General features: G+C 61.8%; 67 protein-coding genes and 3 tRNA genes (2 of these 70 running past the window's edge). 50 read left to right on the forward strand and 20 right to left on the reverse strand.

Features of this window, described 5'->3' with window-relative positions:
• Both cpeA and cpeB read right to left on the reverse strand, forming a co-directional pair.
• Positions 1 to 251 carry the 5' portion of a class 1 C-phycoerythrin subunit alpha gene (gene cpeA / locus DXY35_RS00550; protein ID WP_006851808.1) on the reverse strand. The gene continues 244 nt to the left of window position 1, outside the view, so only the first 251 of its 495 coding nucleotides appear in the window; its start codon is at positions 249 to 251; its stop codon lies off the left edge, out of view.
• Positions 252 to 312: 61 nt separating this feature from the next.
• Positions 313 to 867 (reverse strand): class 1 C-phycoerythrin subunit beta, encoded by a 555-nt coding sequence (cpeB, locus tag DXY35_RS00555; RefSeq protein ID WP_006850931.1) that lies wholly within the window; start codon positions 865 to 867, stop codon positions 313 to 315.
• Positions 868 to 1,176: 309 nt separating this feature from the next.
• Between cpeB and DXY35_RS00560 the strand changes: the two genes are divergently transcribed.
• The 10 genes from DXY35_RS00560 to DXY35_RS00605 all read left to right on the forward strand — a co-directional run bounded on the left by DXY35_RS00560 (position 1,177) and on the right by DXY35_RS00605 (position 7,336).
• On the forward strand, positions 1,177 to 1,410 hold the full coding sequence (locus DXY35_RS00560; protein WP_115080475.1) for a hypothetical protein: 234 nt from the start codon (positions 1,177 to 1,179) through the stop codon (positions 1,408 to 1,410).
• Positions 1,411 to 1,469: 59 nt separating this feature from the next.
• Positions 1,470 to 2,081 carry a phycobiliprotein lyase gene (locus DXY35_RS00565; RefSeq protein ID WP_115080331.1) on the forward strand — a complete coding sequence of 204 codons (612 nt, stop codon included), beginning with the start codon at positions 1,470 to 1,472 and terminating at the stop codon, positions 2,079 to 2,081.
• A gap of 5 nt (positions 2,082 to 2,086) precedes the next feature.
• A complete protein-coding gene (locus DXY35_RS00570; RefSeq protein WP_115080333.1) occupies positions 2,087 to 2,794 on the forward strand; it encodes a 15,16-dihydrobiliverdin:ferredoxin oxidoreductase in 708 nt (235 codons plus the stop codon).
• Positions 2,791 to 3,606: a phycoerythrobilin:ferredoxin oxidoreductase gene (locus DXY35_RS00575; protein WP_115080335.1), complete on the forward strand. Its 816-nt coding sequence runs from the start codon at positions 2,791 to 2,793 to the stop codon at positions 3,604 to 3,606. Before DXY35_RS00570 ends, DXY35_RS00575 begins: the two co-directional genes overlap by 4 nt.
• A gap of 136 nt (positions 3,607 to 3,742) precedes the next feature.
• Positions 3,743 to 4,261, forward strand: a complete 519-nt coding sequence (locus tag DXY35_RS00580; RefSeq protein WP_038551074.1) for a phycocyanin subunit beta — start codon at positions 3,743 to 3,745, stop codon at positions 4,259 to 4,261.
• A 37-nt stretch (positions 4,262 to 4,298) separates the two neighbouring features.
• Positions 4,299 to 4,787, forward strand: coding sequence for a phycocyanin subunit alpha (cpcA, locus tag DXY35_RS00585; RefSeq protein ID WP_115080337.1), 489 nt, complete (start codon positions 4,299 to 4,301; stop codon positions 4,785 to 4,787).
• 74 nt (positions 4,788 to 4,861) lie between these two features.
• The gene (locus DXY35_RS00590; protein WP_115080339.1) at positions 4,862 to 5,455 is read left to right on the forward strand and encodes a chromophore lyase CpcT/CpeT; all 594 of its coding nucleotides are present in this window, start codon (positions 4,862 to 4,864) and stop codon (positions 5,453 to 5,455) included.
• Entirely contained in the window at positions 5,455 to 6,228 is a 774-nt protein-coding gene (locus DXY35_RS00595) for a HEAT repeat domain-containing protein (protein ID WP_115080340.1), read from the forward strand. Before DXY35_RS00590 ends, DXY35_RS00595 begins: the two co-directional genes overlap by 1 nt.
• Positions 6,228 to 6,860 carry a HEAT repeat domain-containing protein gene (locus DXY35_RS00600; protein WP_115080342.1) on the forward strand — a complete coding sequence of 211 codons (633 nt, stop codon included), beginning with the start codon at positions 6,228 to 6,230 and terminating at the stop codon, positions 6,858 to 6,860. The genes DXY35_RS00595 and DXY35_RS00600 overlap by 1 nt, the downstream gene beginning before the upstream one ends.
• Entirely contained in the window at positions 6,857 to 7,336 is a 480-nt protein-coding gene (locus tag DXY35_RS00605; RefSeq protein ID WP_115080344.1) for a low molecular weight protein-tyrosine-phosphatase, read from the forward strand. The genes DXY35_RS00600 and DXY35_RS00605 overlap by 4 nt, the downstream gene beginning before the upstream one ends.
• On the opposite strand, the gene DXY35_RS00610 is transcribed toward DXY35_RS00605, so the two are convergent.
• Together DXY35_RS00610 and DXY35_RS00615 are read right to left on the reverse strand one after the other, a co-directional pair.
• Complete coding sequence (locus DXY35_RS00610) at positions 7,320 to 8,837, reverse strand: bifunctional pantoate--beta-alanine ligase/(d)CMP kinase (RefSeq protein WP_115080345.1); 1,518 nt, start codon at positions 8,835 to 8,837, stop codon at positions 7,320 to 7,322. The genes DXY35_RS00605 and DXY35_RS00610 overlap by 17 nt on opposite strands.
• A complete protein-coding gene (locus tag DXY35_RS00615; RefSeq protein WP_115080347.1) occupies positions 8,834 to 9,373 on the reverse strand; it encodes a septal ring lytic transglycosylase RlpA family protein in 540 nt (179 codons plus the stop codon). Before DXY35_RS00615 ends, DXY35_RS00610 begins: the two co-directional genes overlap by 4 nt.
• Positions 9,374 to 9,692: 319 nt before the next feature.
• Here DXY35_RS00615 and purM point away from each other — a divergent pair, with 319 nt between their 5' ends.
• Both purM and DXY35_RS00630 read left to right on the forward strand, forming a co-directional pair.
• Positions 9,693 to 10,730 carry a phosphoribosylformylglycinamidine cyclo-ligase gene (gene purM, locus DXY35_RS00625; protein WP_115080350.1) on the forward strand — a complete coding sequence of 346 codons (1,038 nt, stop codon included), beginning with the start codon at positions 9,693 to 9,695 and terminating at the stop codon, positions 10,728 to 10,730.
• Positions 10,731 to 10,847: 117 nt separating this feature from the next.
• Positions 10,848 to 11,480, forward strand: coding sequence for a histidine phosphotransferase (locus DXY35_RS00630; RefSeq protein WP_115080352.1), 633 nt, complete (start codon positions 10,848 to 10,850; stop codon positions 11,478 to 11,480).
• 9 nt (positions 11,481 to 11,489) lie between these two features.
• On the opposite strand, the gene DXY35_RS00635 is transcribed toward DXY35_RS00630, so the two are convergent.
• A complete protein-coding gene (locus DXY35_RS00635) occupies positions 11,490 to 12,506 on the reverse strand; it encodes an aldo/keto reductase (protein WP_170950469.1) in 1,017 nt (338 codons plus the stop codon).
• Here DXY35_RS00635 and DXY35_RS12530 point away from each other — a divergent pair.
• Positions 12,505 to 12,663: a hypothetical protein gene (locus DXY35_RS12530; RefSeq protein WP_170950470.1), complete on the forward strand. Its 159-nt coding sequence runs from the start codon at positions 12,505 to 12,507 to the stop codon at positions 12,661 to 12,663. The genes DXY35_RS00635 and DXY35_RS12530 overlap by 2 nt on opposite strands.
• Positions 12,663 to 13,136, forward strand: coding sequence for a hypothetical protein (locus tag DXY35_RS00645; protein ID WP_244272818.1), 474 nt, complete (start codon positions 12,663 to 12,665; stop codon positions 13,134 to 13,136). Before DXY35_RS12530 ends, DXY35_RS00645 begins: the two co-directional genes overlap by 1 nt.
• An 11-nt stretch (positions 13,137 to 13,147) precedes the next feature.
• Here the strand turns inward: DXY35_RS00645 and DXY35_RS00650 are convergent.
• A tRNA-Cys gene (locus tag DXY35_RS00650) sits at positions 13,148 to 13,218 on the reverse strand.
• Positions 13,219 to 13,272: 54 nt separating this feature from the next.
• On the opposite strand from DXY35_RS00650, the gene DXY35_RS00655 reads away from it, so the two are divergent.
• Together DXY35_RS00655 and DXY35_RS00660 are read left to right on the forward strand one after the other, a co-directional pair.
• Positions 13,273 to 14,493: a lipid-A-disaccharide synthase-related protein gene (locus DXY35_RS00655; RefSeq protein WP_115080356.1), complete on the forward strand. Its 1,221-nt coding sequence runs from the start codon at positions 13,273 to 13,275 to the stop codon at positions 14,491 to 14,493.
• A gap of 19 nt (positions 14,494 to 14,512) precedes the next feature.
• The gene (locus tag DXY35_RS00660; RefSeq protein WP_006850096.1) at positions 14,513 to 14,770 is read left to right on the forward strand and encodes a hypothetical protein; all 258 of its coding nucleotides are present in this window, start codon (positions 14,513 to 14,515) and stop codon (positions 14,768 to 14,770) included.
• Between the two features lie 9 nt (positions 14,771 to 14,779).
• On the opposite strand, the gene DXY35_RS00665 is transcribed toward DXY35_RS00660, so the two are convergent.
• Positions 14,780 to 15,424: a ribonuclease D gene (locus DXY35_RS00665; RefSeq protein ID WP_115080357.1), complete on the reverse strand. Its 645-nt coding sequence runs from the start codon at positions 15,422 to 15,424 to the stop codon at positions 14,780 to 14,782.
• A 115-nt stretch (positions 15,425 to 15,539) separates the two neighbouring features.
• On the opposite strand from DXY35_RS00665, the gene DXY35_RS00670 reads away from it, so the two are divergent.
• Genes DXY35_RS00670 through DXY35_RS00680 form a run of 3 tightly spaced genes read left to right on the forward strand, consistent with a single transcriptional unit; the run spans position 15,540 to position 17,365 of the window.
• Entirely contained in the window at positions 15,540 to 15,923 is a 384-nt protein-coding gene (locus DXY35_RS00670) for a helix-turn-helix transcriptional regulator (protein ID WP_115010493.1), read from the forward strand.
• A 50-nt stretch (positions 15,924 to 15,973) separates the two neighbouring features.
• The gene (locus DXY35_RS00675; RefSeq protein WP_115080359.1) at positions 15,974 to 16,528 is read left to right on the forward strand and encodes a cofactor assembly of complex C subunit B; all 555 of its coding nucleotides are present in this window, start codon (positions 15,974 to 15,976) and stop codon (positions 16,526 to 16,528) included.
• Between the two features lie 3 nt (positions 16,529 to 16,531).
• Positions 16,532 to 17,365 carry an N-acetylmuramoyl-L-alanine amidase gene (locus DXY35_RS00680; RefSeq protein ID WP_115080361.1) on the forward strand — a complete coding sequence of 278 codons (834 nt, stop codon included), beginning with the start codon at positions 16,532 to 16,534 and terminating at the stop codon, positions 17,363 to 17,365.
• Here the strand turns inward: DXY35_RS00680 and hemF are convergent.
• Positions 17,362 to 18,450 carry an oxygen-dependent coproporphyrinogen oxidase gene (gene hemF, locus DXY35_RS00685; RefSeq protein WP_115080362.1) on the reverse strand — a complete coding sequence of 363 codons (1,089 nt, stop codon included), beginning with the start codon at positions 18,448 to 18,450 and terminating at the stop codon, positions 17,362 to 17,364. The genes DXY35_RS00680 and hemF overlap by 4 nt on opposite strands.
• Positions 18,451 to 18,565: 115 nt before the next feature.
• On the opposite strand from hemF, the gene DXY35_RS00690 reads away from it, so the two are divergent.
• The 8 genes from DXY35_RS00690 to DXY35_RS00725 all read left to right on the forward strand — a co-directional run bounded on the left by DXY35_RS00690 (position 18,566) and on the right by DXY35_RS00725 (position 28,968).
• A complete protein-coding gene (locus DXY35_RS00690; protein ID WP_115080364.1) occupies positions 18,566 to 19,642 on the forward strand; it encodes an Mrp/NBP35 family ATP-binding protein in 1,077 nt (358 codons plus the stop codon).
• Positions 19,643 to 19,644: 2 nt separating this feature from the next.
• On the forward strand, positions 19,645 to 20,883 hold the full coding sequence (rodA, locus tag DXY35_RS00695) for a rod shape-determining protein RodA (RefSeq protein ID WP_115080366.1): 1,239 nt from the start codon (positions 19,645 to 19,647) through the stop codon (positions 20,881 to 20,883).
• Complete coding sequence (locus DXY35_RS00700) at positions 20,880 to 22,229, forward strand: sensor histidine kinase KdpD (protein WP_115080368.1); 1,350 nt, start codon at positions 20,880 to 20,882, stop codon at positions 22,227 to 22,229. The genes rodA and DXY35_RS00700 overlap by 4 nt, the downstream gene beginning before the upstream one ends.
• Positions 22,230 to 22,331: 102 nt before the next feature.
• Positions 22,332 to 22,763, forward strand: a complete 432-nt coding sequence (locus tag DXY35_RS00705) for a photosystem I reaction center subunit II PsaD (protein ID WP_011363412.1) — start codon at positions 22,332 to 22,334, stop codon at positions 22,761 to 22,763.
• Between the two features lie 60 nt (positions 22,764 to 22,823).
• Positions 22,824 to 24,341, forward strand: a complete 1,518-nt coding sequence (locus DXY35_RS00710; protein ID WP_115080369.1) for an anthranilate synthase component I family protein — start codon at positions 22,824 to 22,826, stop codon at positions 24,339 to 24,341.
• Positions 24,338 to 25,480, forward strand: coding sequence for a glutamate--cysteine ligase (gene gshA, locus DXY35_RS00715; protein WP_115080478.1), 1,143 nt, complete (start codon positions 24,338 to 24,340; stop codon positions 25,478 to 25,480). The genes DXY35_RS00710 and gshA overlap by 4 nt, the downstream gene beginning before the upstream one ends.
• Entirely contained in the window at positions 25,477 to 28,506 is a 3,030-nt protein-coding gene (gene ppc / locus DXY35_RS00720; RefSeq protein WP_371681715.1) for a phosphoenolpyruvate carboxylase, read from the forward strand. The genes gshA and ppc overlap by 4 nt, the downstream gene beginning before the upstream one ends.
• 6 nt (positions 28,507 to 28,512) lie before the next feature.
• Positions 28,513 to 28,968 carry an N-acetyltransferase gene (locus DXY35_RS00725; RefSeq protein ID WP_115080374.1) on the forward strand — a complete coding sequence of 152 codons (456 nt, stop codon included), beginning with the start codon at positions 28,513 to 28,515 and terminating at the stop codon, positions 28,966 to 28,968.
• 17 nt (positions 28,969 to 28,985) lie between these two features.
• Here the strand turns inward: DXY35_RS00725 and DXY35_RS00730 are convergent.
• Positions 28,986 to 29,059: transfer RNA gene (locus tag DXY35_RS00730), tRNA-Arg, on the reverse strand.
• A gap of 103 nt (positions 29,060 to 29,162) precedes the next feature.
• On the opposite strand from DXY35_RS00730, the gene recF reads away from it, so the two are divergent.
• The gene (recF, locus tag DXY35_RS00735) at positions 29,163 to 30,257 is read left to right on the forward strand and encodes a DNA replication/repair protein RecF (protein ID WP_244272457.1); all 1,095 of its coding nucleotides are present in this window, start codon (positions 29,163 to 29,165) and stop codon (positions 30,255 to 30,257) included.
• Between the two features lie 31 nt (positions 30,258 to 30,288).
• Positions 30,289 to 30,756 (forward strand): adenosylmethionine decarboxylase, encoded by a 468-nt coding sequence (gene speD, locus DXY35_RS00740; protein WP_115010551.1) that lies wholly within the window; start codon positions 30,289 to 30,291, stop codon positions 30,754 to 30,756.
• Between the two features lie 16 nt (positions 30,757 to 30,772).
• Here the strand turns inward: speD and larE are convergent, their stop codons facing one another.
• Positions 30,773 to 31,600, reverse strand: coding sequence for an ATP-dependent sacrificial sulfur transferase LarE (gene larE / locus DXY35_RS00745; protein ID WP_115080376.1), 828 nt, complete (start codon positions 31,598 to 31,600; stop codon positions 30,773 to 30,775).
• Between the two features lie 53 nt (positions 31,601 to 31,653).
• Between larE and DXY35_RS00750 the strand changes: the two genes are divergently transcribed.
• A complete protein-coding gene (locus DXY35_RS00750) occupies positions 31,654 to 32,802 on the forward strand; it encodes a cob(I)yrinic acid a,c-diamide adenosyltransferase (protein WP_115080377.1) in 1,149 nt (382 codons plus the stop codon).
• A 9-nt stretch (positions 32,803 to 32,811) separates the two neighbouring features.
• On the opposite strand, the gene moeB is transcribed toward DXY35_RS00750, so the two are convergent.
• Positions 32,812 to 33,948 carry a molybdopterin-synthase adenylyltransferase MoeB gene (moeB, locus tag DXY35_RS00755; protein ID WP_115080379.1) on the reverse strand — a complete coding sequence of 379 codons (1,137 nt, stop codon included), beginning with the start codon at positions 33,946 to 33,948 and terminating at the stop codon, positions 32,812 to 32,814.
• Positions 33,941 to 34,345, reverse strand: a complete 405-nt coding sequence (locus DXY35_RS00760; RefSeq protein WP_244272820.1) for a M67 family metallopeptidase — start codon at positions 34,343 to 34,345, stop codon at positions 33,941 to 33,943. The genes moeB and DXY35_RS00760 overlap by 8 nt, the downstream gene beginning before the upstream one ends.
• Before the next feature lie 112 nt (positions 34,346 to 34,457).
• Here DXY35_RS00760 and DXY35_RS00765 point away from each other — a divergent pair, with 112 nt between their 5' ends.
• On the forward strand, positions 34,458 to 34,844 hold the full coding sequence (locus DXY35_RS00765; RefSeq protein WP_114987298.1) for a CAAD domain-containing protein: 387 nt from the start codon (positions 34,458 to 34,460) through the stop codon (positions 34,842 to 34,844).
• A gap of 3 nt (positions 34,845 to 34,847) precedes the next feature.
• Here DXY35_RS00765 and DXY35_RS00770 read toward each other — a convergent pair whose 3' ends face one another.
• Positions 34,848 to 35,735 (reverse strand): fructosamine kinase family protein, encoded by an 888-nt coding sequence (locus DXY35_RS00770; protein ID WP_115080383.1) that lies wholly within the window; start codon positions 35,733 to 35,735, stop codon positions 34,848 to 34,850.
• A gap of 50 nt (positions 35,736 to 35,785) precedes the next feature.
• Between DXY35_RS00770 and crtD the strand changes: the two genes are divergently transcribed.
• Positions 35,786 to 37,288 carry a C-3',4' desaturase CrtD gene (crtD, locus tag DXY35_RS00775; protein ID WP_115080385.1) on the forward strand — a complete coding sequence of 501 codons (1,503 nt, stop codon included), beginning with the start codon at positions 35,786 to 35,788 and terminating at the stop codon, positions 37,286 to 37,288.
• Here crtD and DXY35_RS00780 read toward each other — a convergent pair.
• Complete coding sequence (locus DXY35_RS00780; RefSeq protein WP_115080387.1) at positions 37,272 to 38,153, reverse strand: prephenate/arogenate dehydrogenase; 882 nt, start codon at positions 38,151 to 38,153, stop codon at positions 37,272 to 37,274. The genes crtD and DXY35_RS00780 overlap by 17 nt on opposite strands.
• Before the next feature lie 83 nt (positions 38,154 to 38,236).
• On the opposite strand from DXY35_RS00780, the gene DXY35_RS00785 reads away from it, so the two are divergent.
• The 3 genes from DXY35_RS00785 (at position 38,237) to DXY35_RS00795 (ending at position 40,380) form a co-directional block, all read left to right on the forward strand.
• Positions 38,237 to 39,682: a helicase gene (locus DXY35_RS00785; protein ID WP_115080389.1), complete on the forward strand. Its 1,446-nt coding sequence runs from the start codon at positions 38,237 to 38,239 to the stop codon at positions 39,680 to 39,682.
• A gap of 35 nt (positions 39,683 to 39,717) precedes the next feature.
• Positions 39,718 to 39,966, forward strand: a complete 249-nt coding sequence (locus DXY35_RS00790) for a DUF2839 domain-containing protein (RefSeq protein WP_115080391.1) — start codon at positions 39,718 to 39,720, stop codon at positions 39,964 to 39,966.
• 69 nt (positions 39,967 to 40,035) lie between these two features.
• Positions 40,036 to 40,380, forward strand: a complete 345-nt coding sequence (locus DXY35_RS00795; protein WP_114987287.1) for a DUF1815 family protein — start codon at positions 40,036 to 40,038, stop codon at positions 40,378 to 40,380.
• 2 nt (positions 40,381 to 40,382) lie between these two features.
• Here the strand turns inward: DXY35_RS00795 and recA are convergent, their stop codons facing one another.
• From recA to DXY35_RS00825, 6 genes are all read right to left on the reverse strand, one after another.
• A complete protein-coding gene (recA, locus tag DXY35_RS00800; RefSeq protein ID WP_115080393.1) occupies positions 40,383 to 41,507 on the reverse strand; it encodes a recombinase RecA in 1,125 nt (374 codons plus the stop codon).
• An 86-nt stretch (positions 41,508 to 41,593) separates the two neighbouring features.
• A complete protein-coding gene (locus DXY35_RS00805; RefSeq protein WP_115080395.1) occupies positions 41,594 to 42,343 on the reverse strand; it encodes an HAD family hydrolase in 750 nt (249 codons plus the stop codon).
• 9 nt (positions 42,344 to 42,352) lie between these two features.
• Positions 42,353 to 42,424: transfer RNA gene (locus DXY35_RS00810), tRNA-Gln, on the reverse strand.
• Positions 42,425 to 42,526: 102 nt separating this feature from the next.
• Complete coding sequence (locus tag DXY35_RS00815) at positions 42,527 to 44,167, reverse strand: AAA family ATPase (protein WP_115080397.1); 1,641 nt, start codon at positions 44,165 to 44,167, stop codon at positions 42,527 to 42,529.
• Positions 44,168 to 44,189: 22 nt separating this feature from the next.
• Positions 44,190 to 45,221, reverse strand: a complete 1,032-nt coding sequence (locus DXY35_RS00820; RefSeq protein ID WP_115080399.1) for an LdpA C-terminal domain-containing domain — start codon at positions 45,219 to 45,221, stop codon at positions 44,190 to 44,192.
• Positions 45,188 to 45,649 carry an NAD(P)H-quinone oxidoreductase subunit N gene (locus DXY35_RS00825; protein ID WP_006850745.1) on the reverse strand — a complete coding sequence of 154 codons (462 nt, stop codon included), beginning with the start codon at positions 45,647 to 45,649 and terminating at the stop codon, positions 45,188 to 45,190. Before DXY35_RS00825 ends, DXY35_RS00820 begins: the two co-directional genes overlap by 34 nt.
• A 381-nt stretch (positions 45,650 to 46,030) precedes the next feature.
• On the opposite strand from DXY35_RS00825, the gene rplC reads away from it, so the two are divergent.
• The 15 genes in view from rplC to rplF are tightly spaced (at most 40 nt apart) and all read left to right on the forward strand, a layout consistent with a single transcriptional unit that may run on beyond the window.
• The gene (gene rplC, locus DXY35_RS00830) at positions 46,031 to 46,687 is read left to right on the forward strand and encodes a 50S ribosomal protein L3 (protein WP_115010470.1); all 657 of its coding nucleotides are present in this window, start codon (positions 46,031 to 46,033) and stop codon (positions 46,685 to 46,687) included.
• Entirely contained in the window at positions 46,687 to 47,322 is a 636-nt protein-coding gene (gene rplD / locus DXY35_RS00835; protein ID WP_115080400.1) for a 50S ribosomal protein L4, read from the forward strand. Before rplC ends, rplD begins: the two co-directional genes overlap by 1 nt.
• Entirely contained in the window at positions 47,315 to 47,617 is a 303-nt protein-coding gene (locus DXY35_RS00840) for a 50S ribosomal protein L23 (RefSeq protein ID WP_006850625.1), read from the forward strand. The genes rplD and DXY35_RS00840 overlap by 8 nt, the downstream gene beginning before the upstream one ends.
• A gap of 15 nt (positions 47,618 to 47,632) precedes the next feature.
• Positions 47,633 to 48,496, forward strand: coding sequence for a 50S ribosomal protein L2 (rplB, locus tag DXY35_RS00845; protein WP_006851794.1), 864 nt, complete (start codon positions 47,633 to 47,635; stop codon positions 48,494 to 48,496).
• A gap of 35 nt (positions 48,497 to 48,531) precedes the next feature.
• Positions 48,532 to 48,807: a 30S ribosomal protein S19 gene (gene rpsS, locus DXY35_RS00850; RefSeq protein ID WP_006849645.1), complete on the forward strand. Its 276-nt coding sequence runs from the start codon at positions 48,532 to 48,534 to the stop codon at positions 48,805 to 48,807.
• 3 nt (positions 48,808 to 48,810) lie between these two features.
• The gene (gene rplV / locus DXY35_RS00855) at positions 48,811 to 49,176 is read left to right on the forward strand and encodes a 50S ribosomal protein L22 (RefSeq protein WP_114987273.1); all 366 of its coding nucleotides are present in this window, start codon (positions 48,811 to 48,813) and stop codon (positions 49,174 to 49,176) included.
• Positions 49,177 to 49,196: 20 nt separating this feature from the next.
• Complete coding sequence (rpsC, locus tag DXY35_RS00860) at positions 49,197 to 49,925, forward strand: 30S ribosomal protein S3 (protein WP_011363386.1); 729 nt, start codon at positions 49,197 to 49,199, stop codon at positions 49,923 to 49,925.
• 16 nt (positions 49,926 to 49,941) lie between these two features.
• Positions 49,942 to 50,418 (forward strand): 50S ribosomal protein L16, encoded by a 477-nt coding sequence (rplP, locus tag DXY35_RS00865; RefSeq protein WP_006851743.1) that lies wholly within the window; start codon positions 49,942 to 49,944, stop codon positions 50,416 to 50,418.
• A 2-nt stretch (positions 50,419 to 50,420) separates the two neighbouring features.
• Complete coding sequence (gene rpmC / locus DXY35_RS00870; RefSeq protein WP_115010469.1) at positions 50,421 to 50,630, forward strand: 50S ribosomal protein L29; 210 nt, start codon at positions 50,421 to 50,423, stop codon at positions 50,628 to 50,630.
• 17 nt (positions 50,631 to 50,647) lie between these two features.
• Positions 50,648 to 50,944 carry a 30S ribosomal protein S17 gene (gene rpsQ, locus DXY35_RS00875; RefSeq protein WP_006850241.1) on the forward strand — a complete coding sequence of 99 codons (297 nt, stop codon included), beginning with the start codon at positions 50,648 to 50,650 and terminating at the stop codon, positions 50,942 to 50,944.
• Positions 50,941 to 51,306, forward strand: coding sequence for a 50S ribosomal protein L14 (gene rplN, locus DXY35_RS00880; protein ID WP_114987269.1), 366 nt, complete (start codon positions 50,941 to 50,943; stop codon positions 51,304 to 51,306). Before rpsQ ends, rplN begins: the two co-directional genes overlap by 4 nt.
• A 2-nt stretch (positions 51,307 to 51,308) precedes the next feature.
• Positions 51,309 to 51,665: a 50S ribosomal protein L24 gene (rplX, locus tag DXY35_RS00885; RefSeq protein WP_006852039.1), complete on the forward strand. Its 357-nt coding sequence runs from the start codon at positions 51,309 to 51,311 to the stop codon at positions 51,663 to 51,665.
• 40 nt (positions 51,666 to 51,705) lie between these two features.
• Entirely contained in the window at positions 51,706 to 52,245 is a 540-nt protein-coding gene (rplE, locus tag DXY35_RS00890; protein WP_006851706.1) for a 50S ribosomal protein L5, read from the forward strand.
• Between the two features lie 19 nt (positions 52,246 to 52,264).
• A complete protein-coding gene (gene rpsH / locus DXY35_RS00895) occupies positions 52,265 to 52,666 on the forward strand; it encodes a 30S ribosomal protein S8 (RefSeq protein WP_006850769.1) in 402 nt (133 codons plus the stop codon).
• A 14-nt stretch (positions 52,667 to 52,680) separates the two neighbouring features.
• Positions 52,681 to 52,816, forward strand: the start of a protein-coding gene (rplF, locus tag DXY35_RS00900) for a 50S ribosomal protein L6 (protein ID WP_114987267.1). 404 nt of this gene lie beyond the right edge of the window; 136 of the gene's 540 nt are visible here — the first part of the coding sequence; the start codon lies at positions 52,681 to 52,683; the stop codon falls past the right edge of the window.

The following is a 52,816-nucleotide window of genomic DNA, read 5'->3' on the forward strand; positions in this document are numbered from 1 at the left end:
CGGTAGCACTTGTCGACCTTCACTTGGCTATCACCGGCTTCACCGGGTTGCCGCAGATAGGCGTACTTATTGAAGCAAGCATCACCTGCTTCGCGGGTGACATTGTCCAGACCGGCGGCCAGCTTTTCGGCAGCTTCCAGACGTGCAGCTGCACGCTGGATGTTGCCCTGAACAGCCTCAAGATCGTTCTGGGAAGGGAAGCGACCGGCTGCATCAGCGGCGGTCACAACAGTGGTGACGACGGATTTCATTTGAGATCCTTAGGTAAAAGGTGCTGAGAAGGTAAGGAGAGAAGACTTGATCGTCCGGAGATCAGCTGATTGCGCCAATCACACGATCGAAGTAAGAACCTGCTTCAGCCACCAGTGCAGAGCAGTCGCCCTGAGTGGTTTCCATCTTGCGGTACTTAGCACCACCGCTGGCAGGAGAGTTGGTCTGACCAATCAGAGCCGTAGCTGCGGATTTCATGATCGCGACAGCACGGGCAGCAGACTGGGTAGGAACACCTAAAGCGATATAGGTTTCCTTGAGGCCATTCAAGCAACGGTCATCCAGCACGGACGCGTCACCGGCCAGCAGCGCATAGCTGATGTAGCGAAGCACAATCTCACCATCGCGAAGGCACGCAGCCATCCGACGGGTGGGATAGCAGTTGCCGCCAGCCTGGATCAGACCTGTGTTTTCGCAGATCATGCCGGTGACTGCATCGGAGACGATGCAGTAGGCGTTGGAAGTAATGGCATTCACAGCGTCCAAACGCTTGTTGCCATCTTGCACGTAGGAGCGGAGGCTAGCGAGATCGCTACCACCAACAGGTGCAGTTTTGGCGTCAGCGCTGACGACTGTGCGGGAGAATGCGTCGAGCATTGGGGGCCAGACAGTTTTGGGGATGCAGTGCTTCGGAAACCGCCGGGTGAACAGGCCTTAGAAGCCCGGAGACCCAAGGGTGGTGGAAGCGCTGACCCAAGCTAAACTCAGTTATCAGCAGGGTTCGTCAAACAGCCCCCTTTACGCAAAAGTTTGTCACCTTGGGCCAAATGCCCCGGTTAACGCCCTAGGAATTAGGCCGATCCGAGGGCGATCTCTGCTTCATTGACGCAAACCCGAGCAAAGGTTCACAAAAGCCTTGGGCAGGCATCTGACAGGCTTAGGATCTTTTTGCTCAATCAGAACTTCATGGACAACGCAGCGTCCGATTTACCTACCCTTGAAGAGTTGCAGGCGTCCATCGATGAATTAGCTGCCTACAGGGAAAGACTGTTTCAGGATGTAGTTGGTTTGGGTAAAAAACTGCGCTTATCACAAAAGAAGATTGATTCCACTGTTGCAGCACATCCAGAGCTTCAAAGACTCGACGAAGTGATGTCACAGCTGGTTGCACAGAGAAATGCACAGCAAAGCAAGTCTTGAATTGCAAAATTTTTCTCCGGCTCGCCTGTATTAATTAATTTTCTTCAAAGCACAAACCAATGGTGCAGACACTTTCCCCGCCGATGACAATGGCGAATTTCTTCGAAGCCAGCCGCGGAACTTGGTTAAACAGACGCGCTGTACATCACCACGACTATCAAGATGACGAAGCTGCAGATTCCAACTTAGTCATTGAACCATTCAATGCTGATGACCCAGTCGTCACCAAGATCTGCAACTCTTTGAACATTAAAACCGAAGACAGCTCAGGTGGAGCACGTTTTTGGTGGGAAAGCAATATTAAGAAGGGCGTTCGCAACGATGATTACGCTGCAGTGGTTATCGACGTGCCTGACCATGAAGATCCCCGAAAGGGATTTCTACTTCGAGATGTTGGATACGTTGAAAAGCAATCTGTTTTGAGCACTTACAGCTTCGCAGAGGACGGCGTCGTAACGATCACGACGCGATACGACACCAATATTGGCATTGAACGCTGTTGGTTTGTGACCGATCAGATCAGAATGAGAGTGAGTTCTGTTCAGTGCTTGGATGGCGTTGCAATGACCACATACTGCACCGAGTTTCGGTGCCCTACTGATGCCGAAATTTCAGATATCACCCAGCGGGCACAACAACTGGCCATGGCGTCTTCAACAGTTAACAACTGATCACCATGTTTGATCCATTTCTTGAGGAATTGCTTTCAGGAATCAAAGCCCGGGGCGCAGTACCCGTTGAGGTTCCTCATGGACTTGAGCACAATCAATCATCCAAACGCTCTAGCACAATCAAGAGCTGGCTTTGGGACGTGCCTGGCTTTCGGAGGTGGCGCGTTACCCGGTTGGATGCTGGTGACAGCTTGCAGGTGCTGAATTCCGTTGCCTATCCCGACTACACCTACGACCATCCATTAATGGGAGTTGATCTGCTCTGGTTCGGTGCCAAGCAGAAGTTGGTTGCTGTTCTTGATTTCCAACCACTTGTTCAAGACAAGGACTATTTGGAGCGCTACTTCGATGGACTGAAGTTACTCAACGCTCAATTTCCGGATCTCAATGGTGAAGAGACCATGCGTTCCTTTGATCCAAATCAATACTTTTCCTCATGGCTGCTGTTTTGCCGGGGCGGAGCAGAACAGGCGACATCATCGTTACCACCAGCTTTCAGCGCTTTTCTAAAAACCTACTGGGATTTACACGACGAGGCAGTTAAAACCCCTTCTTCCATTAATCCAATCGAAGTGGAACAACTTCAGAAAAATTATGATATTTACAGTGCAGAAAGAGATCCTGCACACGGCCTATTTACCAGCCATTTCGGAAGTGAATGGTCTGATCGTTTCCTGCACGAATTTCTCTTCCCCGCCAGCCAGCCCAAATGACCCTCCCTCTCCGCACGACGAGTCTTGATCCTGTCCAGATCCCCGGATGGCGCTGGCAGCCTTTTCTCGACACCGCCGTTGCGGCACTGAGCTCTCTGCAGCCGAATCCTTATCCAATTGCGGAACGTTTTCTACAAAAAGAGGGCAGCACAGGATCCAAGGCGAAACCAGTGCCGGTCAGCACTGCAACCTGGGCCTGTTCAACAGCAAAGCTGCGCCAAGTGCGCTGTGCCTGCGTTGAGGCTGGTGCGGCTGCATCGGTGCTCAACTTCGTGATCAACCCCAGCAGTCGTTTTGATCTTCCTTTCTTCGGAGCCGATCTGGTAACACTGCCCAACGGGCACCTGCTCGCTCTGGATTTGCAACCTGTCGACAAGACAGATCCCGAGCACACGGACCCGGTTTGGCAGCGGCTGATGCCGCTTTTCGAGCGCTGGCGCGCCGAACTGCCTGATGGGGGACCCATTCCTGACGAAGCACAGCCCTATTTCTCACCTGCCTTTCTCTGGACCAGGATCCCTCTTGGGGAGGAAGGCGATGCGCTGATTGACCGAGTGATCCGTCCGGCTTTTGCGGACTACCTTCAGCTCTACCTGGCGTTGGTGGAGGAGGCGCAGCCCGTTGACCATGAGCGTGCTGCACACCTGCTCTCGGGCCAGAAGCGCTACACGGCATACCGCGCCGAGAAAGATCCAGCCCGCGGCATGTTGACGCGCTTTTATGGCAGTGAATGGACGGAGTCGTACATCCACGGCGTGCTGTTTGACCTCGAAGAAGCCACCGCCACTTCCTTGTCGCCGCAAGGGAGTTAAGCATTATGAACAGCTTTCGGGACGCTCCCGAGCTGTTGGCCAGAATCGCGGGCGACGGGATGGAGGCAATAGCCTTCAACCATCCCTTTCAAGTCTGAGATTCCCGCTCCAGACGTAGTTCACAGGAACAACAACCATGTTCGACGCCTTCACCAAGGTTGTCGCCCAGGCCGATGCCCGGGGACAATTCATCAGCACCAGCGAGATCGACGCCCTCGCTGCCATGGTTTCCGACAGCAACAAGCGTCTGGATGCCGTTAACCGCATCTCCAGCAACGCCTCCAGCATCGTTGCTTCGGCCGCTCGTCAGCTGTTTGCCCAACAGCCTTCTTTGATTTCCCCCGGCGGTAACGCCTACACCTCCCGTCGTATGGCTGCTTGCCTTCGCGACATGGAGATCATCCTGCGTTACGTCACCTATTCCGCTTTCACCGGTGATTCTTCCGTGATGGAAGACCGCTGCCTGAACGGCCTTCGCGAGACTTACCTGGCCCTCGGCACTCCCGGTGCTTCGGTTGCAGCTGGAGTCAACCTGATGAAGGAAGCCGCTCTAGCACTCGTCAACGACAAAGCTGGCATCTCAGCTGGTGACTGCGCCTCCCTGAGCAGCGAAATCGGCACCTACTTCGACAAAGCCGCAGCTTCCGTCGCCTGATCGACGCGTTGATTCGACGTCTTACTTCTCCTAACCAATGAAAACCCCTCTCACCGAAGCTGTTGCAGCAGCTGATTCTCAGGGACGTTTCCTGAGCAACACCGAAGTTCAAGCTGCCTCCGGTCGTTTCAACCGCGCCAAGGCCAGCCTCGAAGCTGCCAAGGCTCTCACCAGCAAGGCTGATTCACTTGTGAACGGTGCTGCCCAGGCCGTCTACACCAAGTTCCCCTACACCACCCAGATGGCTGGGCCGAACTACTCAGCCACCCCCGAAGGTAAAGCCAAGTGCTCCCGTGACGTGGGCTACTACCTGCGCATGATCACCTACTGCCTGGTCGCTGGTGGTACCGGCCCCATGGACGACTACCTGATCGCCGGTCTCGACGAGATCAACCGCACCTTCGAGCTCTCCCCCTCCTGGTATGTGGAAGCTCTGAAGCACATCAAGGCCAACCACGGCCTCAGCGGCGATGCTGCTACCGAAGCCAACAGCTACATCGATTACGCCATCAACGCCCTGATCTGATCAGCTGACGTTGCGTTCCAAGCCCCCCTCGGGGGGCTTTTTTTATTGTTCTTTTTCGGCCCCATCAGAGCGCTGTGATCACCCCCAACGTTCGGCGTTTTCTGAACCTGCTCTGCGGCGAATACAGCAACCAGCAGCAAGCCTTCGACAATCCACCCCTCTATGCCCACATCTTTCTGAGGTACCGCCCGCTCATACAGCTCCATCCAGGGTCGATTCTGCTCGAACAGACCTATGCCGTTGATCCCAAGCATCCCTATCGGTTGCGCATGATCCGCGCTGAAGAGCAGGCCTCCGGCGCCATCAAGCTCTGGAATCACACCTTCCGTGATCCGGAACGCTTCGCTGGAGCCACGTTTGATCCACAACTGCGCCTTGCCATTCAGGACAACGACCTGATCAGCCTGGATGAGTGCCACTACCAAGTGCTCGAACAGCCAGACGGCTACCACGGCGCCATGGAACCAGGCTGCAAATGCATCGTGCAACGGAATGGCAAAGACACCGTGCTGGTGAGCAGCTTTCATTTGCAGGGAGACTCCCTTGCGACCCTCGATCGCGGTCATGATCCGGAAACCAATGAGCGTTGCTGGGGCTCGGTGGCGGGACCGTTCCGGTTCAAACGAACTGAAAGCTGGACAGCCGATATGGCATCGGCCTGGGTGTGATGGAACCGCTGAGTGAAACGCAGGTGATCAAAAACCTCCGCCAGACGGAGGACCCTTCGGCGCAGTACTACGCCGCATGGTGGCTCGGAAAAATGCGCAGCCAGCATCCCGATGCCATCCCTCTTCTGCTCAGGGCGCTTGAAGCACTGGATGCCACGCCGATTGATCCAGAGCAGCGCGGTGTCGCTCTCAACGCAATCCGTGCCCTCGGTCTGCTCAGGGACATGAGAGCGGAACAACCTCTTCTGGCGCTGCTGCACTCCAACGATTACACCGTGCGAGAGGAGGTGGTCCGCACGCTTGGTGCCATGGGCAGCTGTGGGGCTGTTAAGGGCATCCGGGCCTTGCTTGCCAGTGGATTGGAGGGAGCAGGAGCTGAGCAACCCTCATCCCCCTTGCTCAATGAACCCTGTGAAGCGTTGCTGGAAGCCCTGGGTGACATCGGTGATGGCAGCAGTAGCAATCTCGCTGTGATTCATCCGTTCACGGAGCACCCTCGGCCCTTGATCCGTTCAGCGGCCTGCCGAGCATTGCTGCAGCTGACCGGACTTGATCAATGGGGTATGGAACTGAAAAAGCTGCTGAACCATCCAGAACCCCTGGTGCGCCGCGGCGCGCTGCTCGACCTCGGCGCCACCGGCTGGCTCGCCGCCGTGCCCTCGATCCGCACGGCTGCAGTGGAACCCAGCCTCAAGTTGGTTGCACTCCGAGAGGTGGCGGAACGCAACGTCGACCCCAATGACGTTCTCGACGCAATGGACAGACTGCTCTGATGACCAGCACAGCATTGGACCAGGCGCTTCAGACGCTCGAGCGGGCCACCAGTACTCCTGAGCTGGTCAAAGCAACGCAAGCCCTTTGTGCACTGAACGACCTTGAGGCCGCCAAACCGCTCGTGAAGGTGCTGGGGTTCAACAATCCAGCGGTGGCAGCCGTAGCAACACAGGGGCTGATTCAACTGGGACGGGACACCATTCCCATCCTTCTGGTGAGCCTGGATGCCCGCAATTACGGCGCACGGGCCTGGGTGGTGAAGGTGATTGCCGCCCTGCGGGATCCACGGGGTCTTGACCTCCTGGAGCATGCCCTTCAGGCCGACATCGCTCCGAGCGTGCGGCGCTCCGCAACCCGTGGCCTGGCGGACTTGGAGTTCAGTGAAGACGCAGCGCACGATCAGCTTGTGCGCTGTTTCGAGGGACTGCTCAAAGCCGTGCGAGACGACGAGTGGGTGGTGCGTTATGCAGCGGCCTACGGACTCGAGCAACGCTTGAACAGCGCAGCTGTGTCAGCGCACCTCGCCGAACAGGGCCTGGCCGCACTGAACCAGCTCGCATCCGATGCGGAAGGTGTCAGGGTAGTGCAGCTGCGGGCTCTGAAAGCCCTCCAACGCCTCAACGCCGGATGACCCAGAAATTGTTGTTCGTCTGCCTCGGCAACATCTGCCGCTCACCGGCAGCCGAAGGCGTCTTCCTGCATCTGCTTGAAGAGCGTGGCCTCAGTGATCAGTTCGTGGTGGATTCCGCCGGAACGGGCGGATGGCATGTGGGCAACCCGGCAGACCGACGCATGCAGGCTGCCGCCAACCGGCGCGGCATCAACCTCCCCAGCCGAGCAAGGCAGATCAGCCTCGACGATTTCTCGAGTTTCGATCTGGTGCTGACCATGGACGACGACAATCTCGCGGCCGTCCAGGGACTGGCTCGCGAAGCCGGGCCCCAAGCAACGGCCAGCATCAAGCCCATGCTCAGCTACGCCGGCCGGTTCTCTGAAACGGAAGTACCGGATCCCTATTACGGGGGCGAGGCGGGCTTCGAGCATGTGCTCGACCTGCTCGAGGATGCCTGCGCCAACCTGCTCGACGAGCTCAGCCCGCCGGCGTAGGCCAGGCTTCTTCAGCCACCCGAGACCGGAACTGCCCCACCAGGGCATCGATCACAGCCTCGATGCTCATGCCATCGGTCACGAGCTCAACGGCATCGTCCGCCTGCACCAGAGGAGCCTCCTCACGGGTGCTGTCGAGGTGATCCCGTTCGGCGATCTGTGCTTCAAGCTCAGATCGCTCAGGCACCGGGAAGCCCCGCTGCTCCAAATCCAGAGCCCGGCGCCGGGCCCGTTCGCCCACCGTGGCCGTGAGGAACACCTTCAGATCCGCATCCGGGAAAACAGCGGTACCGATGTCGCGGCCTTCTGCCACCAAGCCACCCTTGGCACCCATCGCTTTCTGTTGAGCGGTCAGCGCTTGCCTGACGCAACGGTGGGCGGCCACAGCCGAAACCGACGCGGTGACCTCCGGCGAGCGAATCGCGTCACTCACGTCCTGCCCATTCACCAAGACCTGCTGGCCGCCACCGGGCAGCGACCGCAGCTGAAGGTCGAGGTCGTTCAATAGCGGTGCAATCGACGCCGCATCCTGCGGGTCCACACCGTTCTGTTGCACCAACCAGGTCACCGACCGATACATCGCACCGGTGTCGAGGTAAACCAGCCCCATCCGCTCAGCAAAGGCTCGAGTCACGGTGCTTTTGCCAGCACCGGCAGGGCCATCGATGGCAACAAGAGGCTGGCGGGTCATCAGGAAGACGTGATCAATCAAACGGGTCGTCCCGCAACGCACCGCCGCGGCCAACAGTGAGATGGCCGTTTCAGCGCCACAGGGCTGAAGGGTGGAGGGATCGACCCTCTCTACATACTCCACTTCAAGTCCTGCTTCAGCGAGGCTCTGTCGCACCGAAGTCTCAGGATCACTGGGATCGGCACGACGCAGTGCCGCCGGCAGAGCAGCCGCTCGAGCCCGATCAGCAGAAGAGAGGTATTGGTTGCGGGAACTCAACGCCAGACCATCGGATTCACGAACGGTGGGAACGCCCTGCACCGCCACGCCCAGATCAAGATCGGCCACGAGCCGGCGCAGGATCACCAGCTGCTGCCAGTCCTTCTCACCCAGCCAAAGGCAGGACGGCTCCACCAGCTGCAGCAGTCGGGCAACGACCGTGACCACCCCATCAAAGTGACCGGGACGGGAGGCCCCACAGAGATGGGCCTGCAGGTCAGCCGGTGCTGAACGCGACACCGCCGACTGAGGTCCACCGGGATAGACCGTGTCGACCGCCGGAGCCCAAAGGGCATGCGCGCCACAACGTTCGGCCAAATCGCGATCCGCTTCGAGGGTTCGCGGGTAGCGATCAAAGTCTTCAGCTGGCCCGAATTGGAGTGGATTAACGAACACATTCACGAGCACAGGACCCCGTGCTGCAGCGAGGCGGATCAGCTCACCGTGACCCTGGTGCAACCCCCCCATGGTGGGCACGAATTGCAGAGGTCCACCGAGGTTGGCCCGGAAGCGTTCCAGCTCGGCCTGGGTGGAGAGAACGACGCAGCTCAGCGCAGCACCTCAAGCTTGACCTGGGCAATTCCAGAGGCTGTCAGTCCCAGGTCAGAGGCGGCGCCGTGGCCCAGGTCGATCACCCGGTGATCAATGAAAGGTCCGCGATCGTTGATGCGGATCACGGCGGTGCGCCCGTTCCAGAGGTTGGTGACGCGCACTTTTGTTCCAAAGGGAAGCGTGCGGTGGGCCGCCGTCATCGTGCCGCGCTTGTAAATCTCACCGTTGGCCGTGAGGTTGCCGTAAAAACCGGGGCCGTACCAACTGGCCTCACCAGTGATGACCTTCACCACTTCTGGAACGACCTTCAGCTTCGGCTTGGGGAGTTCAGGGGAAGGAGGTGCAAGAACCGGTTTGACCTCTGCCGGAGAAAGCGTTGCCTGCAGCCCAGGGGTCTGGGGCTCGACCACCAGATCCAGGGGGTCAAGCGGCTCTGCACCGTTGAGCGAAAGGAAATCACTGGCCACGACCGGCAAGAGGGCCGCACTGCCTGAGATCGCTCCGGAGAGCGTGGTCAACGTCAGGAGGACTCGCATGCAGAACGGCGTGGCCAAGGTCTTGAAACTGAGCGCGCAGTTCTCGGCCGTTGGCGGGCCTCACAAAAAAGATTGCTGTGAACTTAAAAAGGGTGCCCTTGGAAAGAAACTGTGCGCCATCACCGCGATCGGCACAGCCACCCAGGCCCGCCTCTTTCGCTATACCGCGTGCCGACTGGCCGATCAACGCCGGAACGCAAGCCCCCGGACATAAGCCGAGAGAGAACAACCGATAAGCACAGCCAATCAGATGCTGTGCCGACAAGCCAATCAGCACAGGTTCCGCGGCATTGCAGGATCAATGCATCGGATTCGTTCCATGGATTACAAGAGCGCTGGAGTTGACGTTGAGGCCGGGCGCGCGTTCGTGCAACGCATCAAGGCGTCTGTGGAAGCCACCCACCGACCGGAGGTCATTGGCGGCCTTGGCGGTTTTGGCGGGCTGATGCGTCTTCCAGCTGGATTGCGCAAGCCCCTTCTGGTCTCAGGCACCGATGGCGTCGGAACCAAACTGGAGCTGGCCCAGGAGCATGGCAGCCATCACGGCGTGGGCATCGACCTGGTGGCGATGTGCGTCAACGACGTGATCACCTCAGGAGCCGCGCCGCTCTTCTTCCTGGATTACATGGCCACCGGGGCCTTAGCGCCATCGGCAATGGCCGAGGTCGTTGAAGGAATCGCCGATGGCTGCAGGCAGAGCGGCTGCGCCCTACTCGGCGGAGAAACGGCAGAGATGCCGGGGTTTTACCCGAAGGGGCGCTACGACCTCGCCGGCTTTTGTGTGGCCGTCGTCGAAGAAGACGAGCTCATTGACGGCCAGCGCATCCAACCTGGCGACAGCGTGATCGGCGTGGCCAGCAGCGGCGTGCACAGCAACGGCTTCAGCCTGGTGCGCAAGGTGCTGGAGAAGGCCAACGCCAACGCGAACACCTTGTATGGCGACGACCAGCGCTCTCTCATCGGCGACCTACTGGCGCCGACAACCCTGTATGCCGACCTGGTGCAGCACCTGCTGCAGAGCGGATGCGAGCTCCACGGCATGGCCCATATCACCGGCGGAGGACTCCCGGAAAACCTGCCGCGCTGCCTGCCGGATGGCTGCTCTGCGCGCATCGATGCCTCCAGCTGGACAAGACCACCCCTGTTCCGATGGCTGCAGGAGGCCGGAGACATTCCCGAAAGAGACCTTTGGCACACGTTCAACCTCGGCATCGGTTTCTGCCTTGTGGTGCCGGCTGGGAGCGAAACCGCTGTGATCGAGCATTGCCGCGACAAGAACCATCGGGCTTGGGTGATTGGCAACGTGACGTCCAACGCCCCAGGCAGCGCGGCTGTTCTGGACGGTGTTCCCGCCTGATTACGTCAGTTTCAGACGGGTTTAATGCAGTCGACCACACCCCAGAAGGGATCGAATAGGCTGCCCTGAAGCACATCGGAACCTTTTCCGATAGCGGCGTCAATACATCTTTTTTCAATGCCTTTTGATAAGCCCCAGCGCATTACGCGCCGTCGATCGTCTGCAGGTCCTGTTCCCCCGAGGCGTCCTTTGCCATCAGGCCAGGACAGGCAACAGGGCTACAGGCAGGGTCCACGACCAACTTTTCTCACGCTCCGTGATCACGGCAAGGTGTTCGTGGCCGACATGCCTCACCTTTCGGATGGGCAACTGGCTCACATCGGCAAGGAAGCCCAGGAGGTTTTGGAAAGCCTCGAACGGCGGATTCAAGACATGGAGCAGGAGCTCAGTCATGGTCCTCAGGAGCGCGACACCCTGATCAAGGCGTCCACCAAGCGCGATGTCACGCGCAGGTTCATCCGGGCGATTCAAGACGAGCAGGAACATCGCCAGAACAACCCCGCTCTGAGGAGCGCTGCTGGCGAATCGCTTCCGCGCACCTTTCTGGAGGTCGCCCGGCATCGACTGCCTGGGGCAACCTTCGATTCCTTGCTGCAGGAAGCCCTCGCCGCCTGTGCCCAGCAACAGGACACTGCCCCAGCCCCCACTCGCCTGGAACCCTCGCAGGACAAAATCGTTCCGATCCGCAATGACGGCGACAGCCTCCCGGTGGTGGTGAGTCCAGCCCCTGAATCAGCCTCGGAGGCCTGAGCACAACACTCAGCGGCTCTGGAAGGGATTGGCGGGCATCCGCTCGCTGCAATGGAGCCGGGCCGCATCCAACCGCTGAACCTCCTGCGGTGACAACGACCACTGCAGCGCAGCGGCGACATCCCTGGCCTGCTCTGGAGTTCGCAGCCCCGGGATCGGCGTTGTGCCAAGAGCTCTGCACCAGTTCAAAGCGACTTGAACCATCGATGCCCCGCGATCGATCGCGATGGCCTGCATCGCACTGCGCAACTCAAGACTTGCCGGAAGCAGGCGCTGAAACAGACGTTGTCTCAACCAGGTGACAGGACGCCTCTCCACAGACCCGGGAGCACAACCAAGCACGCCGAAAGCCAGAGGGCTGTAGGCCAACACCTCCACGCCAAGCTCCCTGCTGACGGCAATCAACTCGCGCAGCTGATCATCCGCAGGTGCCAAGAGCGAGCACTGCACCTGAACGCTGCGTAGGGAAACGCCCCGCTCCAATAGACGGCGATGGATCAACAGCAGGCGTTGGGGGCCCAGGTTGGACAGGCCCAACTCCTCAACCCGGCCAGACAGAACAAGATCAGCCAAGCCATCAAGAAGGCCTGTCTCCTGCCAGGGCGCGTAGCGCGCCGTGCTCCAGTGCAATTGCACCCGCCTCAGCTGCCCCTTGAGCCGCCTTCGACTGGCCTCAAAGGCGGCATCAAAGCCCCGACGCCCCCATCGCCAGGGGAATGGGGCCAACTTCGTGGCCACCGTCAACTGGGATCGGCGCAGGGCTGGCAACTCGGCGATGAAGTCGCCAAGCAACGCTTCACTACGTCCACTCAGGCTCCCCGTTCCATAGGAATCCGCCGTGTCGATCAAGTTGAGCCCAGAGCTGAGGGCCTGACGAAACGTGGCACGAAGGCGAGCGTCGTCCCGCTGGGCGTCGTATCCCCAAACCGCCTTGTTGCCCCAGGCCCAGGTGCCGAAACCGATGCCGTTCAACGGGGCGATGCTGCTGCCAGCCATGATCGCCACCAGCCCGTCCCGTTGCGTCATGACCGCATCCCCCGCGCAGGAACCTGCGCGATCGACCGATCAAGCCGTGGAGGGATCGACTGCAGACGCGGAACGGATCCTCTGCAACCACTGCCGCAGAACCGCCAGCAATGGCATTCGCTGCCTGGGCATGTGCGTTGCCGACAGCGATTACTGATGATTCATCTCTGGATGGCGCCACTGCTGCTTGCCATGCCAGCAACGGTCAATCCAGCCCAGGCTTTTGGCCGTCTGGAGCACAGGCCTGCGCATTGCCGCATCGTCGTCGGTGGGCGTTCTTTGACCTGCGAGCGCCTGCAGATCAGCGCGAACGGGAGCCGTGGCCTGCGGCTTCGATTCATCGGAGACGATCAAGAAACGGGGGGCAGCTACCAGTTGAGCTTCGTCAGCCTGGATGGAGATCAAGGCAGTCCGCTCAGCTGCGACAACTCAGGCTGCAGCGTGGATTCACGCCGCTGGAGCGCAACCCTGCTCAGCACGTCATGGGTTCGCTTTGATGCCAGAGGCCTCCCCAAAGGCCTTCCTGCAACCCGTATGGCCCATGGGCGTTGCTGGATTGATGCGGACACCGTGAGCTGCGAGAGTCACTCACGCAACGTTGCCGGCATGAGCGCGGAGTCTGAACTGTGATGAGGATTGAAAGGCGGCACCCAGATTCGAACTGGGGATAAAGGATTTGCAATCCTCTGCCTTACCACTTGGCCATGCCGCCGCCCGGGAACAGCTGTCCCCATCGAGGGATCGTATCAGCCATGCCCCTGGCTCTCTGCTGTTTCTCTGCAACGGCCACGGCGAAGACCTGATCACCCTGCGGATCATCCAGGCCGTGCATCGGCGCGCACCGGGACTCCCCCTGACCGTGCTTCCTCTGGTGGGTGCCGGACGGGTGTTTGATGCTGCTGTTCAGCAGGGATGGTTGACACGCCTGGGGCCAAAAGCGGCCTTGCCCAGTGGTGGCTTCAGCAACCAAAGCCTGAGAGGTCTGCTGGCAGACGTCAGGGCTGGACTCCCCAGCCTGAGCTGGAGTCAATGGCAGTTGGTACGCCGCCTGGGACATGAGCGCCAACCCATCGTTGCCGTGGGTGATTTGCTGCCGCTGCTGATGGCCTGGAGCAGTGGTGCCCCCTTCGGCTTCATCGGCACTCCCAAAAGCGACTACACCTGGCTCAGCGGTCCCGGACGGGCCAAAAGCGACTGCTACCACCGGCTCAAAGGCAGTGAGTGGGATCCCTGGGAATGGCACCTGATGCGCTCGCGCCGTTGCCAACTGGTGGCCATGCGTGATCGGCTCACAGCACGAGGCTTGCAACGCAAGGGCGTGGGCGCCCTTGCGCCGGGCAATCCGATGATGGATGGCCTTCAGGTCCAACCGCTGCCATCGGCCCTGGACCGCTGCCGCCGAGTGCTCCTGCTCTGCGGAAGTCGCATGCCGGAGGCCCAGCGCAACCTGCAGCGGTTGGTTCGTAGTGCCATGGAGCTTCCCGGCCGTGTGCCGATGGCACTGCTCGTGGCCGTGGGCGCCCAACCCGATGCAGAGGCCCTGAGCAACAGTCTTGAACAACTGGGGTTTCGACGCAGCCTTCCGCCTTCAGACCAACTGGGTGCCGAAGCCTGCTGGGTGAAAGGAGCCTGCCTGGTGCTGATCGGGCGAGGTTGCTTTGACCAATGGGCCGGCTGGGCAGAAGCCGGCATCGCCACCGCCGGAACGGCGACGGAACAACTGGTGGGGCTGGGCATTCCGGCCCTGTCCCTGCCGGGACCAGGACCGCAGTTCAAGCCGGGCTTCGCTCGCCGTCAAAGCCGCCTGCTGGGGGGTGCGGTTCGTCCCTGCTCTGATGAATCCGAGCTCACGAGACGGCTCGAATTTCTCCTGGACGACCCGACACTCCGCTCCCACCTGGGACGGATCGGCACGCAGCGGATGGGGCCAGCAGGGGGAAGCGATCAGCTGGCACGCCTGATCCTGGATCGCTTCAACGGATACTGAAGATCTTCGGTTGGTTGCGATGGCCGCGATTCAAGACCCCACCCTCGTCAAACTTTGTGCCCAGTTGGCGAGTCGACTGAGCATCAGCCTCGCCAGTGCCCGACGCCAGGTGGAACAAGCCGCGGCCCGAGAAGGTCATCGCGATGTGGAGGGACGGCGAGCCATGGCTGAATCCATGCTGGCCGCCCTCGACAAGGACAACGGTGACCACGCCCGTCAGCTGGACGCGTTGCTCGAGAACAGCGAAGGCGACGGCAACTTCATGCTGGAAGACTGAGCCCCAACCTCAGTGCTCAAAGATCTGGTGAAAGCGCAGCCGATCCAGCTCGGCAACCACCGGAACGCATTGAAAGCAGCGTTGCGCCAGATCCCAGCGCCCTTCCCGCCGCAACATCTGCTCCAGGCGCTCGCGGGCTGGAAGCAGATAGCGCACATCGTTGGCGGCGTAGGCCAGCTGGGCATCCGTGAGTTCGTCCACCCGGCCCCAGTCACTGCTCTGGGCGCCCTTGTCCAGCTCAACGCCGACCAATTCCATCACCAGATCCTTGAGGCCATGGCGGGGGGTGTACGTGCGGCCGAGCCGACTGCCGACCTTGGTGCAGAACACGGGGTTCACGTCGATCCCCAAACCGGCGGCAAGCGCAGCCACATCAAAACGGGCGAAGTGAAACACCTTCTCCACCGTGGGCGCCTCAAACAGGCGCTTGAGGTTCGGCGCCTCGGTCTGGCCCAGGCCAATGCGGACGCAGGCCACACGGTCTTCGGCGTCGGCGATCTGAACCAGGCAAAGCCGATCACGCCCATGGATCAGCCCCATCGCTTCGGTATCAACCGCAAGCCGCGGGGAATGCAGATAGCGCTCCGTCCAAGCTGCATCGAGGTCGCGATCAAAGACGGCGAATTCCGCTGGGGATGACGACTTCTCAGCCATAACTTCAGGAAGGGATAGGGCCAGTGTGGCCAATCACCTCCACAGCAAGTCTCAAGACTCTCCTCTTGAATCTCGAAATGAGATCGTTTTTGATTGGTTAAGTCGTCCCGCGCCTGTGTTCTCTCGCAGAAAGCCTTCGCGCACCTGTCTGGCAGACATCGAGCAGTACTTCCATCAGCCGCCGCCGCAGTTCCTCGATCTCGAGCTGGCTGTCTGCTGGATCCTCGAGTGCTTGCTCAAAGACGACAACTACCCCTCCGGACTCCTGCAAAAACTGATCCGGGAGGAGCCCCAACTGCGGCTTTCTGAAACCGTGCTGCAACAGGCCCTGGAGTTCCTTGAGCAACAGGGCTCGATCAGCAGTTACACCCAACGCTGCCCGAGCCGCGGACGGCCACGGCGCATGCTGCACCTTGAATCCGATGCACGCGGCGAAGCCGAGCGACTGATGCAGCCCTGGCGCAGCTGGCTGGACTCCCACCGGTTCGCCTTGAACTAAGCGATTCAGCCGGCGCAAGGCTTAAAAAGGTTGAACACCACCGGGATGCCATGCCTGCAGGATTCCAATCCACCCTCCTGCTGACTGTTCTGCTGGCGATTGGTCTGGTCTTCTTTCTGCGTGCAGCCAGCAAAGACCGAACCACAGTGGTGGACGTGATGTCCCCCCAACCCCCCATCACCGTGCTTGACGGGCTCAGCACTTGGCTGGAAGAGCGCGGCTGGAGCCGGGATGGCGGCGATGCTGAGCGCCAGGTGCTCCGCTTCAAGGGGAAAGTGGCCTCCAGCCAACCCCTTGCGGTGTTGCTGTCAGTGCTGGCGGCCATTGGCTCCGCCTGCTTCGGACTGGTCCTGCGTCAGCTGGCACCCCAACTGCACTGGTGGCCTCTGCTGCTGATCGGCCTCGGCCCTCTGGCAGGAGCTGTCTACACACGGCGGGCCGCTCGCACAGAAGCCCTTGAGCTGCAACTCCTTCCTGCTCCAGAGGGAGACGGCAGCGCCATTCGTCTGCGGGCTCATCGGGACGAATTGATCGCCATCGAACTGGAACTGGCTGAGACCCTGCAACTCGCCAGTGACGGATCCCTGCTCTCCTCCCCCATCTGAACCATGGGTCTGCCGGCCTGGATGCGACGGCGTCGCTTTGCCTCAGGGCTTGCCATCGCAGGCCTGTCACTGGCAACCCTGGCGATGACCAAGGCCGCGGAACAGCACAACTGGCTTGGCACAGCCGAGCCCAGCAAAAAAACAGCACCGAAACAGCCAGCCCCCTGTCCTGAGCCGGCCACCCCAGATCCCCTGCTCGGCCCACGCACAAAGAAACCCGGGAGCTGGGTTGGCAGAAGCCCTGTGCAGAGCAACCTGCCAATCGTCGTCATGGCAGGACACGCCGACTCCCAGGGCACTGCCAGTCCAGGAACCCCTGGATATGCCGTGGATCAGCAGAAGCGAGCGCCGATGCAACCGGGCATTCGCGATGAGCTGTTCTGGAACCGCGAAGTTCAGGCAGCTGTGGTGACCCAAGGCCAGGCCCGTGGCTTGAACATCCGCGCCTACACCCCGCCGTCCATCAGCATCGCGAACGATGACGACCCCAGCACCAACTGGTCGAAGGCCAAGGTCTTTTCAGAGCGTGGTGAATACGTCCTGGAGATCCATTTCGATGCCTACCGGCCCCATGGCTTCGGTTCCGGCCTGATTCCGGTGCTCCCAAATGTGCGCGAACTGAATGTCGTCGATGAAAGCCTGGCTCAGGCATTTGGGCGCTACCCACGCCTGTTCCGCGGAGGCCTTGGCGGTCCGCGGCGCGGGATCGGAATTCTTGAAATCGCCATGCTGGAGCCCCCTCTCGAGACGAAACTGAGGGATCCACGCTCCAGAGAGCACACGGTGAATTGCCTGGCCGAGCGCGTGGTGAACGCGCTCGTTCAAGGCGTCAGTTAGTTGATCGCTCCATGGGGGCGGCAGCGCTCATCCAGCGAGGCATCACCGAGCCAGTCCTGGGGCTTGGTGAACAGTTCGGTCAGCAGGGCTTCCCTTGATCCGGCCTCGGCGGTGTAGCCGTACTCCCAACGCACCAAGGGGGGCAGAGACATCAGGATCGACTCCGTGCGTCCATTGGTCTGCAGGCCGAAGATCGTGCCGCGGTCCCACACCAGGTTGAACTCCACATAACGTCCCCGGCGATAGAGCTGAAAGTCCCTTTCGCGATCGCCATAAGCCATCGGGTGGCGCTTCTCCACGATGGGGGCATAGGCGGGTAGGAAGGCTCTGCCATTGGCCTGCCCCAAGGAGAACAGCTGCTCCCAGCTCAACGGCCGAGCTCCCAAGCGAGCCGACACCTGAGCAGCAGGCCCGGAGGGATCCTGACCCTTGTAGAGGGTGCCGTTGGCGTCTTGGTAGTCGTAAAAGATGCCGCCAACGCCGCGGGTTTCACCACGGTGCTTCAAATAAAAGTATTCATCGCACCAGGGCTTGAACACCTTGTGCAGATCCGGGTGAACTGAATCACAGGCCGCCTGGTGGGTGCGATGGAAATGACGGGCGTCGTCGAGGAACGGGTAGTAGGGCGTGAGGTCGGCACCGCCGCCGAACCACCACACCGGGCCAGCCTCGAAATAGCGGTAATTGAGGTGAACGGTCGGGATGTAGGGGTTGCGGGGATGCAGCACCATCGAGGTTCCCGTGGCGAACCAGGGATGCCCCTTGGCCTCAGGACGCTGCTTGAGGATCGACGGGGGCAGTTCTTCGCCTTGAACCTCGGAGAAATTCACGCCGCCCTGTTCAAAGACGCGCCCCTCACGCATCACCCGGGAGCGCCCACCACCCCCTTCAGGCCTGACCCAACTCTCTTCAACGAAGCGACCTTCACCGTCGAGGGCTTCCAGGCCCGCACAGATTTCGTCCTGCAGCCCCATCACCATCGCCCGGGCCCGCTCTCTGGAATCGCTGGGGGGCAGCTCAAGGCGAGCCTTGCTGACACCCACGTCCTGGCGTCCGAGGACGCGGCGAATCAGGGAGCGGACCATGTGTCAGAGACTGAAGACATCGAAACCTAACCAGGTCACCCCAGGCCTGGACAAGCATCCGTCAGGGACTGTCACGGGCGGCGCCCCTAGGATCCGGCTTGCCTTGATGAAACGGATGACCCCGGTCGAGCAGGCCAACCAAGCCCTTCAGCAAGTCAAAGATGCCGGCAGTGGCAAAACGGCCCTGGAGCTCGGCTGGATCGAACAGATCCGCATTACCCCGCCGCGGGCTGTGTTTCGCCTCAGCCTTCCAGGCTTCGCCCAAAGCCAGCGAGACCGCATCGTGGCCGAAGCACGGGGCGCTCTGATGGCGCTCGATGGCATTGACGACGTGCAGATCGAGATCGGCCAACCGCCAAGCCAAGGGGGCATTGGCCAGGCCGGCCATGGTCAGCCGGCGGAACGCCAGTCGATCCCCGGCGTCCGCCAGGTGATTGCCGTGAGCAGCGGCAAGGGCGGCGTCGGCAAGAGCACCGTCGCGGTCAATCTGGCCTGCGCCCTCGCCCAGACCGGCCTGCGGGTCGGACTTCTGGACGCCGATATTTACGGGCCGAACGCACCCACCATGCTGGGCGTCGCTGACCAAACACCTGAGGTGCAGGGCAGCGGCGATCAGCAGCGGATTGTCCCGATCGAGACCTGCGGCATCGCCATGGTGTCGATGGGTCTGCTGATCGACGATCACCAGCCTGTGATCTGGCGCGGCCCGATGCTCAACGGCATCATTCGGCAGTTCCTGTATCAGGCCGAATGGGGTGAGCGGGACGTTCTCATCGTTGATCTGCCGCCGGGCACCGGTGATGCACAGCTCTCCCTGGCCCAGGCAGTGCCGATGGCGGGCGTTGTGATCGTGACCACCCCACAACAGGTGTCGCTGCAGGATGCGCGACGGGGGCTCGCCATGTTCCGGCAGATGGGCATTCCCGTTCTGGGGGTGGTGGAGAACATGAGCGCCTTCATTCCTCCGGACCGTCCCGACTGCCGCTACGCCCTCTTCGGCAGTGGCGGCGGCGCCCAACTCGCTGCGGATTACGACGTACCCCTGCTGGCTCAGATCCCCATGGAAATGCCCGTGCAGGAAGGCGGTGACACAGGACGACCGATCGTGATCAACCGCAGCGACTCCGCCAGCGCCGCTGAGTTCAAGGGCCTTGCGACAGCGGTGCTCAAGGCCGTCACCCAGCCCGTCTGACGATGTTCAGCCGACGTGACCGCCGCAGATCGCACCGGGAGTGGGTGCTCTGGGGTGTTCCGCTCGGAATGATCACCATCGCCGGGGTGCTGATCGCCAGCACCCAACGCCAGGCGGACTATGCCGACTGGTATCACCACTGGATCACCGCGGCCTTCGGAGTGCTGCTGGCGCTGGGGCTGGAACGGCTGCCGTTGCAGCGTCTCCGGCCTCTTTTGGTTCCCGTCTACGCCCTCACGGTGATCAGCCTGGTGGCGGTGCGCTTGATTGGAACCACAGCGCTGGGTGCCCAACGCTGGATCAGCATTGGTGGGGTTCATGTTCAGCCATCGGAGTTCGCCAAGATCGCGGCGATCCTGCTCGTGGCAGCAGTCCTGTCGCGACACCCGGTGGAACGACCGGTTGATCTGATGCGCCCGCTCGGGGTGATCGCAGTGCCGTGGCTGTTGGTGTTCATCCAGCCTGATCTCGGCACATCGCTTGTGTTCGGCGCCCTGATGCTCACGATGCTCTATTGGTCGGGGATGCCGGTCGAGTGGGTGATTCTGTTGTTGTCACCGCTGGTGACGGCCCTGCTCTCAGGCCTTCTCCCCTGGGCCATGGCCCTCTGGATCCCGCTGATGGGAGTTCTCGCGTACCGCTCCCTGCCCTGGAAACGTCTGGCAGCCACAGCAACCCTGGCCATCCACGGCGCCATGGCTGCTGTGACGCCATGGCTCTGGATGCATGGTTTGAAGGACTATCAACGGAACCGTTTGGTGCTGTTCCTCGACCCCAGTCAGGATCCATTGGGCGGGGGCTATCACCTGCTCCAGAGCACCGTTGGCATCGGTTCAGGCGGCGTCTTGGGCACAGGTCTTCTTCAAGGACAACTGACCAAGCTTCGTTTCATCCCTGAACAGCACACCGATTTCATCTTCAGCGCCCTGGGTGAGGAAACCGGTTTTGTTGGCTGCCTTTTGGTGGTTCTTAGCTTTGCCGCGTTGATGGCACGGCTGCTCCAGATCGCACGCAATGCCCGCACCGACTTCGAATCACTCGTGGTGATCGGGATCGGCACGATGCTGATGTTCCAGGTGGTGGTCAACATCTTCATGACCATCGGCTTGGGCCCCGTCACAGGAATCCCCCTGCCCTTCCTCAGTTATGGGCGCTCAGCCATGGTGGTGAACTTCATCGCGCTCGGCCTCTGCCTGTCGGTGGTCCGGCAAAGCCGTCGCTCCTTGGCGCACCTCCGTTGACCGGCCCCTCCTTCAGCGACCTGCGGCAACGGCTGGCACAGGACGTGCCCCAGGGCCGCTGCGATGAGATTGGTGTGCGGCGGCTTTGGTGGGCGGCCCTGGAAACCCTGCAACAGGACCTGCTTGAGCGAGGCCTGGAACGCGGCATCTGGCTGGCTGCCCCCCTACCAGCCCTCTACGAACCGGAATTACTGCAACATCTGCAGGGATGGGTGTGGGCTCCAGATCAACTGGATCAACTGAGTCCGCATCCAACGGCACTGCCGGGACGGTCCAGCAGCGATGAGTCCGGTTCCCTGCGGGGATTCCAACGCTTGTCCCTGGGCCCCGACGACGGAGATGACCCACTGCTGCTGGTGATCACACCCGAGGTCCAGGTGGCCCTTGCCCTGCATGGGCCGCCCCAGAAGCGGCAGCTGCTGATGCGATGCGACCCGGCCACGCTCAGTGATGTGCTGGTGCAGCTGGGGGGACGGCTGGAGCACCAGTCACCAGCGCAGGCCGAGCAGCTGCGCAAAGCGCTCGAATCGATCGGCTCCCTGCAGAGCAATGCAGCCTGGTCAGAACAGTTCTGGCCCCGCCTCACGGAGCGGCTCACCGGCACAGCCCCCGGGCTGATGCTGCAACCCATCCAGGCTGAGCGCCCACCGGAAGCGCCCAGCCATGGAGATCTGAATTTGCTGGAAGCGATCACCCATGAGGTGCGTACCCCGCTGGCCACGATCCGAACACTGATCCGCTCTCTGCTGCGGCGAAAGGATCTGGCTGATGTCGTTGTGAATCGCTTGCGGCAGATCGATGTGGAATGCAGCGAGCAGATCGATCGATTTGGCCTGATCTTCCATGCCGCTGAACTGCAACGGGAGCCCAACGAAGCCAATCTGGCCCGCACGGATTTGCAGGCCATGCTGAGCGCCCTTGCACCCAGCTGGACGGAGCAGCTGAACCGTCGCGGGATCGCCCTGGAGCTGGATCTCAGCGCTGACCTGCCGGCGATCCTCAGTGACTCCCGTCGACTGGAACCGATGCTGGGGGGTCTGATCGACCGCAGCACCAGGGGGCTCCCCTCCGGCAGTCAACTCACGCTTCACCTCCAGGCAGCGGGTCCACGGGTGAAGCTTCAGCTGCGTGTGGAGCATCCCGACAGGAGCCAGGCCGCGGAAGCCGGCCCGTCTCCCCAACGCGAGGACGTGGGCACCGTCCTGAGCTGGGATCCCAGCACCGGGAGCCTGCAGTTAAGCCAGGATGCGACCCGCCAGATGATGGCCAGCCTGGGAGGCCGCTATCAGCCCAGGCGCGACCGCGACATCACCGTTTTTTTCCCGGTGCATACGCCCGAAGCGTGATGGGTTTGTTGACGGGTGTGAAGCTTGCTGTCGGAGCTCAAAACAGGCCCCAATGACGGTGCTACTTTCCAGCCATAACGGCTCTTGTGGATTCTTTCAGCCATGGCAGCAACGGCGTTGAACGGTCAACTTCCCCAGCACATCGCCAGCACTGGCGGCCTTCTGAATTCAGCGGAGACTGAAGAGAAATACGCAATCACCTGGACCAGCAAGACAGAGCAGGCTTTTGAGCTGCCCACCGGTGGCGCCGCTCTGATGAACTCAGGTGAAAACCTGATGTATTTCGCTCGCAAGGAACAGTGCCTCGCCCTCGGCACCCAGCTGCGCACGAAATTCAAGCCCCGGATCGAGGACTACAAGATCTACCGGATCTACCCCGGTGGTGACACCGAGTTCCTGCATCCCAAGGATGGTGTGTTCTCCGAAAAGGTGAACGAGGGTCGTCCCATGGTGGGCCACAACCCCCGTCGCATTGGCCAGAACGTCAACCCGGCCAACATCAAGTTCAGCGGCCGCAACACCTTCGACGCCTGATCTCTCAAAACCGACGCCCGGAGGTCATGATCTCCGGGTCCCGGCTGCGATGATCAGGTCATGTTCAGTCCCGATCGCGACGCCTTTCATCAGGCTGTTTGCAGTGGCGCCAACCTGATTCCTCTGGCTCAGAGTTGGCCCGCAGATCTTGAAACACCACTCACCACCTGGATCAAGGTGGGTGACGGAAGGCCTCCAGGCGTGCTTCTGGAGTCCGTCGAGGGTGGTGAAACCTTGGGGCGTTGGAGCGTGATCGCCTGCGATCCGCTTTGGACGGCGTCGGCGCGCAACAATCGTCTGACGCGCACCTGGCGAGATGGTCGCGAAGAAACCCTCAACGGCAATCCATTCGAATCCCTGCGCCACTGTCTGGCGCCTTACTCCTGCGTCAACCTGCCGGGCCTCCCTCCGCTTGGGCAGCTCTATGGCGTTTGGGGTTACGAACTGATCCAGTGGATCGAACCCACCGTCGCCGTTCATCCCCGTGCCGCTGCCGATCCCCCGGATGGGATCTGGATGTTGATGGACGCGATCTTGATCTTTGATCAGGTGAAACGACAGATCACCGCTGTCGCCTTTGGCGACCTCTCCAACGGAGCGGATGAGGAGCAGGCCTGGCAAACCGCAATCGGACGGATTGAGGCCCTGCGCCAGCGGATGGACGCACCTCTGCCGGCCGTCAAACCACTCACCTGGGACGCGAGAAGCAAAGAGCTTCCCGCGGTGCGCTCCAACCGCAGCCGCGATGAATTCGAAGCCGCCGTCGACACCGCCAAGGAACACATCGCAGCCGGCGATGTGTTCCAACTGGTGATCAGTCAGCGCCTGGAAACCGAGGTGCCTCAATCGCCCCTGGAGCTGTACCGCAGTTTGCGGATGGTGAATCCTTCCCCATATATGGCGTTCTTCGACTTTGGGGACTGGCAACTGATTGGCTCCAGTCCAGAAGTGATGGTTCAGGCCGAACCCGCTGCTGATGGCATCCACGCCAGCCTTCGCCCCATCGCCGGGACACGGCCCCGGGGCGCCACGCCCCTGGAAGACCGCGAACTGGAAGCGGACCTGCTGGCCGACCCGAAGGAAAGGGCTGAGCACGTGATGCTTGTTGATTTGGGCCGCAATGACCTCGGCAGGGTCTGTCAGCCCGGAAGCGTGGCCGTGCAGGACCTGATGGTGATCGAGCGCTACTCCCACGTGATGCACATCGTCAGCCAAGTCGAAGGACGCCTCGGCCCGACGCACGACGTGTGGGATCTGCTGATGGCGGCGTTCCCCGCCGGCACCGTGAGCGGCGCACCGAAAATCCGGGCGATGCAACTCATCCACGAGCTGGAGCCCGATGCCCGTGGCCCCTATTCGGGGGTGTACGGATCCGTTGATCTGGCTGGGGCCCTCAACACGGCGATCACGATCCGCACCATGGTGGTGCAACCCCGTGATGGCGGGGGATGCCGGGTGAAAGTGCAGGCCGGGGCCGGCGTTGTGGCCGATTCACAACCGACGGCTGAGTTTGAGGAGACCCTCAACAAAGCCCGGGGAATGCTGACAGCACTGGCGTGCCTGAATCCGCCGGGATGACAGCGCACCCCCTTCTGCTGAAAGGCTTCGAGGTTGAACTGTTCACCGGTCGAAGCAACGGAGCCAACGTGGGCGTCGCCCCCGACGTGGCCAGGGAGCTGCCTGGCTTCGTGACGGAACCGGACCGTCGCAACCTCGAATACGTGACCGACCCGATCCGGGATTACGCCGAACTGCCCGAGGCGCTGCTCGCTCCCCGGCGGACGCTGCGGCGGTGGCTGCAGAAGCGGGAGCTGACGCTTCTCCCCGGCAGCACCATGAGCCTGGGGGACAGCAGCCGATTCGAACGCTCTGACCCCGAGAACGCCTATCACGCGCTGATTGAACAGCTGTACGGCACCAGGGTCGTGACAGCCAGCATCCATATCAACCTCGGGATCACCGATCTCAACTGGTTGTTTGCAGCAGTGCGGCTCGTGCGCTGCGAAGCGGCGCTGCTGCTGGCCCTGAGTGCAAGTTCTCCCTTCCTGGATGGGCAGAGCACCAGCCACCATTCCCAGCGATGGCATCAATTTCCGCTCACGCCCGCTGCAGTTCCTCTCTTTAGGGATCACCAGCACTACATCGAGTGGGTGGAGGAGCAGCTGTCCATGGGTGCCATGCGCAACGAGCGTCACCTGTGGACGTCGGTTCGGCCCAATGGTCCGCGGCGCCCCTACGACCTCAACCGGTTGGAATTAAGGATCTGTGATCTGGTCACCAATACCGATCAGCTGCTGGCGATCACCTGTCTGCTGGAGCTGCGGCTGCTGGCCCTTAAAAACAACATCGAAAGCCTTGATCCACTCAGCAGCAGTTCGCTGAGCGCCGCTGAACTGGTCCAACTCGCCGACAGCAACGACGCTGCCGTGGCCCGATCCAGCCTGAATGCTGAACTCAGGCATTGGCAGGACGGCCGTGTCATCAACTGCAAAGACTGGCTGTTGGAGCTGATTGATCAGCTCACTCCCCTCGCCGAATCGCTCCAGCTCAGTGCCTGCTTGAAGCCCTTGGATTCCCTGCTGGTTCATGGCAATCAGGCCATGCGCTGGGAAGCGGCCCATGGCCAGGGGCAATCCATCGAAAACCTGCTTCAGGAAGGTATCCAGCGGATGGAGGAGGAGGAACGGATCTCCACCGGGGAAGCCTGTTTGGGATGATCATGTCGAGTTCGTCGCAGCGTGGAGACTTCATGCCCGAGTCCACCACCCCTGTCTCCGAGCAAGAGACTGCACGCTTGAACGGTGGCGGATCCGGCGCAGGACAGCTTCTTCAGCACCGGCTGGACCTGATTGAAGACCTCTGGAAGTCGGTGCTGCGCAGCGAGTGCCCACCGGAGCAGAGCGAACGCCTGCTGAGGCTCAAACAACTCAGCGACCCCGTTTCGATGGGAGGGCGAGATGGCGACAGCACGAGCGAGGCAATCGTCGAGCTGATTAAGGCCATGGACCTTTCGGAGGCCATCTCGGCCGCCCGTGCCTTTTCGCTGTATTTCCAGCTCATCAACATCCTTGAGCAACGGATCGAGGAAGACAGCTATCTCGACAGCCTGAGACCCAATTCCAGTGCTGACGCGGCCCAACGGGACGCCTTTGATCCCTTCGCCCCGCCCCTCGCCAACCAGACCGATCCAGCCACCTTTGGAGAGGTGTTCGAGCGGCTGCGGCGGATGAACGTTCCCCCCGCGCAGGTGGAACAACTGCTGCGGGAACTGGACATCCGGCTGGTCTTCACCGCGCACCCCACGGAGATCGTGCGGCACACGGTGCGGCACAAACAGAGGCGGGTGGCCAACCTGCTCCAGCAACTTCAATCCGACGCCCCTCTGGCGCATCAGCTGCGGGAAGACTGCCGCGACCAACTGGAGGAGGAAATCCGCCTGTGGTGGCGCACCGATGAACTCCACCAGTTCAAGCCCACCGTGATCGATGAGGTGGATTCGACTCTGCACTACTTCCAGCAGGTGTTGTTTGACGCGATGCCGCAATTGCGCAAAAGGCTGACCACCGCCCTACATCGGCACTACCCCGATGTCCAGGTTCCCCAGGCGTCGTTCTGCACCTTCGGCTCCTGGGTGGGTTCCGATCGGGACGGCAATCCTTCGGTCACACCCGAGATCACTTGGCGAACCGCCTGTTACCAGCGTCAGTTGATGTTGGAGCTCTACATCAGTTCTGTGCAGTCGCTCCGGCAGCAGCTGAGCATCTCCATGCAGTGGAGTCAGGTGGCTCCATCACTGCTGGAGTCGCTCGAAATGGATCGTCTCCGCTTCCCTGAGATCTACGAGCGCAGAGCAGCGCGATACCGACTGGAGCCCTACCGGCTGAAGCTCTGCTACGTGCTCGAAAAACTGGAGCGCACCCTCGCCCGCAACAACCAACTGTCGGAAGCGGGCTGGCAGATGCCCTGTGAGGCTCTGGCCGATCCCAAGGATGGGCTCGGTAACGCTGAGGTTCTCCACTACACCTCGGTGGACCAGTTCCGCAGTGATCTGGAGTTGGTGCGCAACAGCCTTGTCAGCACCGAACTGAGCTGCGAACAGCTCGACACCCTGCTGCACCAGGTGCACATCTTCGGGTTCTCACTGGCCAGCCTCGACATCCGTCAGGAGAGCACCCGCCACAGCGATGCCATCGACGAGCTCACCCGCAGCCTTGAACTGCCCCAGGCCTATGGGGACATGGATGAGACGGAGCGGATGGCATGGCTTCTGCAGGAACTGCAGACCCGTCGTCCCCTGATCCCACCTGCCGCCAGCTGGTCGGCAGCGACGGCCGAGACGCTGGCGGTGTTCCGAATGCTGCAGCGCCTCCAGGAGGAGTTTGGTCCGCGGATCTGCAACTCCTACGTGATCTCCATGAGCCACACGGCATCGGATCTCTTGGAGGTCCTGCTGCTGGCCAAGGAGGCGGGTCTTGTTGACCCGCCCAACAAACGGGCCTCCCTATTGGTGGTGCCGCTGTTCGAAACCGTGGAAGATCTCCAACGGGCCCCTGAGGTGATGGAGGGGCTGTTCAAGACGCCGCTCTACCGCGAACTCCTCCCCGTTGTGGGGCAGCAAAAGCAGCCGCTGCAGGAGCTGATGCTGGGCTACTCCGACAGCAACAAGGATTCCGGCTTCCTCTCCAGCAACTGGGAGATTCATCAGGCTCAGATTGCCCTTCAGGAGCTCGCCAGTCGCCAGTCCGTGGCGCTTCGCCTCTTCCACGGTCGCGGTGGATCCGTCAGTCGTGGCGGCGGACCCGCCTACCAAGCCATCCTGGCCCAACCGAGCGGCACGCTGCAGGGCCGGATCAAAATCACCGAACAGGGTGAAGTGTTGGCCTCCAAGTACAGCCTGCCTGAATTAGCGCTCTACAACCTCGAGACCGTCACCACAGCGGTGGTTCAAAACAGCCTGGTGACCAACCAGCTCGATGCCACCCCCAGCTGGAACCAGCTGATGAGTCGTCTTGCCACCCGCTCACGGGATCATTACCGCGCTCTGGTTCACGACAATCCCGATCTGGTGGCATTTTTCCAGCAGGTCACACCGATCGAAGAAATCAGCAAGCTGCAGATCTCCAGTCGACCCGCCCGACGCAAAACCGGCGCCAAGGACCTCTCCAGCCTGCGAGCCATTCCCTGGGTCTTCGGTTGGACCCAGAGCCGATTCCTTCTGCCGAGCTGGTTCGGCTTTGGCACAGCGTTGTCGGAAGAAGTGGGCGGCGACGCCGAACAGCTCGACTTGCTACGGCGCCTCCATCAACGTTGGCCGTTCTTCCGGATGCTCATTTCCAAAGTGGAAATGACCCTCTCCAAGGTGGATCTCGACCTGGCCAATCACTACATGAACAGCTTGGGGCACCCCGAACAGCGGGAAGCCTTTGAAGCGATCTTCCAGGTGATCGCCAAGGAATACGAACTCACCCGAAAACTGGTTCTGGAAATCACAGGCCAAAACAGACTGCTGGGCGCTGATCAAGGGCTGCAGCTGTCGGTTGATCTGCGGAACCGCACCATCGTTCCCCTGGGCTTCCTGCAGGTTGCGCTGCTGAAGCGACTGCGGGATCAGAACAGGCAACCGCCCATGAGCGAGACGCCAGGTGCCCCCGAGGACACCCGCACCTACAGCCGCAGTGAACTGCTGCGGGGAGCCTTGCTCACCCTCAACGGCATTGCAGCCGGCATGCGCAACACCGGCTGATCCACAGTGCTGTCGTTCCTTCAACAACCCTCGATTCCACCCTTGCCCGAGGGAACGCGACTCGAAACATCAACCCCTCCCACCTCCCAGCAGCTCAACACGTTGCTGATGTCCTGCGGGGAATCAACCCACCCTGAGGAACGCTGGGAGCTCGCCCTTCAGCGCAGCCTGTGGCAGATCAGCATCCTGGAGGAATCAACAGGAGAACTGATCGGATTTGTGCGGGCCACCAGTGATCTGGCCCTTAATGCCAATCTTTGGAACCTGGCCGCCAAACCAGGGCCGAACCAAGGGGCCCTGTTCGCGGTTCTGGTGCACCGAGCCCTGCAGATTCTGCGCCGGGATCTGCCGGGCTGCAGCCTTTCAATCTCGGCCCCTGCGGATGCGCTGGACGCTCTCAAACAGCAGGGTTTCCTGATTGATCCCAATGGCATTCGCGCCATGGGCCTCAGCCTGAGCTGAGACATTGAGTTCAAAAACGAGCATGGAGGGACTCGAACCCCCGACCCTCAGAACCGGAATCTGATGCTCTATCCAACTGAGCTACATGCCCACTGATCGGCCTTAAGCCGCAGTGATATCGAGCGTCAACCGTCCCGATACAGGTACCTTACTCACTGGTCGCCCCAGCACCCATCCGGCTCCACAGGCTCCAACTGCAGGGCTTCCGGAACCACACCGTTCTGCAGCTGGAACTGACGCAGCCACGCCTTTTGGTGATCGGGCCCAATGGCATTGGCAAGTCCAACCTGCTCGAGGCGGTTGAGCTGCTAGGCAGCCTGCGCTCCCATCGCTGCAGCAATGATCGCGATCTGATCCAGTGGGACGCTCCACAGGCCCTGATCAGGGCTGACGTGGGGGATGGTGATCGTCTTGAACTGGAACTGCGCCGCCAGGGAGGCCGTCAGGCCAAACGGAACGGCAAGCTGCTGGATCGGCAGCTTGACCTGATTGGACCGCTGCGCTGCATCGGATTCAGCGCCCTGGACCTTGATCTGGTGCGTGGCGAACCCGCCCTACGCCGCCAATGGCTGGACCGCGTCGTGCTGCAGCTCGAACCGGTGTATGCCGATCTGATGGCGCGGCTGAACCGGTTGCTGCGGCAGCGCAGCCAGCTCTGGCGCCAGAGGCAGGTCTCCAGTGGCGAACGCCATGCACTGCTCGACGCATTTGACGTTCAGATGGCGCTGGTGAGCACCCGAATTCACCGGCGGCGACAACGGGCCCTGCATCGGCTGGAACCGATCGCCCAACGCTGGCAGGCCCACCTCAGCGGGGGCACGGAAGCCTTGGAACTGCACTACAAGCCCGGCAGCAAGCTCGATGGGGAGGATGCCGAAGAACCCTGGCGACTCGCCATCGAAGAGCAACTGCGCCAGCAGCGGGGAGAGGAGGAACGGCTCGGCAGCTGCCGTGTGGGCCCGCACCGCGATGAAATCGCCCTGCTGCTGGGGGGCAGCCCGGCACGACGGTTTGGCTCGGCAGGCCAGCAGCGGTCGCTGGTGCTGGGCCTGAAGCTCGCTGAACTGGAGCTGGTGACCCAGCTCTGTGGGGAGCCTCCACTGCTGCTTCTTGATGATGTGCTTGCCGAACTGGATCCAACCCGCCAGCAGCTTCTGCTTGAGGCCGTGGGCGAATCACATCAATGCCTGGTGAGCGCCACGCACCTGGAAGGCTTTGGCGGCGGATGGCAGCAACAGGCCCAAATTCTCGGAGCAAGAGACCTGAGACCCGACCTGAAGATCGGATAAGGTGGCGGACCTGTTTTTCTCTCATCGCCTGATGGAGCAGACCCTCTCTGAACTGCATCCCAACCCGGGATGGGGGGCACCTGAGATTCATGCCACCGACATGGTCGGCAAACACTGCATTCTCGAGCTCTACGACTGCGATCCGAGCCGGCTCGACGACGAAGCATTCATCCGCACAACGATCACCTCAGCAGCCAAAGGAGCTGGTGCGACGCTGCTGAACCTGATCACCCATCAATTTCAACCCCAGGGCGTAACGGGCCTGGCCCTGCTGGCGGAATCCCACATTTCGATCCACACCTGGCCGGAATCCGGCTACGCCGCGGTTGATGTGTTCACCTGTGGTGACCACACCATGCCGGAACAGGCCTGCGCGATTCTCTGCAGTGAGCTTCAAGCGAAACGCCATGCGCTGAAAAGCTTTCTGCGTGAAACACCTGCGGCCATTGCCACTGGGGTGAGAGAGCCTGTGGAAACGCCGAGCCAGCTCCCCAGCTGATCCGGCCCAGGTGAAATCAGCGGCGGTTCAACTTGCCGCTGACCAGACCTTCAAGATCCAGATTGACGGAGGTGAAGCCAAGGGAGCGAAAAGCCTCCACAAGAGGCTCGCTCTCCGCCAGCGCGAGCACAGCGCGGATCTGTTCGCTGGGCACCTCAATCCGTGCTGCCAAGCCGTGGGAGCGCACACGAACGGAGCCGAATCCCCTGGCGATCAACCAGGCTTCCGCCTGACCCACCCGCTTCAACCGCTCGGCGCTGATGCTTTCGCCATAGGGGAAGCGGGAGGCCAGGCAGGGCTGCGCCGGTTTGTCCCACCAGGGAAAACCAAGGGCCCTCGACAGCGAACGAATCGTGGATTTGTCGATCGACAATTCCGCCAGGGGGGAGCGAACCCCCGCCTGTCGGGCCGCGTCAATGCCGGGCCGGTGATCACCGAGGTCATCGAGATTGACCCCATCAATCACCAACGCGTCTCCAGCCGCCGCGGCAATCGGCTGAAGGTGCTGGTGCAGTTCACGCTTGCAGGCAAAGCAGCGATCCACAGGGTTGCTGCTGTAGTCCGGGTCGTTCAACTCGGCCGTCGCACACTCTCGATGCGGGATGCCGATCCAGGAGGCTTGATCACGGGCTTCCCGCAACAGATGCGGTGCCAGGGCCGGGGAGACACCTGTTACCGCCAGGGTGGCATCGCCATGGGCTTCGTAGGCCATCGCCGCCACCAGGGTGCTGTCGACTCCACCGGAATAGGCCACACAAAGGGCAGGTTGGTCTGCCATCCACTGCCGCAGGTTCGCCAGCAGCTGCTGCTCTCGATCCGCCAAAGGCTCCTGCAACCGAAACATCAGCGGGGTAAACCAGTTGAGCTAGGTAGGCTCCAACGGTAAGAGCTGTCCCCATGCCTCGAAGCATCGGCATTGTCACCGCAGCGGACAGCCGCGAGCGCAGCCATGGACAGCTGCACATCTATGACGGCGAGGGCAAGGGCAAAAGCCAGGCAGCCCTTGGGGTTGTGTTGCGCACCATTGGGCTCGGCATCTGCGAACAACGCCAGACCCGGGTGCTGCTGTTGCGCTTTCTCAAAGGCCCAGGACGGGCCTACGACGAGGATGCGGCCATCGAAGCTTTGCAGCAGGGCTTCCCCCACTTGATCGACCATCTGCGCACCGGACGGGCCGATCACTTCACCGCCGACGAAGCCACCCGGTTCGACCGCGACGAAGCCCAGCGGGGCTGGGTGATTGCCAAGGGCGCGATCGCTAGTGCCCTCTACTCGGTGGTGGTCTTGGACGAGCTGAATCCTGTGCTCGATCTCGGCCTTCTGGACCTGGAGGACGTGGTGCGCACCCTCAGCAACAGGCCGGAGGGGATGGAGATCATCGTCACCGGTCGCGCCGCACCAGCACGCTTGGTGCGTGAGGCCGACCTCCACTCCGAGATGCGGGCCCATCGCCGTCCGGGCATGAACGACAACCGGGTGGTGCCTCTCAATGTGAGCAGCGGCATCGAGATCTACACCGGTGAAGGCAAAGGCAAATCAACCAGTGCACTTGGGAAAGCGCTGCAGGCCATCGGGCGGGGCATCAGCCAGGACAAGAGCCATCGGGTCTTGATCCTGCAGTGGCTCAAAGGCGGCAGCGGTTACACCGAAGATGCAGCCATCGCCGCCCTGCGCGAGAGCTATCCCCATTTGGTGGACCACCTCCGCTCCGGCCGCGATGCCATCGTCTGGCGGGGCCAGCAGGAGCCGATTGACTACGTGGAGGCCGAGCGGGCCTGGGAGATCGCACGAGCCGCCATCTCAAGCGGCCTCTACAAAACCGTGATCCTCGATGAGTTGAACCCCACGGTGGATTTGGAGTTGCTGCCGGTTGAGCCGATCCTGCAAACCCTGCTGCGCAAACCAGCAGAAACTGAAGTGATCATCACGGGGCGCTGCAAAAACCCACCCGCCTACTTCGATCTGGCCAGCATCCATTCCGAAATGGTGTGCCACAAGCACTACGCCGAACAGGGCGTCGACCTGAAGCGAGGAGTGGATTACTGAACCCTGGGTTCAGTAGCGAGGGATTTCAGGATTCACCTGCTGAGACCAGGCATCAATTCCACCGGTCACATTCGTTGCCGCGATGCCCTTCTGAGCCAACAGCTCAACGGCCCTGGCAGAGCGCCCCCCGAGCTTGCAGTGCACCAAAAGGCGCCGTCCCTCTGCCAATGCACGAATGCGATCGATCGCCTCTCCACTCTCCAGCGAAGCCAACGGCACCAAGTGGCTTCCTTCAATCGAAGCCACCTCTGCTTCAGCAGGATTGCGCACATCAACCAGCGCAATCTCGCCTGGAGCGGAGTCGAGCAGGGACTTCAGCTCCATGACAGTGATGGCTTCCATCTCCGATGACGCCGGGCGGCAGAACTGGCGGTAGTCAATCAGGTTCTCAATCCTCGGTCGATCGGGATCAACGCGGAGGGTGAGTTCGCGAAATCGCATCGCCAGGGCATCAACCACCAACAGCCGACCATCCAGGCACTCGCCAATGCCGGTAATCAGTTTGATCGCTTCGGTGGCCTGCAGCAGACCGATCAGCCCCGGCATCACACCCATCACCCCAGCCTCCGAGCAAGACGGAACAGCGTCCGGCGGAGGTGGTTCCGGCAGCAGATCGCGGTAGTTGGGGCTCGTCGGCGTGCGGTTGAACACGCTGACCTGGCCGTCAAATCGCTGCACGGAGCCATAGATGAGGGGCTTACCGAGCAACACACAGGCGTCGTTGATCAGATACCGGCTGGGGAAGTTGTCGGTGCCGTCACAGACCAGGTCGTAGGCACCGATGAGATCCAGAGCATTGCCCACATCCAGCATGTGTTCATGCACCTCCACCTGGCAGTGGGGGTTGAGGTCGTGGATCCGCGCTGCGGCTGAGCGGGCCTTGGAGCCGCCAACCCTGCTGGAGCTGTGGATCACCTGCCGCTGGAGATTGGACAGCTCCACCACATCTCCATCCACGATTCCAATACGACCAACGCCTGCCGCGGCCAGGTACAGCAACAGAGGGGATCCCAGCCCACCGCTGCCAACACAGAGGACAGAAGCAGACTTCAACCGGAGCTGACCGGCAGCACCAACCTCGGGAAGGATCAGATGGCGGGCGTAGCGCCCCCACTCATCAGCATTCAGCATCGCGTGGTCATGCATGGTTTTGAGTGTCCCAGAGCTGAATCGGAATTTCATCCACACTGCGGTCCCCATGCAGCCACCAGGCCCGCAGACCAAGCGAGGCAGAGAGGATCAACATCAGACTCTCCGTTTGTCCCAAGCGCCGATCCTGGAGCGAGGGAACGGGGGCCGACGCCGGATGGGAATGGGCCACCCCAAGACAACGTTGATGGCGATCCCGCGCCCATCGCTGGGCTGCCAACTGCTCCCTCGGATCCACCAGAAACCTGCTGCGACGGTCGTGGACAGGCTGCTGACCGGATGCCCCCCGCCCCCAGACATTGCAACAGGGCCAGGTTGTGGCCAGCCTCAAACAGCCTGAATTCGTCCGTTGTCCCAGCAGCAAGGCGCAGCCTTCTTCGGGGTAGGGCGCCAACAAAATCCGGCCCAGATCCGTGTGGCATCGGTGATCAATTTGCAGCACGGATGGCGTAGACCCCGTCGCACCGATACGCTCAGCTGAAATTGTGAAGGATTTAGTCGTTCTCATGAGTGACGCCACCACTGAAGTTAAGGATGCCGCCACAACCGTGACGACACCCCTCGAAACCCCAGAGCAGGAGGACACCACCTCCTTCGCTGAGCGCTACAGCGACGTGCTGGGCAAGGTGAACGACACCCTCGACCAGGTCGACTGGAGCCAGATGGGACGCATCGGCAAGATCGTCGGCATCTTTGCCGCCGTGATCATTGCCCAGATCCTGATCAAGGGAATCCTTGACACAATCAATCTGCTGCCGATCGTTCCGGGCCTGCTGGAACTGCTCGGCGTGGTTGTGGTGGGGCAATGGAGCTGGAAGAACCTCACCACCAGCGACAAGCGCAATGCCCTGGTTCAGCGTGTTCAAACCCTCCGAAAGGAGTACCTGGGCTGAGCCTCAAAGCCTCCGAGCCAGATCTTTGAGACTGGCTCGGCATTGGTTCAGATAACTCCCCCCAAACAAATTGGCGTGGTTGAGCAGGTGGTACAGGTTGTAGATCTCCACCCGACCGTCAGCGCCAGGAGCATCGGGCAGCACGTCCCGATAGCCCGACCTAAAGGCTTCACCGAAGCCGCCGAATAGCCGGGTCATGGCCAGATCAACTTCCCGATCAGCCCACCAGCTGGCGGGATCAAAAATGCTCCCCCGTCCATCGCTGAGGCTGGCGGCATTCCCCCCCCAGAGATCACCGTGCACCAAGGCCGGGTGTGGTTGATGCTCGTTCAAGTGCTCGGCGAGGCGCAGCAACAACGGATTGAGGTCCGTTGAATCCAGCTGCAACCCATCAAGGATCTCGAGTTGCGGGCGCAGCCTGAGCTCCACGAAGGCCGATCCCCAGTCATCACGCCACCCCCCCGGTTGAGGGCCGGCGCCAATGAAGCCGTCACGGTGCCAGCCGAAACGAGCAGGGCTGGAGGCCATCGACGACTGATGCAGCAAGGCCAACCCCCGGCCGAGGGCTGCTTGGTCGCTGCCACCAAAATCCAGCCAAGGCATTAGCAGCACCGCACCATGGGGCAGTGCGGCCAGAGCGATGGGCTGCGGCACAACCAGGAACGAGGCATCGGCTTGGGCATGCAGGGCCTTGAGGGCCTCCGCCTCCACCTCAAACAGGGGTAGGGCGCTGGCGCCACCACTTTTGGCAAACAACACCTCGCCATCAGAGAGGCGAAGTTTCCAGGCCTGATGGATGCAGCCCCCACCAACGGGGGAGACGTCTGTGATCACAGCCCCCGCCAATGGCCCATCCTTCGCGGTGAGATCCCGGCGCAGTTCGCTGTTCATCCTCAGCAAGCCCCCTGTCTTGCCAGCATGGCCCGATTCTTCAGGGCGCCGTGAGCGAATCCAGCGTGATCGTGGTCGGCGGTGGGATCGCTGGCTTAACCGCAGCGGCGCTCCTGGCCCGCGATGGCGTCAAGGTCACGCTGCTGGAAGCGCATCAACAACCGGGGGGATGTGCCGGAACGTTCCGGCGTGGTCCATGGGTGTTCGATGTTGGGGCGACCCAGGTGGCTGGGTTGGAGCCCGGAGGCAGTCATGCCCGACTGCTGAAGCATCTGGACATGCCTCTGCCCAGCGCAGAGCTTCTGGACCCAGGTTGTGTGGTCGACCTCGGCGATGGCTCCCCTCCCATTTCGCTCTGGCATGACCCGGACGCCTGGGCCGCCGAGCGTGAGCGTCAATTCCCAGGCAGCCAGCTCTTCTGGAGCCTTTGCCATCAGTTGCATTCCAGCAACTGGCAGTTCGCCAGCCAGGACCCTGTGGTGACCCCGCGCTCCCTCTGGGATCTCGGCACATTGCTGCGGGCCCTTCGGCCCGCAACGCTGGCATCGGGACTGTTCACAGGTCTGACCATTGCCGATCTGTTGCGGCTGTGCGGTTGCGGTGACGATCAACGGCTGCGGCGCTTTCTCGACCTCCAGCTGAAGCTGTACTCCCAGGAACCGGCCGATCGCACGGCGGCGCTGTACGGCGCAACCGTCCTGCACATGGCCCAAGCACCACTCGGGCTCTGGCATCTGGAGGGATCGATGCAGGTGTTGAGCAATCAGCTGGTGGCGGCCATTGAGCGCGACGGCGGAACGGTGCTGATGAAGCATCGGGTCACCAAGCTGCAACCCGGCTCATCCGGTTGGCAGGTGACGATCAGCACCGGCAAGGGCACGGAACACCAACGCAGCAGCCGCGATGTGGTCTGCAGCCTGCCGCCCCAGTGCCTGCAGGAGTTGATCGAACCGGATCAACTGCCCAAGGGGTACCGCAAGCGACTGGACAACCTGCATGAACCGAGTGGTGCGCTGGTGCTTTACGGAGCGGTGCGGCGTGATGCACTGCCAGATTCCTGCCCAGGCCATCTCCAGCGGGGCTGCGCATCCCCAGGGCCTCTGTTTGTTTCCATCAGCCGCGAGGGCGATGGGCGTGCGCCCCAGGGGCAGGCCACCTTGATTGCCAGCGTGTTCACCCCAACAGGTGACTGGTGCCGCTTGCCGGAGCCGGAGTACCAGCAGCGCAAAACAGAGATGCTGAACTTGATCCAAGCCGAATTGAACCGCTGGCTCTCGCTCGAAGACGACGCCTGGTTGCACGCTGAACTGGCAACACCACGGGGCTTCGCCGGCTGGACGGGCCGTCCCAACGGCATGGTCGGAGGCCTTGGACAGCATCCAAGCCGGTTCGGCCCCTTCGGCCTGGCAGGACGAACGCCCATGCCGGGGCTTTGGCTCTGCGGCGACAGCCTCCATCCGGGCGAGGGCACAGCGGGGGTGAGCCTGTCAGCCCTCAATGCCTGCCGGCAGCTCAGGGCCGAACGGGGTCAACCGCTCAGTTTTCGGAGCTGACTTCCCCAGGTGCCCTCAAAAAATCCGGGCGCAGGGTCTGCGTTCGGCGCAGTTCCAACGCGAGCTGAGACCAGTTTTGCTGGAGCACGGCATCTTCGAGCTGCTCAAGGCTCCAGCGGTAGGCCGCCAAGCCGCGCAACACCGCATCCCTGTTGGTGGATGCCATCGCCACCCCTAGATCGGGATTCCCGCCACCCACACGACTGGTGTCGGCAAAGCCACTGGACGCCAGCACCATGGCCAACTGCCGGATCTCCGGATCCCGTTCATCGCCCACTGCCCGCAGCAGTGCAGCACTCACCAGCACCGGCATGTGGGAAATCAGAGCCACAGCCTGGTCGTGCTGGGACGCGGTGGCCGTCAGCCAATGGCCACCCACGCTGACGGCCAGATCACGAACCTGAGCCAGGGCAGCGGGGTCTGTTTTTTGATCCGGAGTCGCGATCCAGGGGCGGCCGCGGAACAGATCCACCACACCGGCCTCAACGCCCGCCTGAGCTGTGCCTGCCATGGGGTGACTGGCCACAAAGCGGGGATGCCGCTGGCGCCAAGCCTCCAACACAGGCTGTTTGACCGAACCAACATCGGTGATCACCGCTGCTTCCGGCAGGGCCGCAATGAGCTCATCCGGTGGGTTCAGCAGCAAGGGAATGGGCAACGCCAGGATCACCAGGTCGCAACCCGAGAGGCAGCTGGGATCGGTCGACACCGAACCAACCAGCCCTCGGGCCATGGCGCGATCCGCCGTGGCCTGACGATGCACAAGGCCCTGCACCGACCAGCCCCGCGCCTGCAGATCCAGACCAAGGGATCCCCCGATCAAGCCAAGGCCAACGATCCCCACACGTCCCGGTTGCACCGCCATCTCTCCAGCAGGGTCGTGAAGCCATGTTGATGGATGGATTGCCATGAACCAATCGCCAGGGGAAGCCTGCTTAGGGTTTGACGATGTTGGAAGCCCAGGCCCACCACCAGATCAAAACCCTGCTCCGTCAGGAGGAATCGGACTGGCCCCACCACCTAACCCTGAGCCGGCTGGTGGCACGAAGCCTGAGGCGTCGCGACACAACACTCGTTCAGCTCCCCCCCAGCAGCAGCGAACGCTGGTGGCTCGGTCTGCTGGTGCCGCTGTGCCTGGCACCCGAAGCGGGGGCGCTGGTGCTGACGGCCCCCCAACGCCGGCGTCTGCTCCAGCTGGAATTGCCCCGTCTCCGCCACCAGGGCCTGAGGCTCCCCTGCTGGAAGGGGCCGACCCCTCCGGAGGGACCACAGCTCTGGCTGATGGATGTTGGCGAGCTGATTCAGGCCCATCGCGACGGGCACTTGGGCCAACGGCAACTGCTGATCCCGGAGATGGATCAGTTGAGCCGGCGCATGCGCAACGCCTTGACTTTGGAGATCGAGCATCAGCACTGGGATGAGCTGCGCCAGGCCTGTCCCCAGGCGGAATCCGGATTGCTGGAATTGCATGACCGGATGAGCCGGCAGCTGTTCGCTGATGCCACGAGGCCCGATGGCGCCGTGCGACTCGAAGGCTCAGCCGGGCAGGCCCTGCGTGACCTGCTCCAGCTGATGCCAGCCAGCCCTGAACCGTGGAACAGCCTCCGCAGCATCAACCCGACTGAGTGGAGTCAATGGGCTGAACTGGATCACCGGCTGCTCCAGTGGCGCTGGAAGCTGGCCCCCCTCGAACCCCTCCAACTGCTGCGGGGAGTTCTGCTGGATCACCCCTGCCTGATGTTCAGCAGCAATGGAGACAACACCAGGCTTGATCTGGAATTTGAACAGGCCGGCGTTGTCCCCGACGTGCGGGCAACACTGCGGGAACGGGAGCTGAATGAACCGCTCCCCATCTATGCCCCGCGTCGCCAGCCGCTGCCGAACACCCGGATCTACGCCCAACATCTCTTGGAGGAGAGCAGAAGGCTCATCCTTGGCCAGGCTGGGCTCACCCTTGTTCTGATCAATGACGACCAGCTGCGTCGGCAACTGACCAGCTCCCTGGCTGCGGAATTCGGACGCCGTGTGGTGCATAAGTCGACAGCACCCGAAAGCAATGGCGTGGTGACCTGCAACTGGGACTGGTGGCTGGAGCATCAGGAGCAACTGCCGGCCCCAGCACAGCTGATTGTCGGCATGCTCCCCATCGCCAGCCTGGACAATCCGCTCACCTCGGCTCGGGTGGAGCGACTGAAACAGCAGGGAGAGGACTGGTTCCGCACCCTGCTGCTGCCAGAAGCTCTGAGCCTGATCCCTGCCGCCATTGCGCCGCTGCGCCGCAGCGGTGGTCGCCTGGCCATTCTCGATGGCCGCCTGCGAGGGCGCAGCTGGGGTGATCAGGTGCTGCACCGACTGGAACCTTGGATCCCATTGCAGCGACTGCTGCCGGAGTGAACAACGCTTAGCCTCCCTGCAACGCTTAGAAGTGCATGGGAGAAGCACGCCGCCGGGCTGCCCAAGGCTTACCCCCTCGTCAAACCAAAGCCAGCACCAAAGCTGTGGACACCTCCCCACGGGTGGTGTCCTGGCTTCCGCTCACCCGCAATCAGACGCAGCAGTTCATGGCGGTGACCACCCGTGGCGCCTGGATTGGAATCGGGGGAATGGTGGTGCTTTGGGTGACGGTGCGCTTCATCGGCCCAGCGGCCGGTTGGTGGACGCTTGCGGATACCCCCTGAGCAACCGGCTCAACCAACAAACGAAAACAAAAGAAAACCTTTAGACTGGGTCTCAATGGAGACTCAGCTATGTTTCCGCGCCTGGCCGAACACTATCGATCCGTCGTTGAAGACCTGGTGATGAGCCTGCAGGCCCTCGCCAGCAGTCTTCAAAGCGCGGGCTTCACAGCCACTTGTTATTCCTGTGGCGACGGCCGCGATGGCCATGGAGCGTCGTTTGTGGCTGACATCGGCGATGGCCACATGGTGCGCTTTCTTGTCTCCGACTTCGGCATCAGCTGGGTGGAATCCCGCAACGGCCGAGAACTGGTGAAGCTGGAGGGAGCAGAAGCCATCCAGGAATTGCAGCGGATGGCCGATCTGGCCCAGGAAGGCCAGGTCCGCGCCATGCAGTCCCTGGCCCAGGCCGCCTGAAATCAGGCCGCCGCCTCTGAGGCCTTGGCCGGAGCGGACTTATCAGCAGCACCCGTCTTTGCAGCGGCGGCTAGGGGGCGCATCGAATTCGCCTTCACCTCAGAGCCCTCCGTCAGCTTCTGACGCACCAACGTTTCGATGGTGGCTGTTGCGTCCGGGTTCTCCTCCATCCAGGAGATGGTGTTGTCGCGACCCTGACCGATGTTGTCTCCCTCGTAGCTGTACCAGGCGCCTTTGCGGACAACAACACCCGTTTCTTCAGCCAGATCCAGCAGACAGCCCAGGGTGCTGATGCCGCGGCCGAAGAGAATGTCGAATTCGGCAATGCGGAAGGGGGGCGCCACCTTGTTCTTCGCGACTTTCACCTTGGCCCTGATGCCGAATTCTTCGGTTCCCTTCTTGAGGGTCTGAATCCGACGGATGTCGAGGCGAACCGAGGCATAGAACTTGAGCGCGTTGCCTCCAGTGGTGGTCTCTGGATTGCCGTAGGTCACACCAATCTTGAGACGCAGCTGATTGAGGAAGATGACGGTGCAACCCGACTTGCCGATGTTGCCGGTGATCTTCCGCATCGCCTGACTCATCAGACGCGCCTGGGCGCCAACCGCCAGATCTCCCATCTCACCTTCGATCTCAGCGCGGGGGGTGAGAGCAGCCACCGAGTCGACAACGACCAGATCCACCGCCGCCGATCGCACCAGTTGATCAACGATCTCCAGCGCCATCTCGCCGGTGTCGGGCTGAGAGACCAACAGGTTCTCAACATCAACGCCCAGCGAAGCGGCATAAACGGGATCCAGGGCATGCTCCGCATCCACGAAGGCCGCCACACCACCACGCTTCTGAACTTCAGCGATCGCGTGCAGCGTGAGCGTGGTTTTACCGGAACTTTCCGGGCCGTAAATCTCCACCACGCGGCCCTTCGGGTATCCACCGCCCAAGGCGAGGTCAAGGGTCAGTGCACCGGTGGAAATCGTCTCCACCCGCATGCGGGAGGCATCGCCCAGCCGCATGATCGATCCCTTGCCGAAGTTGCGCTCGATCTGACCCAGCACCAGATTCAGCGCCTTGTCCCTCTCGCCGGAGGAATGGGGATCGGAAGCGCCGGATTTCATATCTGCAGGCATGAGAAGGACCTGAAACTAAGGAACGAGAGATCCAATGCCACAGAAGCGCCGAATCGTCTCAGGTAGTACAAGCGTACCGTAACGAATCAGGGCCACTGCGCCAGGGGGGCCCGAAAACGATCTGGATGGAGCAGGGCAATCCCTGAGGGAAGACCGCTCTGATCCTGCGGGCGAAGATAGCCCCAACTCACCAGAAAACAGGGCAACTTTTCTAACCCTGGGGTTGAGCGCACCGCCTCCAGCGTCGCCCGGCGGTCTTCCACGAAGCCACACAGCCTTCGCTGCTGCTGAAGCTGAAGGAGAACCTGAGGCTTGGCGCCAGCCTCACGGCCATCCAGGCGCCAAGGGTGCAGGCCAAGGCTGTTCAGCAGTTCAGCTGTGAAGGTCTGGGTTTTGGTGGTCAGAACAGACCAGTCCACCCCCTCAGCCTCCAACCGCTGCAGCCGCTCCACCAGACCGGGGAAAGGTCGATGCAGCGCCAACCAAGCCGAACGGCTCTGCCGAACGGCTTGATCCCTGGCGTCATCGAGGGCCGCCTGCAGCTGCTCCGGCCGCCATCCACGCCGTTGCAGTGCCGAGGCCTGCGCGTCCCCATAGGACTCCAGCCAAACCTGAAGGTTCAGCACCGGCAGCTCTGCGGCCAGCAGAACCATCTCCCAACCGTGATGCACCCACGGCCGCAGCTGTCGGAAGGCGTCAGGGACCTGATCAGGCGTCAAGCCCTCTGGAGCAGCCTCAAGACGACGACAGGCATGCCAGGCACTCCACCAGTACTCCGCCATGCCATCAACGATGACCCCGTCGAAGTCGAAGACCAGGAGGGGGTGATAATTCATGGACGAAAACTGGGCCGCTAGGATTCGAACCTAGGAATGGCGGGACCAAAACCCGCTGCCTTACCACTTGGCGACGGCCCATTGATCCGTTTGAACCGCGACCTGCGGATCACCGGAGTACACATAGTTACCCACAGCAGCCAACCCTTCGTCAATCCACCGGGCGAACCAACCGTCGGCCAATCAGCGGGGGAAAACCCTCAGGCGTGACATTTCAGCCTCACCGAAGACATCACTGCGCAATCGGTAACGGCGCACAAGGTCGGCCTGCATCCGGAGAACACGCTCACTGCGGGGCAGCAACTCCACCGGCCTGCCTTGCGGCATCACCACCTGTTCCACCGCAAGCCGGCATTCCTCGAGAGCAGCCAATTCATCGTCCTGAGACGCCCGATCCGGCGGAGTGACCTCTGCGGCTGTTTCGGTGGCCTGACGGCGCAGAAGACGTGCCATGGCACGGGTCACCTGGGGCAGGGTGTCGGACTTGATCACCAGGATCGGGATCCCCAGATCCCTGGCCTGACGGCGCAGTGATGGTTGACGACTGAGGCCCAGCCGAACGCTCAACACCACATCAGCCTCACTCAAGTCCTCCACAACCCGCGCCTTCCAACCGTGGGAACGGATGGCCTCTTCCACAACACGAGGTGGAACCCCGCAACAGAGAACCTGCAGATGCTCGGAGCTGGTCTCCTGCGGAGGTGGTTCCTCTGCCGCACTGGCCCCTTGGGCACTGGCTGCAGGCATGGGCACGGGAGCGGAGACCGGCTGATCCGCAAACGACCGTTGGGACGGAGGCCGCAGCAAACCGGAAGCCTGAGGCGGGTCCACCAACTGAACGCCCCCCTCAGGCGTCAGCTCACGCTCCTGAACCCTTGGCTTCAGGCCCCGGAGCAGTTGATCCACGGTGGCGGCAACGTCGGTGTGAACGACCCAGCGCTGCCGGCTGTGCATTTCAACCGCCACCGGAAACGTTGGTTCGGCGGCGCGCTCCAACACCGTTTTCTGACTGCGCCGCCGCCGGGCCTCCTCATCCCCGAGGGTGACCGACTGAATGCCCCCCACCAGATCGCTGAGGGTGGGGTTCTTGATCAGGTTGGCCAAAGCATTGCCGTGGGCTGTGGCGACGAGAACCACACCACGTTCAGCGATGGTGCGCGCGGCCTGCGCCTCCAGCTCCGTGCCGATCTCATCGATCACGATGACTTCGGGCATGTGATTTTCCACCGCCTCGATCATGGTTTGGTGCTGCAGCTCAGGCCTGGCCACCTGCATGCGGCGGGCCCGACCAATCGCGGGGTGCGGGATGTCGCCATCACCGGCGATCTCATTGCTCGTGTCGATCACAACAACGCGCCGCTCCAGCTCATCGGCAAGCACCCTGGCGATCTCGCGCAACGCCGTTGTCTTGCCAACACCCGGGCGCCCCATCAACAACAAGGACTGCCCTCCATCCAGGAGGTCCCGCACCATGGCAACGGTGCCGAACACGGCTCGGCCCACCCGGCAGGTCAAACCGACCACCTCACCCTGACGGTTGCGAATCGCGCTGATCCGGTGAAGCGTTCGTTCAATTCCCGCCCGGTTGTCGCCACCGAACTGACCAATCCTGGCCACCACAGCCGTTAGATCCTGGCGGGACAACGGCGTGGAACCCAACGCCAGGGCACGGCCTGGATAACGCGCTTCTGGAACCCGACCCAGATCGAGCACCACCTCAAGCAACTGCTTTCGCGCTTCTTCCGGCCGCAACTGCTCCTGCACGGCATCCGGCAGGAGCTCGAGAAGGCGATCCAGATCGTCGGTGACCCGTTGCGTGCCCATGGGATCTGCGCGTTTCAGCCTTTTAGCAAGAGCGCTGCAGCCATGGCGCAACCAATGGACGCGCGAGGGAGAGGGCACGCTTCCAACCCTCGGGCCATTGCCACAGGGCAAGGCCACGGGTTTGCGCCTCATCCAGCACAGGCATCAGCAAGCGACGGGCCACACCACCAAAGGCGATGCCAGCCGGCCGCTCCGTCGAACGCAAGAACCCCAGCGTTGCGGCGTTGGTACCACCGGCCAGCTGCAGCGGGCCCGGCGGGGCCAGACTCCGCATGGCACGCCAGAGCTGAACTGCAGCCCGCGCGGTGCCAGCCCCCACATCGCCGCTCATCGGACGCCCATCCAGCTGCCAGAGGGGTCTGTAACAGGCCTGCCGCAGGCGGGAATAGCGACGCCAAAGCAAACCAGCCAACTGATCGGCCTTCACGCCGTGGCCCTCCAAGCCGGAGCTCACAGCCAAGCGCCGCAAGGGAACCTTGTGCTGCTGAAGGCTTTGGATCAGCGTTGCGAAGCCCTCGTCATGCCCAGATGCGGTGTGAATCTCCACAGCATCGGGCTGAATCGATTGGAGCAGGGAGACCACCTGCTCAGGGGCCAAACGGTGGTCGCGCTCCTCGATCAAGCCATGGGGGCAAGCCGGAAGGCAGCGGCCGCAGCCATAGCAACGCTGCTGGTCGATGCCAGCAGCGGGCGGAATCGCTGCCGCCGGACAAATCCTTTCGCAGGGCCGCGGACAGTCCACCGGACAGCGGCCAGGATCGAACCAGGCCTTGCGGAAGTGAGCATCATTGCCATCGCTGAGGCTCACCATCAGCCAGGGGCGACGACCTGTTTGCGCCTCAGCCCAGTCCAGGCCGCGACGCGCTGCCAGGGCAACCGCTGGATCGGCCGCCACATCAATGCAATGAACACCAACAGCCGCAAAGACTGCGGTCAGGTCGGCAATGGCCGGCAGATCATGGTTGCTTGCCCCACAGATCAGCTTGACCCAGCGGCCCTGTACGAGGGCGTCGTCAGGCGTCAGGCCTTCAGATATGTGGTCATCGGTTCCCACTTCAGGCTGCGAGCACCACCCATCTCCACGATGATGCGTAAACGCGGTTCGCGCTTGCACAGATCGCAGAGCGAAAGAAGTTCAGAGCGCGAGAGCACTTGGCCTTCCAGCAGCCAGAGAGCCACGGGAGCATCACCTTCAAACAGGTCGCCGAGCTGGGGAGCCACCTCCTGCACTTCTCCCACAGCAGCACCACGACCAACACTTTGATGGCCGAGATGGGGCGGACGAATGCCGTGCTTCTGGGTGAGGAACACCTCCGGATCACCAAGACCACGGGCCGATGTCATGCGGGTGCTGTAACCGGCGCCGCGCAGACGTCTTAACAGACGGGTTTCTGCACCGCCTTCGAGCGGAGCCTGCACCGCCAGACAGCCATTGGCTTCGAGATCACGGCGAAATGCCTGACCGGTGAGAAGCAGAGGCATGGCAGCTACAGGGATTGGAGGAGATTCTGGCAGCAGGCAGAGGGATCAGGGGAGAGGGAAGGTCGGTGTTGTAGGTTCGTTGTTTGTTCTGTGTTTCTGTGCCCGTCCGCTAGCCGGGCCTCCAGTCGGCAGAACAGATTCGACGATTGCGTCGAATCCCCAGGCCAGTACGGAAGCTTTCTTCGGAGATCTCCGTCGGGAAACTGCAACAGCACATCGTGCAGATGCAAGTCCCAGCCTCGCTGAATCGTTCGCTAGCCCATTCGAATCCACTCCTTCGGGAGTTCCGCTTCGAACCACGTCTGCGTCCAATCGATCAGCACCTGACCCCATGCGGTTCTCCGCCTGGTGGTTGTCCACGCTGGCGCTTCCTCCCCATCCATGTCCATCGGCATCCTCGGGAAGAAGCTGGGTATGTCCCAGTTCTTCGACGAGCAGGGCAGAGCTGTTCCGGTCACCTTGATCGAAGCCGGCCCCTGCCGCATCACCCAACTCAAAAACGACGACACTGACGGTTATTCCGCAGTGCAGATCGGCTTTGGCGAAACCCGCGAGAAGCTGATCAACAAGCCCGCCCAGGGTCACCTCAACAAATCCGGTGAGGGCCTTCTGCGTCATCTGCGCGAATACCGCGTCGACAGCGTTGAAGGTCTTGAACTCGGTGGCGCCATCACCGTCGGCGATTTCGAAGCCGGCCAGAAGGTGGACGTCAGCGGTGACACCGTCGGCCGCGGCTTCGCTGGCTACCAAAAGCGCCACGGCTTCAGCCGGGGTCCGATGACCCACGGTTCGAAGAACCACCGCGAGCCCGGTTCGACCGGTGCCGGTACGACCCCGGGCCGCATCTATCCCGGAAAGCGGATGGCCGGTCGCTACGGCGGCAAGAAAATCACCACCCGCGGCCTGACCATCCTCAAGGTGGACAGCGAGCACAATCTGCTGGTGGTGAAGGGATCCGTGCCCGGCAAGCCTGGTGCGCTGCTCAACATCCGCCCGGCCTTGCGCGTGGGCGCCAAGCCCGCCAAAGGAGGTAAGTGATGGCCAGTTGTGTCGTTCGTGATTGGCAGGGCAAGGAAGCCGGCAAGGCAACCCTGGACCTGAAGGTGGCCAAAGAGACCACCGCCGTTGACCTGATGCATCGGGCCGTTCTGCGTCAGCAGGCCCATGCACGCCAAGGAACCGCCAGCACCCTCACCCGCTCAGAAGTGCGCGGTGGTGGTCGCAAGCCCTACAAGCAGAAAGGAACTGGTCGGGCCCGTCAGGGATCGATCCGCACTCCTCTGAAACCCGGCGGCGGCATCATCTTTGGACCCAAGCCCCGCACGTACAACCTTGCGATGAACCGCAAGGAGCGTCGTCTGGCCCTGCGCACCGCGCTGATGGCCCGCATTGACGATGTGACCGTCGTGAAGGACTTCGGTGCTTCGCTGGATGCCCCCAAGACCCGTGAGATCACAGATGCTCTTGGTCGCCTCGGTGTTGCTGCCGGCTCCAAGGTGCTCATCGTTCTGACGAACCCCTCCGATGTTGTGCGCCGTTCCGTGCGCAACCTGGAGAAAGTCAAGTTGATCTCCGCAGATCAGCTGAACGTCTTCGACCTGCTCCACGCCAATGCTCTGGTGCTGGGCGAGGAAGCTCTCGCAACCATCCAGGAGGTCTACGGCGATGACTGAACGTTTCCAAGGACGCCTGGCGGATGTGATCCGCCGTCCCCTGATCACCGAGAAGGCCACCCGCGCCCTCGAAATCAACCAGTACACCTTCGAGGTGGACCACCGCGCCGCTAAGCCCGACATCAAGGCCGCCATTGAGCAGCTCTTCGATGTGAAGGTCACCGGCATCAGCACCATGAATCCCCCGCGACGCTCCCGTCGCATGGGTCGCTTCGCCGGCAAACGTGCCCAGGTGAAGAAAGCCGTGGTGCGCCTGGCGGAGGGCAACTCGATCCAACTCTTCCCTGAGTCCTGAGGGGTCTGAATCGTCATGGCAATCCGTAATTTCCGCCCCTACACCCCCGGTACCCGCACCCGGGTGGTCACTGATTTCAGTGAGATCACCAGCCGCAAGCCGGAGCGGACCCTGGTGGTGGCCAAACACCGCCGCAAGGGCCGCAACAACCGCGGTGTGATCACCTGCCGCCACCGCGGTGGTGGCCACAAGCGCCTCTATCGCGTGGTGGATTTCCGTCGCAACAAGCACGGTGTCCCCGCCAAGGTGGCCGCGATTCACTACGACCCGCATCGCAACGCGCGTCTGGCACTGCTCTTCTACGCCGATGGCGAGAAGCGCTACATCCTTGCTCCTGCAGGAGTTCAGGTGGGCCAGACCGTGGTCTCCGGCCCTGATGCCCCGATCGAAAACGGCAACGCCATGCCGTTGTCCTCGGTGCCCCTCGGTTCGGCGGTTCACTGCGTTGAGCTCTACGCCGGTCGTGGTGGCCAGATGGTCCGTACCGCCGGTGCCAGCGCCCAGGTGATGGCGAAAGAAGGCGACTACGTCGCTCTGAAGCTGCCCTCCACCGAGGTTCGCCTGGTTCGCCGCGAGTGCTACGCCACCCTCGGCGAGGTCGGTAACTCCGAGATGCGCAACACCAGCCTGGGTAAGGCCGGTCGTCGCCGCTGGCTCGGTCGCCGTCCTCAGGTTCGAGGCAGTGTGATGAACCCCTGCGATCACCCTCACGGTGGTGGTGAGGGTCGTGCACCAATCGGCCGTTCCGGCCCGGTGACCCCCTGGGGCAAACCCGCCCTCGGTCTCAAGACCCGCAAGCGGAACAAACCCAGCAACCAATACGTGCTCCGGAAGCGTCGCAAGACCTCCAAGCGGAGCCGTGGCGGACGCGATTCCTGATGCAAACCATCACTTATCCGCTTGCTTAAACCGTTATGGGACGTTCACTCAAAAAAGGTCCGTTTATTGCCGACAGCCTGCTTCGCAAGGTTGAAAAGCAGAACGACAACGACGACAAGTCTGTGATCAAGACCTGGTCACGGGCCTCCACGATCCTGCCGATGATGATCGGCCACACGATCGCGGTTCACAACGGCCGCACCCATGTGCCGGTGTTCATCACCGAGCAGATGGTGGGCCACAAGCTGGGAGAGTTCGCTCCCACCCGCACCTTCAAGGGCCACATCAGAGACAAGAAAGGAGGCCGCTAAACCATGACATCGTCAACCCAAACGGCACCCACCGCCCAGGCTCACGGTCGCTTCATCCGAGGCTCCGTGTCGAAGGTGCGCCGTGTGCTCGACCAAATCCGTGGCCGCACCTATCGCGACGCGCTGATCATGCTCGAGTTCATGCCTTACCGCTCCACTGGCCCGATCACCAAGGTGCTCCGGTCTGCGGTGGCCAACGCTGAGCACAACCTCGGTCTCGACCCCTCATCTCTGGTGATCTCGAGCGCGACCGCTGACATGGGCCCCTCCATGAAGCGCTACCGCCCCCGCGCCCAGGGCCGGGCTTACCAGATCAAGAAACAGACCTGCCACATCAGCATTGCTGTGGCGGCTCAGACCGATTCCTGACCCCCGAGGACTCTGACCCAATGGGACACAAAATCAACCCAACCGGTCTGCGCCTGGGGATCACCCAGGAACACCGGTCACGCTGGTACGCCTCCAGCAAGAACTATCCGGCCCTCCTCCAGGAGGACGACCGGATTCGCAAGTTCATCCATAAGAAGTACGGCTCCGCAGGCATCAGCGATGTGCTGATCGCCCGCAAGGCCGATCAACTGGAAGTTGAACTCAAGACCGCACGCCCCGGCGTGCTGGTCGGCCGTCAAGGCAGCGGCATCGAAGAGCTTCGATCCGGCATTCAGAAGACCATCGGCGACTCCAGTCGTCAGGTGCGGATCAATGTTGTCGAGGTCGAACGCGTCGACGGTGATGCCTTCCTCCTTGCCGAGTACATCGCCCAGCAGCTGGAGAAGCGTGTGGCCTTCCGCCGCACCATCCGCATGGCTGTGCAGCGCGCTCAGCGTGCCGGCGTTCTGGGTCTGAAGATCCAGGTCTCCGGTCGCCTGAACGGTGCTGAGATCGCCCGGACGGAATGGACCCGCGAGGGTCGGGTGCCCCTGCACACCCTGCGTGCCGACATCGACTACGCCACCAAGGTGGCCAGCACGACCTACGGCGTGCTCGGCATCAAGGTTTGGGTGTTCAAGGGCGAAGTGCTGAGCGAACAGGCTCAGCCCATGCCGGTGGGTGCTGCCCCCCGGCGCCGGGCCAGCCGTCGGCCCCAACAGTTCGAAGACCGCTCAAACGAGGGTTGAACAGGAGGCCTGAACCATGCTGAGTCCAAAACGCGTCAAATTCCGTAAGCAGCAGCGAGGCCGCATGCGCGGCGTCGCCACCCGGGGCAACACCATTGCCTTCGGACAATTCGCGCTGCAGGCACAGGAATGTGGCTGGATCACCTCGCGCCAGATCGAGGCCAGCCGTCGTGCCATGACCCGCTACGTCAAGCGTGGCGGAAAAATCTGGATCCGGATCTTCCCCGACAAGCCGGTCACCATGCGCGCTGCCGAAACCCGGATGGGTTCCGGTAAGGGCAACCCAGAATTCTGGGTGGCGGTGATCAAGCCCGGCCGGATCCTGTTCGAGATGGGCGGTGATGAAATCACCCCCGAAATCGCCAAGGAAGCCATGCGCCTCGCGCAATACAAGCTTCCCGTGAAGACCAAGTTCATCCAACTGGATGAGCAGGAGAAGTCAGCTGGTGCCAAGGCTCCGGCAGCTTCTGAAGCCGTCACCGTGGAGTCCTGACCATGGCCCGTCCCAACGCCGCCGATGTGCGCAGCCTGTCCGATTCGGACATCAACGAACAGATCGACGGCCTGCGCCGCGAGCTGTTCCAACTCCGTTTCCAGCAGGCCACGCGCCAGCTCGCTAACACGCACCGTTTCAAAGAGGTCCGCATCAAGCTGGCCCAGCTGCTGACGGTGCAGTCGGAGCGCCAGCGCTCCACCGCCTCCTGATCCCCCACTCCGTAACCATGGCAGTCAAGGAAAGGATCGGCACCGTCGTCAGCGACAAGATGGAAAAAACGGTGGTGGTCGCGGTGGAAAGCCGCTTCCCACACCCCATCTATCAAAAGACGGTCAGCCGTACCACCCGTTACAAGGCTCACGACGAAGACAACACCTGTCGCGTCGGTGACCGCGTTCGCATCACTGAAACCCGTCCGATGAGCCGCCAAAAGCGGTGGGCCATCGCCGAGGTTCTCAGCCACAGCCCGAAAGCTGCAGCTGAGGAAGCCAACAAGGCTGAAGCTCAGGAGGTGAAGCAGTGATCCAGCAGGAGTCCTATCTCACCGTTGCCGACAACAGCGGCGCCAAGCGCATTCAGTGCATTCGCGTCCTCGGCACCAACCGTCGCTATGCCCACGTGGGCGACGTGATCGTTGCCGCCGTGAAGGATGCCGCCCCCAACATGGGCGTCAAAAAGTCCGACGTGGTGAAGGCCGTTGTGGTGCGCACCAAAGCCACCATGCGTCGTGAAACCGGAAACTCGATCCGTTTCGACGACAACGCCGCCGTCATCATCAACGACGACAAAAACCCGAAAGGCACCCGCGTCTTCGGACCGGTGGCCCGTGAGCTGCGTGACCGCAGCTTCACCAAAATCGTGTCCCTCGCACCGGAGGTGATCTGACCATGGCGACTGCAACCACCAAGGCCAAGGCCACCGAGCGCATCAAGATGCGCATCCGCAAGGGCGACACCGTTCAGGTGATCGCCGGCAAGGACAAGGGCAAAACCGGTGCCGTTCTGCGCACCCTGCCCAACGAAAACCGTGTCGTCGTGGAGGGCGTGAACATGCGCACCCGCCACGAAAAGCCCACCCAGGAGGGCGAGACCGGCCGCATCGTGACGGAGGAAGCTTCCCTGCATGCCTCCAACGTGATGCTGTATTCCACCGACAAAAAGGTGGCCAGCCGCGTTGAAATCGTCGTCGAAAAGGACGGCACCAAGAAGCGCCGGCTGAAGAAAACCGGTGAAGTCCTCGACTGATCCCGACTTCTGACCACGCCCAGAAGCACCCCAACCCGTTATGTCACTCAAGAAGCGCTACCGGGAGACCATCCAGCCCAAGCTGCAGAAGGATCTCTCCCTCACCAACATCCATGAAGTCCCCAAGGTGGTGAAAGTCACCGTCAACCGGGGTCTCGGCGAAGCCGCCGCCAATGCCAAGTCCCTCGAGGCTTCGGTGAATGAGCTGGCACAGATCACCGGCCAGAAGGTCGTTGTTACCCGTGCCAAAAAAGCCATCGCCGGCTTCAAGATTCGGCAGGGCATGCCGATCGGCTGTGCCGTCACCCTCCGTGGCGATCGGATGTATGCCTTCCTCGAGCGCCTGATCAACCTGGCGCTGCCCCGCATCCGCGACTTCCGCGGGGTCAGCCCCAAGAGTTTTGATGGCCGCGGCAACTACACCCTTGGGGTGCGCGAACAGATCATTTTCCCTGAGATCTCCTTCGACAAGATCGATGCGATCCGGGGCATGGACATCACCATCGTGACCACTGCCCGTTCGGACGAAGAGGGCCGGGCCCTCCTCCGCGAGATGGGAATGCCGTTCCAGAGCAACTGAGCCCTCCCCGTCGACACCTATGGCCAACCACGACCCCATTTCCGACATGCTCACCCGCATTCGCAATGCGAGTGAGAAACGTCACGAAACCACCAAGATCCCCGCTTCGCGGATGACCCGCAGCATCGCCAAGGTGCTGCAGCAGGAGGGCTTCATCTCCGAGATCAGCGAGCAGGGTGAAGGCGTTCGCACCGAACTGGTGCTCGCCCTCAAGTACAGCGGCAAGCACAGGCTGCCCACCATCCGCTCCATGCAGCGGGTCAGCAAGCCCGGTCTCCGCATCTACAAGAACACTCGCGGCCTGCCCAAAGTCCTCGGCGGACTGGGTGTGGCGATCATCTCCACCTCCAAAGGTGTGATGAGCGACCGCGACGCCCGTCGTGAGGGCGTCGGTGGCGAAGTGCTCTGTTACGTCTACTGATCCGGAGCTGAACCATGTCACGAATCGGCAAAAACCCTGTTCCCGTCCCTGAAAAGGTCACAGTTTCCCTCGACGGTCTCACCGTCAAGGTGAAAGGACCCAAAGGCGAACTGGAGCGCACCCTTCCTGAAGGCGTCAGCGTCAGCCAGG

Source organism: Synechococcus sp. N32, assembly GCF_900473895.1.
GTDB lineage: Bacteria > Cyanobacteriota > Cyanobacteriia > PCC-6307 > Cyanobiaceae > Parasynechococcus.

Bases quoted from the DNA above. Each gene is read 5' to 3' on its own strand.
- cpeB (WP_006850931.1), bottom strand. From the start codon at position 867: ATGCTCGACGCATTCTCCCGCACAGTCGTCAGCGCTGACGCCAAAACT.
- DXY35_RS00560 (WP_115080475.1), top strand. From the start codon at position 1,177: ATGGACAACGCAGCGTCCGATTTACCTACCCTTGAAGAGTTGCAGGCG.
- DXY35_RS00565 (WP_115080331.1), top strand. From the start codon at position 1,470: ATGGTGCAGACACTTTCCCCGCCGATGACAATGGCGAATTTCTTCGAA.
- DXY35_RS00570 (WP_115080333.1), top strand. From the start codon at position 2,087: ATGTTTGATCCATTTCTTGAGGAATTGCTTTCAGGAATCAAAGCCCGG.
- DXY35_RS00575 (WP_115080335.1), top strand. From the start codon at position 2,791: ATGACCCTCCCTCTCCGCACGACGAGTCTTGATCCTGTCCAGATCCCC.
- DXY35_RS00580 (WP_038551074.1), top strand. From the start codon at position 3,743: ATGTTCGACGCCTTCACCAAGGTTGTCGCCCAGGCCGATGCCCGGGGA.
- cpcA (WP_115080337.1), top strand. From the start codon at position 4,299: ATGAAAACCCCTCTCACCGAAGCTGTTGCAGCAGCTGATTCTCAGGGA.
- DXY35_RS00595 (WP_115080340.1), top strand. From the start codon at position 5,455: ATGGAACCGCTGAGTGAAACGCAGGTGATCAAAAACCTCCGCCAGACG.
- DXY35_RS00600 (WP_115080342.1), top strand. From the start codon at position 6,228: ATGACCAGCACAGCATTGGACCAGGCGCTTCAGACGCTCGAGCGGGCC.
- DXY35_RS00605 (WP_115080344.1), top strand. From the start codon at position 6,857: ATGACCCAGAAATTGTTGTTCGTCTGCCTCGGCAACATCTGCCGCTCA.
- DXY35_RS00615 (WP_115080347.1), bottom strand. From the start codon at position 9,373: ATGCGAGTCCTCCTGACGTTGACCACGCTCTCCGGAGCGATCTCAGGC.
- purM (WP_115080350.1), top strand. From the start codon at position 9,693: ATGGATTACAAGAGCGCTGGAGTTGACGTTGAGGCCGGGCGCGCGTTC.
- DXY35_RS00630 (WP_115080352.1), top strand. From the start codon at position 10,848: ATGCCTTTTGATAAGCCCCAGCGCATTACGCGCCGTCGATCGTCTGCA.
- DXY35_RS12530 (WP_170950470.1), top strand. From the start codon at position 12,505: ATGACCGCATCCCCCGCGCAGGAACCTGCGCGATCGACCGATCAAGCC.
- DXY35_RS00635 (WP_170950469.1), bottom strand. From the start codon at position 12,506: ATGACGCAACGGGACGGGCTGGTGGCGATCATGGCTGGCAGCAGCATC.
- DXY35_RS00645 (WP_244272818.1), top strand. From the start codon at position 12,663: ATGATTCATCTCTGGATGGCGCCACTGCTGCTTGCCATGCCAGCAACG.
- DXY35_RS00660 (WP_006850096.1), top strand. From the start codon at position 14,513: ATGGCCGCGATTCAAGACCCCACCCTCGTCAAACTTTGTGCCCAGTTG.
- DXY35_RS00665 (WP_115080357.1), bottom strand. From the start codon at position 15,424: ATGGCTGAGAAGTCGTCATCCCCAGCGGAATTCGCCGTCTTTGATCGC.
- DXY35_RS00675 (WP_115080359.1), top strand. From the start codon at position 15,974: ATGCCTGCAGGATTCCAATCCACCCTCCTGCTGACTGTTCTGCTGGCG.
- DXY35_RS00680 (WP_115080361.1), top strand. From the start codon at position 16,532: ATGGGTCTGCCGGCCTGGATGCGACGGCGTCGCTTTGCCTCAGGGCTT.
- hemF (WP_115080362.1), bottom strand. From the start codon at position 18,450: ATGGTCCGCTCCCTGATTCGCCGCGTCCTCGGACGCCAGGACGTGGGT.
- DXY35_RS00690 (WP_115080364.1), top strand. From the start codon at position 18,566: ATGACCCCGGTCGAGCAGGCCAACCAAGCCCTTCAGCAAGTCAAAGAT.
- rodA (WP_115080366.1), top strand. From the start codon at position 19,645: ATGTTCAGCCGACGTGACCGCCGCAGATCGCACCGGGAGTGGGTGCTC.
- DXY35_RS00705 (WP_011363412.1), top strand. From the start codon at position 22,332: ATGGCAGCAACGGCGTTGAACGGTCAACTTCCCCAGCACATCGCCAGC.
- DXY35_RS00710 (WP_115080369.1), top strand. From the start codon at position 22,824: ATGTTCAGTCCCGATCGCGACGCCTTTCATCAGGCTGTTTGCAGTGGC.
- gshA (WP_115080478.1), top strand. From the start codon at position 24,338: ATGACAGCGCACCCCCTTCTGCTGAAAGGCTTCGAGGTTGAACTGTTC.
- ppc (WP_371681715.1), top strand. From the start codon at position 25,477: ATGATCATGTCGAGTTCGTCGCAGCGTGGAGACTTCATGCCCGAGTCC.
- speD (WP_115010551.1), top strand. From the start codon at position 30,289: ATGGAGCAGACCCTCTCTGAACTGCATCCCAACCCGGGATGGGGGGCA.
- larE (WP_115080376.1), bottom strand. From the start codon at position 31,600: ATGTTTCGGTTGCAGGAGCCTTTGGCGGATCGAGAGCAGCAGCTGCTG.
- DXY35_RS00750 (WP_115080377.1), top strand. From the start codon at position 31,654: ATGCCTCGAAGCATCGGCATTGTCACCGCAGCGGACAGCCGCGAGCGC.
- moeB (WP_115080379.1), bottom strand. From the start codon at position 33,948: ATGCATGACCACGCGATGCTGAATGCTGATGAGTGGGGGCGCTACGCC.
- DXY35_RS00765 (WP_114987298.1), top strand. From the start codon at position 34,458: ATGAGTGACGCCACCACTGAAGTTAAGGATGCCGCCACAACCGTGACG.
- DXY35_RS00770 (WP_115080383.1), bottom strand. From the start codon at position 35,735: ATGAACAGCGAACTGCGCCGGGATCTCACCGCGAAGGATGGGCCATTG.
- DXY35_RS00780 (WP_115080387.1), bottom strand. From the start codon at position 38,153: ATGGCGGTGCAACCGGGACGTGTGGGGATCGTTGGCCTTGGCTTGATC.
- DXY35_RS00785 (WP_115080389.1), top strand. From the start codon at position 38,237: ATGTTGGAAGCCCAGGCCCACCACCAGATCAAAACCCTGCTCCGTCAG.
- DXY35_RS00790 (WP_115080391.1), top strand. From the start codon at position 39,718: ATGGGAGAAGCACGCCGCCGGGCTGCCCAAGGCTTACCCCCTCGTCAA.
- DXY35_RS00795 (WP_114987287.1), top strand. From the start codon at position 40,036: ATGTTTCCGCGCCTGGCCGAACACTATCGATCCGTCGTTGAAGACCTG.
- recA (WP_115080393.1), bottom strand. From the start codon at position 41,507: ATGCCTGCAGATATGAAATCCGGCGCTTCCGATCCCCATTCCTCCGGC.
- DXY35_RS00805 (WP_115080395.1), bottom strand. From the start codon at position 42,343: ATGAATTATCACCCCCTCCTGGTCTTCGACTTCGACGGGGTCATCGTT.
- DXY35_RS00815 (WP_115080397.1), bottom strand. From the start codon at position 44,167: ATGGGCACGCAACGGGTCACCGACGATCTGGATCGCCTTCTCGAGCTC.
- DXY35_RS00825 (WP_006850745.1), bottom strand. From the start codon at position 45,649: ATGCCTCTGCTTCTCACCGGTCAGGCATTTCGCCGTGATCTCGAAGCC.
- rplC (WP_115010470.1), top strand. From the start codon at position 46,031: ATGTCCATCGGCATCCTCGGGAAGAAGCTGGGTATGTCCCAGTTCTTC.
- rplD (WP_115080400.1), top strand. From the start codon at position 46,687: ATGGCCAGTTGTGTCGTTCGTGATTGGCAGGGCAAGGAAGCCGGCAAG.
- DXY35_RS00840 (WP_006850625.1), top strand. From the start codon at position 47,315: ATGACTGAACGTTTCCAAGGACGCCTGGCGGATGTGATCCGCCGTCCC.
- rplB (WP_006851794.1), top strand. From the start codon at position 47,633: ATGGCAATCCGTAATTTCCGCCCCTACACCCCCGGTACCCGCACCCGG.
- rpsS (WP_006849645.1), top strand. From the start codon at position 48,532: ATGGGACGTTCACTCAAAAAAGGTCCGTTTATTGCCGACAGCCTGCTT.
- rplV (WP_114987273.1), top strand. From the start codon at position 48,811: ATGACATCGTCAACCCAAACGGCACCCACCGCCCAGGCTCACGGTCGC.
- rpsC (WP_011363386.1), top strand. From the start codon at position 49,197: ATGGGACACAAAATCAACCCAACCGGTCTGCGCCTGGGGATCACCCAG.
- rplP (WP_006851743.1), top strand. From the start codon at position 49,942: ATGCTGAGTCCAAAACGCGTCAAATTCCGTAAGCAGCAGCGAGGCCGC.
- rpmC (WP_115010469.1), top strand. From the start codon at position 50,421: ATGGCCCGTCCCAACGCCGCCGATGTGCGCAGCCTGTCCGATTCGGAC.
- rpsQ (WP_006850241.1), top strand. From the start codon at position 50,648: ATGGCAGTCAAGGAAAGGATCGGCACCGTCGTCAGCGACAAGATGGAA.
- rplX (WP_006852039.1), top strand. From the start codon at position 51,309: ATGGCGACTGCAACCACCAAGGCCAAGGCCACCGAGCGCATCAAGATG.
- rplE (WP_006851706.1), top strand. From the start codon at position 51,706: ATGTCACTCAAGAAGCGCTACCGGGAGACCATCCAGCCCAAGCTGCAG.
- rpsH (WP_006850769.1), top strand. From the start codon at position 52,265: ATGGCCAACCACGACCCCATTTCCGACATGCTCACCCGCATTCGCAAT.